The 57,671-nt window shown below is 37.6% G+C and carries 47 protein-coding genes, 1 other RNA gene and 5 pseudogenes; 37 read left to right on the top strand and 16 right to left on the bottom strand.

The window, feature by feature from the left end:
- The first annotated feature begins 994 nt into the window (after positions 1-994).
- Together B9T28_RS13275 and B9T28_RS13270 are read left to right on the top strand one after the other, a co-directional pair.
- Positions 995-1,390 (top strand): hypothetical protein, encoded by a 396-nt coding sequence (locus tag B9T28_RS13275; protein ID WP_086204461.1) that lies wholly within the window; start codon positions 995-997, stop codon positions 1,388-1,390.
- A 1,992-nt stretch (positions 1,391-3,382) separates the two neighbouring features.
- Complete coding sequence (locus tag B9T28_RS13270; RefSeq protein ID WP_213032978.1) at positions 3,383-4,381, top strand: P63C domain-containing protein; 999 nt, start codon at positions 3,383-3,385, stop codon at positions 4,379-4,381.
- Between the two features lie 33 nt (positions 4,382-4,414).
- Here B9T28_RS13270 and ssb read toward each other — a convergent pair whose 3' ends face one another.
- Complete coding sequence (gene ssb / locus B9T28_RS13265) at positions 4,415-4,585, bottom strand: single-stranded DNA-binding protein (protein WP_086204459.1); 171 nt, start codon at positions 4,583-4,585, stop codon at positions 4,415-4,417.
- Between the two features lie 30 nt (positions 4,586-4,615).
- Between ssb and B9T28_RS13260 the strand changes: the two genes are divergently transcribed.
- From B9T28_RS13260 to B9T28_RS13250, 3 genes and pseudogenes are all read left to right on the top strand, one after another.
- Entirely contained in the window at positions 4,616-5,437 is an 822-nt protein-coding gene (locus tag B9T28_RS13260; protein ID WP_086204458.1) for a P22 phage major capsid protein family protein, read from the top strand.
- A 56-nt stretch (positions 5,438-5,493) separates the two neighbouring features.
- A complete protein-coding gene (locus tag B9T28_RS13255; RefSeq protein WP_086204457.1) occupies positions 5,494-6,081 on the top strand; it encodes a lysozyme in 588 nt (195 codons plus the stop codon).
- 175 nt (positions 6,082-6,256) lie between these two features.
- Positions 6,257-6,478: pseudogene (locus B9T28_RS13250) on the top strand (transposase); the annotation flags it as partial.
- A 4-nt stretch (positions 6,479-6,482) separates the two neighbouring features.
- Here the strand turns inward: B9T28_RS13250 and B9T28_RS13245 are convergent.
- Both B9T28_RS13245 and ssrA read right to left on the bottom strand, forming a co-directional pair.
- A pseudogene (locus B9T28_RS13245) lies at positions 6,483-6,767 on the bottom strand (Arm DNA-binding domain-containing protein); the annotation flags it as partial.
- 188 nt (positions 6,768-6,955) lie between these two features.
- Positions 6,956-7,314: a transfer-messenger RNA gene (gene ssrA, locus B9T28_RS13240) on the bottom strand.
- Between the two features lie 130 nt (positions 7,315-7,444).
- On the opposite strand from ssrA, the gene glpK reads away from it, so the two are divergent.
- The 4 genes from glpK to B9T28_RS13220 all read left to right on the top strand — a co-directional run bounded on the left by glpK (position 7,445) and on the right by B9T28_RS13220 (position 12,763).
- Entirely contained in the window at positions 7,445-8,926 is a 1,482-nt protein-coding gene (gene glpK, locus B9T28_RS13235; RefSeq protein ID WP_086204456.1) for a glycerol kinase GlpK, read from the top strand.
- A gap of 412 nt (positions 8,927-9,338) precedes the next feature.
- Positions 9,339-10,532: a peptide antibiotic transporter SbmA gene (gene sbmA, locus B9T28_RS13230; protein WP_086204455.1), complete on the top strand. Its 1,194-nt coding sequence runs from the start codon at positions 9,339-9,341 to the stop codon at positions 10,530-10,532.
- Between the two features lie 273 nt (positions 10,533-10,805).
- A complete protein-coding gene (locus tag B9T28_RS13225) occupies positions 10,806-11,831 on the top strand; it encodes a hypothetical protein (RefSeq protein ID WP_252053650.1) in 1,026 nt (341 codons plus the stop codon).
- Positions 11,832-11,926: 95 nt separating this feature from the next.
- Complete coding sequence (locus tag B9T28_RS13220) at positions 11,927-12,763, top strand: hypothetical protein (protein WP_086204454.1); 837 nt, start codon at positions 11,927-11,929, stop codon at positions 12,761-12,763.
- A gap of 87 nt (positions 12,764-12,850) precedes the next feature.
- Here B9T28_RS13220 and B9T28_RS13215 read toward each other — a convergent pair whose 3' ends face one another.
- Both B9T28_RS13215 and yddG (B9T28_RS13210) read right to left on the bottom strand, forming a co-directional pair.
- Positions 12,851-13,429, bottom strand: coding sequence for a DJ-1/PfpI family protein (locus B9T28_RS13215; RefSeq protein WP_086204453.1), 579 nt, complete (start codon positions 13,427-13,429; stop codon positions 12,851-12,853).
- A gap of 136 nt (positions 13,430-13,565) precedes the next feature.
- Positions 13,566-14,501: an aromatic amino acid DMT transporter YddG gene (gene yddG, locus B9T28_RS13210; RefSeq protein ID WP_086204452.1), complete on the bottom strand. Its 936-nt coding sequence runs from the start codon at positions 14,499-14,501 to the stop codon at positions 13,566-13,568.
- 280 nt (positions 14,502-14,781) lie between these two features.
- Here yddG (B9T28_RS13210) and B9T28_RS13205 point away from each other — a divergent pair, with 280 nt between their 5' ends.
- Positions 14,782-15,306: a hypothetical protein gene (locus tag B9T28_RS13205; protein ID WP_086204451.1), complete on the top strand. Its 525-nt coding sequence runs from the start codon at positions 14,782-14,784 to the stop codon at positions 15,304-15,306.
- A 174-nt stretch (positions 15,307-15,480) separates the two neighbouring features.
- On the opposite strand, the gene B9T28_RS13200 is transcribed toward B9T28_RS13205, so the two are convergent.
- From B9T28_RS13200 to gatC, 4 genes are all read right to left on the bottom strand, one after another.
- On the bottom strand, positions 15,481-16,107 hold the full coding sequence (locus B9T28_RS13200; protein WP_086204450.1) for a hypothetical protein: 627 nt from the start codon (positions 16,105-16,107) through the stop codon (positions 15,481-15,483).
- 85 nt (positions 16,108-16,192) lie between these two features.
- On the bottom strand, positions 16,193-17,644 hold the full coding sequence (gene gatB, locus B9T28_RS13195; RefSeq protein ID WP_086204449.1) for an Asp-tRNA(Asn)/Glu-tRNA(Gln) amidotransferase subunit GatB: 1,452 nt from the start codon (positions 17,642-17,644) through the stop codon (positions 16,193-16,195).
- On the bottom strand, positions 17,644-19,122 hold the full coding sequence (gene gatA / locus B9T28_RS13190; RefSeq protein WP_086204448.1) for an Asp-tRNA(Asn)/Glu-tRNA(Gln) amidotransferase subunit GatA: 1,479 nt from the start codon (positions 19,120-19,122) through the stop codon (positions 17,644-17,646). Before gatA ends, gatB begins: the two co-directional genes overlap by 1 nt.
- 51 nt (positions 19,123-19,173) lie before the next feature.
- Entirely contained in the window at positions 19,174-19,488 is a 315-nt protein-coding gene (gene gatC / locus B9T28_RS13185; RefSeq protein ID WP_086204447.1) for an Asp-tRNA(Asn)/Glu-tRNA(Gln) amidotransferase subunit GatC, read from the bottom strand.
- A 134-nt stretch (positions 19,489-19,622) separates the two neighbouring features.
- Here gatC and B9T28_RS13180 point away from each other — a divergent pair, with 134 nt between their 5' ends.
- The 6 genes from B9T28_RS13180 to B9T28_RS14915 all read left to right on the top strand — a co-directional run bounded on the left by B9T28_RS13180 (position 19,623) and on the right by B9T28_RS14915 (position 24,372).
- Entirely contained in the window at positions 19,623-20,663 is a 1,041-nt protein-coding gene (locus B9T28_RS13180) for a rod shape-determining protein (RefSeq protein ID WP_086204446.1), read from the top strand.
- Between the two features lie 15 nt (positions 20,664-20,678).
- On the top strand, positions 20,679-21,536 hold the full coding sequence (gene mreC, locus B9T28_RS13175) for a rod shape-determining protein MreC (RefSeq protein WP_086204445.1): 858 nt from the start codon (positions 20,679-20,681) through the stop codon (positions 21,534-21,536).
- Positions 21,523-22,020 carry a rod shape-determining protein MreD gene (gene mreD / locus B9T28_RS13170; protein WP_086204444.1) on the top strand — a complete coding sequence of 166 codons (498 nt, stop codon included), beginning with the start codon at positions 21,523-21,525 and terminating at the stop codon, positions 22,018-22,020. The genes mreC and mreD overlap by 14 nt, the downstream gene beginning before the upstream one ends.
- On the top strand, positions 22,008-22,574 hold the full coding sequence (locus tag B9T28_RS13165) for a Maf family nucleotide pyrophosphatase (protein ID WP_086204443.1): 567 nt from the start codon (positions 22,008-22,010) through the stop codon (positions 22,572-22,574). The genes mreD and B9T28_RS13165 overlap by 13 nt, the downstream gene beginning before the upstream one ends.
- Positions 22,575-22,614: 40 nt before the next feature.
- Entirely contained in the window at positions 22,615-24,069 is a 1,455-nt protein-coding gene (gene rng, locus B9T28_RS13160) for a ribonuclease G (RefSeq protein WP_086204442.1), read from the top strand.
- Between the two features lie 129 nt (positions 24,070-24,198).
- A complete protein-coding gene (locus B9T28_RS14915) occupies positions 24,199-24,372 on the top strand; it encodes a PA1571 family protein (protein ID WP_171263525.1) in 174 nt (57 codons plus the stop codon).
- Positions 24,373-24,423: 51 nt separating this feature from the next.
- Here B9T28_RS14915 and B9T28_RS13155 read toward each other — a convergent pair whose 3' ends face one another.
- Together B9T28_RS13155 and B9T28_RS13150 are read right to left on the bottom strand one after the other, a co-directional pair.
- Complete coding sequence (locus B9T28_RS13155) at positions 24,424-25,833, bottom strand: WS/DGAT/MGAT family O-acyltransferase (RefSeq protein ID WP_086204500.1); 1,410 nt, start codon at positions 25,831-25,833, stop codon at positions 24,424-24,426.
- A 171-nt stretch (positions 25,834-26,004) separates the two neighbouring features.
- Positions 26,005-26,739, bottom strand: a complete 735-nt coding sequence (locus B9T28_RS13150) for a phosphoadenylyl-sulfate reductase (RefSeq protein WP_086204441.1) — start codon at positions 26,737-26,739, stop codon at positions 26,005-26,007.
- A 193-nt stretch (positions 26,740-26,932) separates the two neighbouring features.
- Here B9T28_RS13150 and thrH point away from each other — a divergent pair, with 193 nt between their 5' ends.
- Positions 26,933-27,550 (top strand): bifunctional phosphoserine phosphatase/homoserine phosphotransferase ThrH, encoded by a 618-nt coding sequence (thrH, locus tag B9T28_RS13145; protein WP_086204440.1) that lies wholly within the window; start codon positions 26,933-26,935, stop codon positions 27,548-27,550.
- Between the two features lie 81 nt (positions 27,551-27,631).
- On the opposite strand, the gene B9T28_RS13140 is transcribed toward thrH, so the two are convergent.
- On the bottom strand, positions 27,632-28,765 hold the full coding sequence (locus tag B9T28_RS13140) for an OmpP1/FadL family transporter (protein WP_086204499.1): 1,134 nt from the start codon (positions 28,763-28,765) through the stop codon (positions 27,632-27,634).
- 326 nt (positions 28,766-29,091) lie between these two features.
- On the bottom strand, positions 29,092-30,600 hold the full coding sequence (locus B9T28_RS13135; protein ID WP_086204439.1) for a long-chain fatty acid transporter: 1,509 nt from the start codon (positions 30,598-30,600) through the stop codon (positions 29,092-29,094).
- A 723-nt stretch (positions 30,601-31,323) separates the two neighbouring features.
- Here B9T28_RS13135 and B9T28_RS13130 point away from each other — a divergent pair.
- Positions 31,324-32,508: a porin gene (locus tag B9T28_RS13130; RefSeq protein ID WP_086204438.1), complete on the top strand. Its 1,185-nt coding sequence runs from the start codon at positions 31,324-31,326 to the stop codon at positions 32,506-32,508.
- A 69-nt stretch (positions 32,509-32,577) separates the two neighbouring features.
- On the opposite strand, the gene B9T28_RS13125 is transcribed toward B9T28_RS13130, so the two are convergent.
- Positions 32,578-33,558: a LysR family transcriptional regulator gene (locus B9T28_RS13125; protein ID WP_086204437.1), complete on the bottom strand. Its 981-nt coding sequence runs from the start codon at positions 33,556-33,558 to the stop codon at positions 32,578-32,580.
- A gap of 103 nt (positions 33,559-33,661) precedes the next feature.
- Between B9T28_RS13125 and B9T28_RS13120 the strand changes: the two are divergent.
- The 8 genes and pseudogenes from B9T28_RS13120 (at position 33,662) to B9T28_RS13085 (ending at position 43,989) form a co-directional block, all read left to right on the top strand.
- Positions 33,662-34,773 (top strand): annotated as a pseudogene (locus B9T28_RS13120) (tartrate dehydrogenase).
- Positions 34,774-34,800: 27 nt separating this feature from the next.
- Positions 34,801-36,453 carry a BCCT family transporter gene (locus tag B9T28_RS13115; RefSeq protein WP_086204435.1) on the top strand — a complete coding sequence of 551 codons (1,653 nt, stop codon included), beginning with the start codon at positions 34,801-34,803 and terminating at the stop codon, positions 36,451-36,453.
- On the top strand, positions 36,450-37,409 hold the full coding sequence (locus B9T28_RS13110) for an alpha/beta hydrolase (protein WP_086204434.1): 960 nt from the start codon (positions 36,450-36,452) through the stop codon (positions 37,407-37,409). Before B9T28_RS13115 ends, B9T28_RS13110 begins: the two co-directional genes overlap by 4 nt.
- A 51-nt stretch (positions 37,410-37,460) precedes the next feature.
- Positions 37,461-38,576, top strand: coding sequence for a carnitine monooxygenase subunit alpha (gene cntA, locus B9T28_RS13105; protein ID WP_086204498.1), 1,116 nt, complete (start codon positions 37,461-37,463; stop codon positions 38,574-38,576).
- 88 nt (positions 38,577-38,664) lie between these two features.
- Positions 38,665-40,116, top strand: coding sequence for an NAD-dependent succinate-semialdehyde dehydrogenase (locus B9T28_RS13100; protein ID WP_086204433.1), 1,452 nt, complete (start codon positions 38,665-38,667; stop codon positions 40,114-40,116).
- A 40-nt stretch (positions 40,117-40,156) separates the two neighbouring features.
- On the top strand, positions 40,157-41,116 hold the full coding sequence (gene cntB, locus B9T28_RS13095; RefSeq protein ID WP_086204432.1) for a carnitine monooxygenase, reductase subunit CntB: 960 nt from the start codon (positions 40,157-40,159) through the stop codon (positions 41,114-41,116).
- Positions 41,117-41,604: 488 nt separating this feature from the next.
- Positions 41,605-42,522, top strand: a complete 918-nt coding sequence (locus B9T28_RS13090; RefSeq protein ID WP_086204431.1) for a DUF535 family protein — start codon at positions 41,605-41,607, stop codon at positions 42,520-42,522.
- Positions 42,523-43,065: 543 nt separating this feature from the next.
- Complete coding sequence (locus B9T28_RS13085; RefSeq protein ID WP_086204430.1) at positions 43,066-43,989, top strand: LysR substrate-binding domain-containing protein; 924 nt, start codon at positions 43,066-43,068, stop codon at positions 43,987-43,989.
- Positions 43,990-44,118: 129 nt separating this feature from the next.
- Here B9T28_RS13085 and B9T28_RS13080 read toward each other — a convergent pair whose 3' ends face one another.
- A complete protein-coding gene (locus B9T28_RS13080; RefSeq protein WP_086204429.1) occupies positions 44,119-45,828 on the bottom strand; it encodes a BCCT family transporter in 1,710 nt (569 codons plus the stop codon).
- 337 nt (positions 45,829-46,165) lie between these two features.
- Between B9T28_RS13080 and B9T28_RS13075 the strand changes: the two genes are divergently transcribed.
- The 7 genes and pseudogenes from B9T28_RS13075 to B9T28_RS13050 all read left to right on the top strand — a co-directional run bounded on the left by B9T28_RS13075 (position 46,166) and on the right by B9T28_RS13050 (position 53,239).
- Positions 46,166-47,356, top strand: a complete 1,191-nt coding sequence (locus B9T28_RS13075; RefSeq protein WP_086204428.1) for an aromatic ring-hydroxylating oxygenase subunit alpha — start codon at positions 46,166-46,168, stop codon at positions 47,354-47,356.
- Position 47,357: 1 nt separating this feature from the next.
- Complete coding sequence (locus B9T28_RS13070; protein WP_086204427.1) at positions 47,358-48,788, top strand: aldehyde dehydrogenase family protein; 1,431 nt, start codon at positions 47,358-47,360, stop codon at positions 48,786-48,788.
- A gap of 25 nt (positions 48,789-48,813) precedes the next feature.
- Positions 48,814-48,975: pseudogene (locus B9T28_RS15085) on the top strand (rubredoxin); the annotation flags it as partial.
- Positions 48,964-50,163, top strand: a complete 1,200-nt coding sequence (locus B9T28_RS13065; protein WP_252053656.1) for an FAD-dependent oxidoreductase — start codon at positions 48,964-48,966, stop codon at positions 50,161-50,163. The pseudogene B9T28_RS15085 and the gene B9T28_RS13065, both read left to right, overlap by 12 nt.
- A gap of 11 nt (positions 50,164-50,174) precedes the next feature.
- The gene (locus tag B9T28_RS13060; protein WP_086204425.1) at positions 50,175-51,491 is read left to right on the top strand and encodes an NAD(P)/FAD-dependent oxidoreductase; all 1,317 of its coding nucleotides are present in this window, start codon (positions 50,175-50,177) and stop codon (positions 51,489-51,491) included.
- 13 nt (positions 51,492-51,504) lie between these two features.
- Positions 51,505-51,858: an ethanolamine utilization protein EutQ gene (locus B9T28_RS13055; protein WP_068886385.1), complete on the top strand. Its 354-nt coding sequence runs from the start codon at positions 51,505-51,507 to the stop codon at positions 51,856-51,858.
- Positions 51,859-52,066: 208 nt separating this feature from the next.
- Positions 52,067-53,239 (top strand): hypothetical protein, encoded by a 1,173-nt coding sequence (locus B9T28_RS13050; RefSeq protein WP_086204424.1) that lies wholly within the window; start codon positions 52,067-52,069, stop codon positions 53,237-53,239.
- 123 nt (positions 53,240-53,362) lie between these two features.
- Here the strand turns inward: B9T28_RS13050 and yddG (B9T28_RS13045) are convergent, their stop codons facing one another.
- Positions 53,363-54,265 carry an aromatic amino acid DMT transporter YddG gene (gene yddG, locus B9T28_RS13045; RefSeq protein WP_086204423.1) on the bottom strand — a complete coding sequence of 301 codons (903 nt, stop codon included), beginning with the start codon at positions 54,263-54,265 and terminating at the stop codon, positions 53,363-53,365.
- Positions 54,266-55,217: 952 nt separating this feature from the next.
- On the opposite strand from yddG (B9T28_RS13045), the pseudogene B9T28_RS13040 reads away from it, so the two are divergent.
- The 4 genes and pseudogenes from B9T28_RS13040 to B9T28_RS13030 form a co-directional block, all read left to right on the top strand.
- Positions 55,218-55,446 (top strand): annotated as a pseudogene (locus B9T28_RS13040) (AlpA family phage regulatory protein).
- A 630-nt stretch (positions 55,447-56,076) separates the two neighbouring features.
- Entirely contained in the window at positions 56,077-56,703 is a 627-nt protein-coding gene (locus tag B9T28_RS13035; protein ID WP_252053648.1) for a hypothetical protein, read from the top strand.
- Entirely contained in the window at positions 56,703-56,948 is a 246-nt protein-coding gene (locus B9T28_RS15080; RefSeq protein ID WP_252053646.1) for an OmpA family protein, read from the top strand. The genes B9T28_RS13035 and B9T28_RS15080 overlap by 1 nt, the downstream gene beginning before the upstream one ends.
- Before the next feature lie 75 nt (positions 56,949-57,023).
- A partial coding sequence (locus tag B9T28_RS13030; protein WP_171263524.1) for a BapA/Bap/LapF family prefix-like domain-containing protein occupies positions 57,024-57,671 on the top strand: 648 nt, incomplete at its 3' end.

Genomic DNA, 57,671 nt, shown 5'->3' with positions numbered 1-57,671 from the left:
ACTTGTCAGCGTGTGCTTGATTTTAAAATGTCATAATTTTAGTTAAAAGCCTAACTTATTAAATAATTTAGGCTTTTAATGTTTTGGCGAAATGGTCTTTGTAGAGATTATTGGTTTAATTATTTTAATACAAATATGCAAATTTATGGTGTACATAATAATTGTGATGGGCTTTTAAAGGTCTACATTTTATATCTGATTTTTTAATTTGACCTTGTATCCCTTGAGTTCAATATTTTTCAAAGGATATACAGAAGGATACAAGCAAAGCAATACTATATACTTTTAAGTTCAGGCATAAAAAAAGGCTTAACCCCTTTAGGATTAAGCCTTTCAGTTCCAAAACTTGGCATGTTCTGCCATGTTTTGGAGAGTATTTGGGATGGCGGCAATTGAACTGAATGTATAACTTATTGTTTACTCTTTGTTTATTTTATACATAAAAGTCTAGTGTACATGACAGTGTACAGATTAATGTTTGCTAGGCTTATTTTAATCGAGATTGGTAGTTGAGTAGGGCGAAATATTGATAGGTCAGGATCAGATTTAGAATTGTATCCTGTTTGGTAAAACTCCACTTTTTATGGTTCTTATGCTCGTTTTTTTTGACGAACTTAGCAAAATCAAAATCGCTATACCTCTATGGTCATAATCACCATTTAGCTACCATTTGCCCCGCATTTAAAATGTGAGAAAGATCACTTATATCTCACAGGGGAAAGGATGCCATTTGAAATGCGTACCTGCTCCCTCAATTTGAGGTTCAGATGTAACTACATTATGCTATTCGAACCTGACAAAACCTGACTTTTAAAACGGTGTACCTGTTAAGAATTATTAAGACTTAAACCTAACCTATGAGCTTTATAAAACCTTAAATCAATCGGTCATCGAGTAGTAGTTAAATAAACAAAAGCAATCATACCAAATTATAAGATAAGATCACCTGATGGTAATTAAGGTATCCAGTGTTATTTAAGGAATAATAATTTATATGAATATAAATGAACTAGTTAACTACATTGAAGTAGGTAGGACAAAGCCAGTAGTTGTGAATCGTGTTTTATTAGAATCGTTTGGCAATTATATGAGAATAATTGGTTTTTTAACAAAAACCGAAATATTAATATCATATTTTTATTATGATGAAATCAATGAAGATACTGGGGTAAATATCGTACTTGAATATGAATCAATTGAGATGGCTATTGAATCAATTGAGCAGTTTTTAGAATCTCCATTAGATGAATGGGAGAATTTTAATCGCACTGGAAATTATCCAGAACCTTTGAGTCACGATGTTGATGATAAATGGACTGATTTAGTTTGTAACATCAAACAAGGCACCTTGATTCCAAAAGGTTATAGTGATGTCCGTATGAATATATAGTTATGCGTACTTACGATTAGCTTTGTCGCTTAAACTTATTATTTAGGGCTCATTCAGTAATATCATTTATAAATGTCTATCCGAGTTTTAACCTGATTTTGAACTACTTAGCAAAAAATTAGCTTTTAAAGCCCTGAAAAATAAGGTTTTGCTATAGGATTGAATAGTTGATTTCAGTCTGTATCAACCATGTATAAAGGTTTCTGCTATTTTTGTTGCTCAAAGCTGTAAAGCAAATAATTATGATTAGAATCTGACTTTCAGAACCCATCAAAATCCAACAATTAACATGCTGAATGGAGGGGTATTCATTTTCTAGAACAATCCTATGAATGAGATAAAAACCTCACAAAACCTAACATTGCTAAAGCTAAATTTACGCTGTATTGGTTGGTATCTTTAAATCTTAAATTTAGTCTTACGTAGTCTTACGAAATGGATATTCAGCAAATATATCGTAAAGCCCAAGCCGTATCGCTTTAAACACTATTTAGTTACTTTTTAGGCATTGAGCTGTAAGACTAATTGCTATGCATCAAAACGCCGTACAGAGCCATTGATTTAAATCTATTTTGTTTTACGTAGTTGTACGGAACAGATATTCGTTAATCTGCTGTAAACCTTGCTGTGTATGGCCTGCATATCAATTGCCATGAATACGCCGTAAAACAAAAATTACTTAGATGAAATAAGCCATTTACCTTGATCAAATAGGCTCTTTTTCATATTTTTTGTTTTACGTAGCTTTACGGATTGAAAAAGATAAAACTGCTGAAACCCTTACTGTGATTAGCTTATATCGTAATTCATACAAATGAGCCGTAAAGCAAAATAAACTTACTTGGGCGGAATAGAAAACTATTCATGTTTTGGATGGTTTTGTATCGCTAAAAATCACTGGTTTTGCATGACGAAACAAGATTTTTTGTTTGACGTAGTTTGACGAAATGATGTTTTATTTAAATTGTTGTATGCCCTATATCGCTTGGCTTTGATTGGATTTTATAGGGCTTTTTAAGCACACTCTTGTCAAACAAAATATAAGTATCCTGTCATGCAAGATTTAAGGCAGTTTTGTTATACGTAGTGATACGGATTTAGCTTGACGTACCTTGACGAAACGCTACTTTTGAAAAATTGTTTAAAATGACTGTAATGCTTTATTTATAAGGGTTTAATCATATTCTTAACTTGTTTTTTAATATATAGCCGTCAAGGTAAATTGCCTAGGTCCTGTATCCCAAAATATATAGTGCTTTCTGCAGGGGGGGAATAGCATTTACTGCTGTACGTAGCTGTACAAAACAGCATTTTCAATTATGAATGAATGGCCTACCAGTACTGCCTTTCAGTATGTTTTATTGGTGGGTGCTGTATATCCAATTCGTGCAGGACGTAATGAGACAAAATAAAGAGTTTTCCTTGATGTACCTTGATGAAATGGTATTTATCTAAATTGGCTGTAATGACCAATACGAAAGGGTTTTAGGCTGTTTTTAAAGGTGTTGTGCTCTGTCTGCATCAAGGAAATATTTAATAAGGCTTGTCCTGCAAGAGATACGGATTTTCTTAGATGCACTTAGAGAGAATCGAGTTATTTAGGTTGACGTAGGTTGACAAAATGACGTTTTAATCAAGTAGGTTAAACCATTACCGTATATAGCTTTAAGTACAATTTAATGCCTCATTTACGATATATCTCGTCCACCTAAATTGAAATACATTCTTTATCTAAATTAATGGCGTTTTTGTCAGTGAAAATGTCAAAACATTAATATTTAATTTCACAGGCTTACTGAGTTTTTCATTAAAAAAATGTCAAAGAAAATGTTAAAGAAATTAGCACATTAAAAAGCCCATCGAGATAGGCCCTAAATTCTAGTAGTGAATAAATGCTGTAGATAAATTTATAAATGTCCTTTGTTATTTTTTACAAGTTAATATTGATTAAAATAACAATTACAAGTATTTTACTTGTAATTGTTATGAAGAATGAAAAATATGAACAATAGAGTTAATAGTGGCAAAGCGTCTGCAGAAGCAATGACTGCTGATGAAAGAAAAGCTAGGGCTATGAAAGGAGTGGAAAGAAGAAAAGAGCTAGCAGGTTTACCTAAGGCTACCCATAGAGGTGAATTGATTATTGGTGATGTTGATATTTCTTGTGCTGTCTTAGAAGATGGGCGCAGAATTATTAGTGAGCATGGTATCAATAGTACTCTTGGTTCTAGTGGGGGGAAAACTGTTAGGCTTAGAGATAATCAAGATTCTGAATATGGACCTTTACCTCTTTTTATTGCGTCTAAGGCCTTACATCCTTTTATTAGCAATGTTTTTACTACTGAGGACCTTACACCTATAAAATATTTGGATAATGGTAAAGAAACGACTGGTTACTCAGCATCAATTTTACCTAAGGTTTGTGATGTTTGGCTGAAAGCTCGAGATGCCAGAACTCTACAACAATCTCAATTAAATAAGGCAGTAAAAGCCGATATACTAATGCGCGGATTGGCTCACGTAGGTGTTCAGGCTCTTGTTGATGAAGCAACTGGCTATGAAAGGGATAGAGAGAAAAATGCCTTAGCTAAAATCCTAGAAGCATTCGTTGCAAAAGAATTACAGCCTTGGTTAAAGACATTTCCTGATGAATATTATCGTCAAATATTTAGACTCTATAATCTTCCTTATCCACCTAAACAGGCAAATTTTCGCCCAGGTTTCATTGGAACTCTAACAAATGAACTTGTATATGAGCGATTAGCCCCTGAATTACTACCTGAGTTAAAAAAAGAAGCAAGTAAATTAGAAAAAAAAGCAAAATTACACCAATTCTTATCTTCTGATATAGGTCATCCAAAGTTAAGAGAGCATCTTGCATCTTTAATTACCTTATTAAAACTCGCTAAGTCACCAGAGGAGTTGAAACAAAACGTTGATTTAATCCACCCTAGATTTGGTAAAACGTATGAAATGAATTTTAATGAATAAAATATAAAGCCCCTTACAAGGGGCTTATCAACATCAAAGCAATTGCAGTACATCTGCTCTAATTTCTGTCACTTCCTTTTCATTACCGCTTTGGTCTTTCCATTTACGTGTACGCAATGAACCCTCTATATAAACCTTACCGCCTTTCTTGAGGTACTTACTGGCAATCTCTGCTAATCGGTTAAAGAATACAACAGTGCAGATGCGAGTTTAAATACACAAGAATCATCTCGCATTTTAAAAGTAGATACTCAAAAGCACGTCTCTTTGCAATTTGGGGCTGCTGAACAAGCCTTAAATTTGACTCAATTCAAAGATCGTTTTTTAAAGCCTGCAATTCAATCATTAGCCACGGATCTTGATGCAGACTTATTGAAACGTGCAATTGTGACTGTCAATAACGGTACTTTGATTGGCGCTAATGAAGCCTCACCTTTAGCACCATTTGGTCGTGCTCGTGAAATGCTTGCACGTTCATTAACACCTACAGCAGGTCGTATTGCATTACTGTCATCTGAATTTACCAATGGCATTGTCGATACCTCAGGCACTCTGTTCAACCCAAATGCTGAAATCGCCAAGCAATATAAAGAAGGCTATGTAGGTCGTGCGCGTGGTTTTGACTTTGTCGAGTCAGAGCATATTTACCGTCAAGAAAATGGCAAAACATCTGGTATCACCGTGAATGGTGCAGGTCAAACAGGTGGTACTTTGACCGTGGGCGGTTTGTCCAATGGTGATGAAATCAAAGCGGGTCAAGTATTTACATTGACTGGCGTTGAAATGCTGCACCCATTGACCCGTAAATCTTACGGCAAACTGATGCAGTTTGTTGTACTTGAAGATGTGACAGCAGGTGGAGCGACAGCAACTTTAAAAATCTATCCTGAAATTACGCCTGATTTAGTCGGTGCAAACAAACAAGCCAATGCCAATGTATCTGCATCAGCATTGAATGGGGTTGCACTCGCGTTTACTGGTGCTGATTTACTTGGTAAGACCATTATTGAAGTTGTTAAAGAGCTTAAAGAAGCTAGAGAAGATTTGAAGAAATAACGCACCAAATGATATGCCGCCTTAGGGCGGTTTTTTAATACTTGAAGGAAAGTAAAATGAAACAGATATTTGATTTTTTAAGAAAAATCAGCGGCGGTCGACTCACTCAGAAACAAGTTGATGCTGCCAATACTGCAATCGCTACAGCTTCAGATACAGTAATTTCCGATATGCTGGGTATTGCAGTAGATGTAATGTCGGTCAGTAAATTTGGTGTGGATCTGATCTGTGGTTTTGAGGGGAAACGTCTAGTTGCCTATGATGATGGGGTGGGTGTTTGGACCATTGGTTTTGGTACCACGATTTATCCAAATGGCATAAGGGTTAAAAAAGGCGATACTTGCACTGAAGCACAAGCCAAAGTTTATATGGCACATGATTTAAAGAAATTTGAACAGGCTGTAAATGATGCTGTGAATGTGCCTTTAAATCAGAATCAATTTGATGCGTTAGTCTCACTGACTTACAACATTGGTACTGGGGCATTTAAAGATTCGACTTTACTTAAAAGACTCAATGCAGGCGATTATCAGGCTGCTGCAAATCAGTTCGATGTGTGGGTCAAGGCTGGTGGTAAGACGATGCAGGGTTTGGTGAATCGGCGTAAAGTTGAAAAAGAATTATTTGGAAAAGCCCTTAAGTGAGGGCGATTTCGCATAACGGCCATTATGTTAAATGTAGGAGCTAATATATGTTTCTATTTCGGTTAGAGCACTTTTTGGAGTAAGTTTAGCTGTATCTATTGGGACTGTTCTAAATTTTGTGTAAGTACTTAATTTTCATTTATCCTTCTATGGATAATTATAAGAGGTACTTCACATGGATGAAGCAATAATCAAAAGTATGGCCGTTGAATTAGCTAAAAGCTTAAAGACACCAGAAGATCTAAACCAACTGACCGCTGTCTTTAAAAAGTTCATGATCGAAACAGCGTTAAATACTGAACTGTCTGAGCATTTAGGCTATGAAAAACATCAATCTAAAAAAGGAGTAAATACTCGAAATGGCTTTAGTGCTAAAACAGTATCCACACCAGACGGAGGGTCATTAGCTTGAGCCATTCATCTACAACCGACTTAACAGTTGGTGAGTCTAATACTTTGCCTTGTGCTTCAGCTTTAAATTGACGTGCTAAATTCCGAGCATCCTTGCAACCAACATCTGGATATTCACCCAAACTTTTACGAGTCTGTTTTCCATGCACCCGGTAAGAAAGAATCCATTTCTTTTTACCAGTAGGGGATACATCAATAGATAAGCCTTCACCATCTGCTAGGGAATATCTTTTTTCTTGTGGTTTTAAACTTCTTACTTGAGAGTCTGAAAGCATAGCCTGTTACACACGTGTCACACCTGTGTAACATCATATCATGATTGATGGTGATTAATAGATGCTGTATATGATGAACGATGATTGACTGTGACTAATCATATTTACTGTAAGTTATTGATATTCACTGATAAAAGGGCAAAAAAAATCAACCATGATGAATCATGATTGATCTTAATTAAGAATATTGGTGGAGATGGCGGGAGTCGAACCCGCGTCCGCCAGCACTACGCTCGAGAATACTACATGCTTAGATATCGTCTATTATTTTAACCCTTTGTGACCCGACGAACAGGGTACTCAGGCGATCCTCTAAATTTAGTACAAAGCCCCGAGGCGTGGCTTTAATACGGACTTGTGTGCGTGCGCTTCAGTCGGACTCTCTAACCACAAGTATTCGGAGAGGCGGACAAGCTGCCCTTAGGCAGCTAGAGCGTATGATTCGTCGTTTGCGACTAAAAAATGCAAATTTGATTTACGAGAGAAAATGCGCTCTCGGCATGCATCTATGAGTTTCATCACCAGCGTCGAAGCCAAGAACATCCCCAAAGTACATTGAGATCATAGCATGAATATAGAAAATTGCTATGCATTTTCTTATTGCCAGACACAATATGATGCGAATAAATACAAAATTAAGGTAAGATCGCTTTTTTTTAAGAGTAAAAATAAAAAATATGAGCTATTTACTTGCACTCGATCAAGGAACGACATCTAGCCGAGCAATCATTTTTGATGAACATGGAAAGGTTCATGCAACAGCTCAGAGAGAAATTCAAATTAAAACACCGCATTCGGGTTGGGTTGAGCAAGATGCACAGGAAATTTGGACTACACAAATTGCCGTGGTACAGCAAGCTATCGCATCTGCCCGATTATTAGCTAAAGATATTAAGGCATTAGGCTTAACGAATCAGCGAGAAACGACAGTCGTGTGGGATAAGCGTACAGGCCGTCCACTCGCACCTGCAATTGTTTGGCAAGATCGTCGTGCTGTAGATTGGTGCAATCAATTATTACAACAAAACTTAGCAGATAAAATTCACAAAACTACAGGTTTACGCATTGATCCTTATTTTAGTGCGGGTAAATTAGTTTGGTTGTTGGATCATGTCGATGGCTTACGTGAATTGGCGCATCAGGGGCATGTAGCTTTTGGAACAATTGATAGTTGGCTGATTTGGAATTTAACCCAAGGTGCTGAGCATGTGATTGAAATGAGCAATGCTTCTCGAACCATGCTCATGAATCTTAAAACACAGCAATGGGATGAGGAATTACTTGAGTTATTTAATATTCCAAGGTCTGTTTTACCTCGAATTATTTCTTCTGATACTTATATTGCCAATACAGCATCTGGATTGCTAGGCGCAGATATTCCGATTACTGGCATCTTGGGCGATCAACAAGCAGCATTGTTTGGGCAGTCTTGCTTTGAGGCAGGAACCGCAAAGAATACCTATGGAACAGGGTGTTTTATGCTGTTTAATACAGGTTCAGATATTCAATATAGTCAAAATCAATTACTCACGACTTTGGCATGGAATTGTCAAAATCATACTAATTATGCATTAGAGGGCAGTGTCTTCATGGCTGGAGCCATTGTGCAATGGCTTCGGGATGGCTTAGGAATTATCAAAAATAGTGCTGAAGTTGAAGCACTTGCCTGTCAGGTTAAAGATACTGATGGTGTGGTGTTAGTACCTGCATTTACAGGTTTAGGGGCACCACATTGGGATAGTGATGCACGTGCATTACTTTGTGGCATGTCACGTGGAACCAATAAGTCACATATTGCTCGCGCCGCGTTGGAAGCCATTGCTTTTCAAGTGTCTGATGTTTTAACGGCGATGCAGTCAGATATCGGCAAGCCATTAAAAGAATTACGGGTTGATGGTGGTGCCAGTCAAAATGATATGTTGATGCAATTTCAGGCTGATATTTTAAATGTACCTGTGTTGCGTCCTAAAATGTTGGAATCAACCGCATGGGGCGCAGCAGCGATGGCGGGTTTAAAAGTCGGTATGTTTTCTAATTTAGATGAAATTTCAAAATTATGGCGGCTTGATCGTTGTTTTGAACCAAACATGAGTGATGATCAACGTCAATTTCATTTGAATCAATGGAATGAGGCTTTGAAACGAGCGAAATCGAGCTAAGCAAAGGTATTGTTTTAAAATTTTGGCTGAAATGATTGTTTTAGTTTTAAATGATATTGGAGCCGTAGATGTTGCTTACTGTATAAATAAAGGTTAAATGGCTATTTAATTAAAGTATTAATTTAATAGCTATTTTATGATTTTCTCAGAAAACTATAGGTTCACTTTTAGTCCTTGTTTGAGAGTAAGGTTATCGTCTACATTCAAAAAAATGTTGAAAGTACAAAGTAGTATTAGCGGATTGAGAACATAATTTTGAATGAACGTATTTGAGCTGAATAACGGTAATATTAGTAAAGAATAACTGAAGAAGATAAACAAAACACTTCAAAAAGTTTTAAGCAAAATTAAGCTTTTAAGATTAGTATCAAGGCAAAGTAGTTAAAATAATATTTAAGGATAGTAACACTGAATGTTTAAGTCATTTTTCCCGAATCCACGGTGGTTTATTAGTACGTTGGTGATTTGGTTTATCATCAATTTAGTTTTATGGTACTCCGGTGGAAAGACATGGGGTACATTTATTGGCTTTCCAGTCAATTATGCAACAGCAGAATTGCCTGTAGATGTAACGCGATTTTGGTCAGCACAGTTTTTATGGTTTTATTTATGGTTCTTTGTCTCGACGGCAATTTTTGCAGTTTTTTGGCAAGTAAAATCTAAAAACACTTGGCAAAAATGGTCGGTGTGGGGTTCTGCATTTATTTTATTCAATATTTGGTTTGGCGTACAAGTGGGGGTATTGATTAATGCATGGTACAACCCATTTTATGATTTAATCCAAAAAATGTTAGAACATGGTGGGGATGTCAAAGATTTGTATTTAGGGGTTCTGACCTTTTTATATATTGCGATGGTTGCCGTGACCTTGTCGATTCTAAATTCGTTCTTTGTTAGCCATTATATTTTCCGTTGGCGTACCGCAATGAATGAATATTATACGGAACATTGGATCCGATTACGTCATATTGAAGGTGCATCGCAGCGTATTCAAGAAGATACGATGCGTTTTGCAACGACAATGGAAAACTTGGGTGTTAACTTTATTAAAGCAGTCATGACGCTGATTGCTTTTTTACCAATTTTGTTTAAGTTATCTGAACATGTTACAGCCTTGCCTATAGTCGGCGCTATTCCGCATTCGTTGGTCTGGGCTGCTATTGTTTGGGCGCTGTTTGGTACTGTGGTATTAGCAGCAATTGGTATTAAGTTACCAGGTTTAGAATTTAATAATCAGAAAGTAGAAGCTGCTTACCGTAAAGAGTTGGTTTATGGGGAGGATCATGCTGATCGGGCTGACCCACAGACGTTAAAAGAGTTGTTTGGTAAGGTACGTTTTAACTATTTCCGTTTGTATTTTCATTATGTGTATTTTAATTTAGCGCGTATTTGGTATTTACAGTTAGATAATATTTATAGTTTATTTGTGTTATTCCCCAGCATTGCTGCGGGTAAGATGACCTTAGGTTTAATGTCGCAAATTAATAATGTCTTTGATCAAGTCAGAAGTTCATTTCAGTACCTGATTAGTTCATGGCCGACGATTATTGAATTGTTATCTATTTATAAACGTCTAAAATCGTTTGAAGCAGTTTTAAAAGATTAAGCTTTAAAATTTCTTTAGATTTGTTTAAACCCGCAATTTGCGGGTTTTATTTTGAGCTTCAAATTTATTTAAATTGCGATAAAAGGTATAAATAAATGTTCAGTGGTCAGTGTTTTGACATGAATTGAGGTTTTATTTGGCATTTATTCTACAATTTTAAGTATAAAATCAAATTAAACATTGATGAATAATTATTAAAATCAATGTCATACATTTTGTCTTTTATGTGTTTTTGATATATTTTCTTTAATTCGGCATTATTGAGAAGCATCAGTGAACTTCAAAGTACTTATCCTGACGGGTAGCGTAGTAGGCATGGCTTTACATGGTTGTACCAGTATGGGCGGTATTAACTCCGATTCACTGCAAAAATTTGGCTCTGCTCAGGAGCTCATTGATCAAAAAAATATAAATGCGACGAATGGCGCAGCAAAAGAATATGTTTATTATTGGGATCCGAAACAAAGTAATCAGGAGGTGCAATCGTTAATTCCTAAAAAATATTTAAGTAGTTATTGCAGTGCAAAAGGCGGAAAGTTTTCTCTCATACAGAAAAGTTCGATGAGCATGATTAGAGAGTCTTGGACGAGAAAATTACTATCAACATATAGTAGTGTTCATCAGGGGATTGGTGCCTATCAGTGTCTGCAACAGGATGGGCAACGCTGGATCGTTTCTATCGAACCAGTCGCGGAACGTAAGTTAGATGCCCATGGTGAGACACGTGTCGTCAGTTTACAAACCAAAATGATGTCTGCTGACGAAGTTAAAAAATTTTATAGCAGTACGATTAGTACTGTAACGGTGAAAAAAACCAAAGCAGAAAATCAAAGTAATAAAAATACGGCTTTAAATACCGCAGCTCAAAAGAAAGCGGAAGAGAAGAAGAGCAATCAGCAAGCGAATCAAAACCGTAACCAGCAGCAATCTGAAACTGCAGTCAAGCCGCCTGAAAAAGTTGTAGAAACCCCGATCAAACCACCTGAAAAAATTGTGGAAAAACCGCAAACTCAACAGATGAAATTATTTGTTGCGGCACGTAAAGATCTAAACAAAGGTCAAAATCAGGTGAGTGCCTGTAATAATGCTGAAAAAGCCTATAATTATGGCAAGTTGTATGGTTCAAGTGGAATAAATGCTTATGCTGAATCGGGAGTGTTATTCGCACGTTGTTTAACCAGTGTGCCTGCATATAGTAGTAAATTTTCTAATCCTAAAGCTAAGGCTGCGGGTATTTTACAAAATTTAGCCAATCAGAATCACACTGGAGCGAAGCATATGTTAAAGCAGTTGAAATAAGACCATGAAGCTAGAGCGTTTAGTAAAATATTAAAATGAAATTAAACGCTCTATGTATCTGACCGAACAAAAATTAAAATAACAGGATAATTAGGATGAATGAGTTGATGGGACAGTCGATTTATTTTGAACCAGCATTATTAGATCGAGAAAAACGAAAAATAGAGATCAATATCGAACAAACGCCTTATTTTTATAATGATGCAGGGCGACCAACGTATTTGTCTACTTTGCCGAAAGGGTTAAGTCCACTCAAAATAACGAAGAGAAAAGTGATTCAGTCCAAGGGACGTGAATATACCGTTTCTAAAGAGTTGGGAACTAAGATTAATTCTAAATATGGTGTAGAGATACAATTAGAGTTTGATGGCACACAGTTCGAGTATGAGCCTATGTGGGCCACGAGAAAGAATGCCGTAGCATTTGGAATTACCCTAGTTAAACAGGGTGAGGCAATCAAAATAGAGAGTCATGTTGCAACGCTTTCACAAATTGAATATGAATATGGCATGTTTGCAGGACATTGGTGTCCTTATTTAGATTTAGGCAAAAAAGTAGGCGAAGGAAAAACTTTATTTCCCTTTGTTTGTACTGATTTAGAGCACCACGATTTCCCGCATATCTTTGCATCAACAGATCAAGAGCTTCCATTGGTAGTTTCTGTTGCACGTTACTGGCCAAAACTCGGAAAAATTTATTTAGCAGATTTATGGGTTCCTCAGGGACAGGCTTTATATATTCCATCTCGGCCTAAAGTAAATGGTCAGGATTTTATTGATTTGCATAATAATCGTAATTCTGCGCGAGCATGTTGGGGGCAGTTAGATCAAACCACTGTAAATACGCATACATTATTACAAACTGAAAATGCCTATTTTTATTGGTATTGGAATAAGCATCCAGCGATACATCATCAGTTAATAGATGGTTAAAACTTCTAAGCTTTTGCTAAAGCTCATTTCATCATCGTGTAGTGGAATGAGCGGAGTATGTTTTTAGATGATTGTTTTTTATTAAAGTTAAAGGGTAATGGTCGCGCCTAATGCTTTCACAAACTGCGCTAACCAAGCAGGGTGTGCAGGCCAAGCAGGGGCAGTAATCAAATGCCCATCGGTGATCGCTTCAGTTACAGCAATATCTGCATATTGACCGCCTGCAAGTTTAACTTCCGCGGCACATGCAGGGTAGGCAGAGCATAAACGACCTTGAAGTACATCAGCCGCAGCAAGTAGCTGCGCACCATGACATACAGAGGCAATGGGTTTTTTTTCAGCATTAAATTCACGGACAATTGCAATAATGCGGTTATTCATACGCAAATATTCAGGTGAGCGGCCACCCGGAATAACCAGTCCGACATAATCCTGCGTATGGACTGCATTGAAATCATAATTAATAGCAAAGTTATGGCCACGCTTTTCACTGTAGGTTTGCTCACCTTCAAAGTCGTGAATAGCGGTTGCAATACTGTCACCCGCTTTTTTGTCTGGGCACACGGCATGTACGGTATAACCGAATGCTGTTAGAAACTGAAAGGGCACCATAGTTTCATAATCTTCAGCATAATCACCCACTAACATTAAAATTTGTTTTGACATGTATGTTTCCTTTATTTTGATGTGATTGATATGATCTTTTAGCTTAAAAATAGCACAATAAACGTGTCGTTTTAAGGTGTTTATTATTTTCTTTAGTCGAACTTTTTATGTTTTTAATTTGCTTAATGATATTGGGTTAATCACAGGTGTATTTCATTTTTAGAGCAAGCAGTTTGGCTTTGATGGGTTGCCAGCTGGTTGAAATCCAACAAATCAATGAACCAAAGGTGACTAAAATAGCACCGCTCCAAAAGTTGCTAGATAAACTGGTCTGTAAAATCAGCATAGAAATGAAGGGCGAGAAAACCGGGCTAAAATAAGAGAGGGTCACTAATATGGTTATATTCCCTTTGATAATACCAATATTCCATGCGGCATAACCCAATGCAGTCACGGTGGATAAAATCGCCATATAAATAAGGGTGGTTGTGTCGATGCTAGGCATACTTTTAATGTCATGTAAAAGCAGCATTTTTAACCACAGTACAATGGCAACGACCAGAAAAAACAGTGCAATGGGGTTGTGTCCATTACTGTATTTTTTGGTGATGACACAATATAATGCCCATAAACTCGCACCCAGCAGCGCTAAAATATAACTAGTCGGGTTTTGCTGAATATTGTGTAATACCGATGTCCAGCTGAAAGTACCATTGCCCGTTTGAATTAGAATAATTCCACTTAAACTAATGATAAGACCAATCACCACTAAAAAATTAAATTTGAGTTCTTTAAATATAATTAAAGTTGCAATGGCTAAGCTTGGCCATAAATAGCCGACTAAACTAATTTCGATGGCTTGTTCAGGTGTTTGTGCAAGCGCAATCGCATAGGAAAAACACAGTTCATAGACCACAAATAAACTGGTGGCAAAAACAAGATAGTGTTTAGAAATTTGTTTTAAGTTGGGAATACGAAACAAGAGTAATAAAATGATGGCGCTGAGGGTGTACATAAATGTAACCGCTAGATCAGCACCAATCTTGCTACTGATGGTTTTGAGTAATCCAACGATAGAAGACCATTGTAAGATTGCAGTAAAGCCAATGAGCGTTGCGATATTTTTTGACATTCTGCACTCAGAAATGGTTTGGAAAACCAAAGTTATATGTTTGCGGTAATTATACTGTGAAAAAGGTTGTTTGAAGAGAGATATTTAACAGATGCTTTATAAGCATAATTGTGATTTTTTTTAACTAAAACTCTGATATTAATTGTTAATTAATGATTTTATGGGTTTCAAGCGATAGGCTTTAACCTCAAGCTTTGAGGCTTTAAGTTACAGAGTCATAACAGGTGAATGGATAGCAGATGTGATACAAAGAATTTGATTTTGCTTGAGCGTGCTTCTTATGTCACACCATACCTCTGTTGTTCTTCGCCAAAAAAATCCACTTATAAGCCGTTCTCTATTCATGGCAGTTGCATTGTTGGGAGTTACACAATTTGCAGTTGCAGGGCAAACAGTAGATCAGTTGAGTGATTGTTTGGTGAAAGCGACCACAGCAACGGATAAAACGACGGTATTGCAATGGACATTTGTAGCTTTAGCTACACATCCTGATTTAAAAATTTTTAGTAATGTCACGACTGAGCAAAAGACTCAGCTTGATCAAAAGTTTGCTCAGGTTTTACAACGTGTGCTTGTGGAACAGTGTTCTGCGCAGACCAAAGCCGTGATTCAGACGGAAGGTTTACAAGCGGTTGGGGAAAGTTTTCAGCAGTTAGGGCGTAGTACGGGTGAGGAGATTATTAAGAACCCTGAAGTAAAACAGCAATTGCAGGGCGTGGTGCGTTATTTGGATTTGAATAAATTAGTGATGACGTTTTTAACACCTGATATTTTGGGTAAGTTGGGTATAATTCGGGGTGAATAATTTTACCTTTCTCTAGTAATTGTATGACCCTCTCTTAAAAGAGAGGGAGTATTTATTATTAAACTCAAGCCTACATAAAATCAGATGTGGTGCTTTTTCCTTTGTAGGAGAAAGTAAAAGAATATAGGTTTTAAAATTTACTCATAAAAAAGGATTTAGGCTGAACAAGACAAATTAAATAGTGCTTTCTAGTTCATCTAACTGAGCCTTATCTATTAGTTTTAAAAACTCAAAACTTTCAGTAATATCATCAGCTTTGTTTAAGCAAATAAATGCCAAGAAGATAGAACATAAACTAAAAATTACTTTTAACCAAAAAGGAATAGAAGGGATTGATAGGTAATTAGTGACCAATCCAATTGCATATAAGATAAAGAGTACATATCCAATATAGTGTAATGCTCTAATAAATTTTGGCATTTTAAATTTGTGCGTGAATTTAAATTTTTTCTGTGATGATACTTTTTTGATATTAATAAATTTTTCACCCCAGTTAAAGTGATCTATAATTTTGTCAAATGATACTAATGATTTTTCATGTAAATTTATAAAATAGTTCACAAGTTCTGAATTAACATTAGGTAATCGAGTAAGATTTTGTGCGGCTTTATCTCTTATAAGTAAGGGCAAGTTTTTTGAAGTTTCAGTGTCGTAGTATTTACTGAAATATTCTTCATAGTTTTCTAATTCTGCTTTAAATTTTTTACGTTTATGTTCATGAAAAACGTATTTATTAAGAAAAATTGCTATAATTGCAGCAATAATACTAATCCCTGTGCTGATAGATGTTATTGTTTCCATTAAGTTTTATTTAAAATTGATTTTTATGATTATATAAAAAAACCCCGATAAATCGAGGTTTTTTTATTAAATTTAAAAAGTTAAATTAACCCAATAATTTCTTCATCAATTCATTGACTTGCGCAGGGTTAGCTTTACCCTTAGACGCTTTCATTACTTGACCGACAAGACCGTTAAAAGCCTTCTCTTTACCCGCTTTAAATTCTTCAACCATCTTCTCGTTGGCCGCAAGAACATCTTTAATAATCGCTTCAATTGCACCCGTATCAGTTTCTTGCTTTAAGCCTTTTTCAGCAATAATGGCATCAGCAGTTTTGCCTTCATCCCACATAAAGCTGAAGACTTGCTTCGCAATTTTACCGCTAATCGTGTTATCGACAATACGAGCAACCATGCCACCCAACTGCTCAGCAGAAACAGGAGAGTTTTGCAGTTCTAAGCTGGCTTTGTTTAAAGCAGCAGAGAACTCACCCATGACCCAGTTTGCAGCCAATTTCGCCTGTTTCTCGCCACCAGCCGCAACTACAACCGCTTCATAGAAGTCAGCCATTTCACGCGATAAAGTCAGAACATGCGAGTCATAGTCAGTTAAACCATAGCTTTCTACAAAACGTGTACGACGAGCGACTGGAAGTTCAGGAAGTTCTGCACGGATACGCTCAATTTGTTCATCTGTAATAATCACAGGTAACAAGTCAGGGTCAGGGAAGTAACGATAATCGTTGGCTTCTTCCTTAGAACGCATTGAACGTGTTTCCATTTTCACAGGATCGAACAAACGCGTTTCTTGAGTGATTGAACCGCCACTTTCCAAAATGTCCATTTGGCGTTCAATTTCAACATTAATCGCTTGTTCAATGAAACGGAACGAGTTGATGTTTTTCAATTCACAACGTGTACCAAACTCATTGCCGGGACGACGTAAAGACACGTTACAGTCACAACGGAAAGAACCTTCCGCCATGTTGCCGTCAGAAATGCCTAACCAACGCACCAAAGTATGAATGGTTTTAACATAAGCAACCGCTTCTTCAACTGAGCGCATATCAGGTTCAGAGACAATCTCAAGCAAAGGTGTACATGCACGGTTTAAATCGATGCCGGTCATGCCTGCAACCGCACCATGAATTGATTTACCTGCATCTTCTTCTAAATGCGCACGAGTCACGCCAATACGCTTCACAGAGCCATCTTCAAGCTGAATGTCGACATGACCTAAGCCAACAATCGGATTATCCATCTGGCTGATTTGGTAGCCTTTTGGTGAGTCTGGGTAAAAATAGTTTTTACGTGCAAACACAGATGCTTGATCGATGTAAGCATCAATTCCTAAACCAAAACGAACCGCTAAATCGACAACGGCTTGGTTGAGTACAGGTAAAACACCTGGCATGGCTAAATCGACAAGGCTAGCTTGCGTATTCGGATCTTGACCAAATTCAGTCGAAGAACCAGAGAAAATTTTAGTATGGGTTTGTAGTTGCGTATGGATTTCTAAACCAATGACCACTTCCCAACCATCAATAAGCTTCGCCATTACACTGTCTCCTGAGCAATTGTGGCACGTTGAGTATGCCAATCAGTTGCTTGTTGGTACTGATGTACCACAGACAACAATTGAGATTCTGACCAATAGTTACCAATTAACTGTAAGCCAACAGGTAGGTTATTTGAGTCAAAACCAACAGGCGCATTAATGGCAGGTAGACCCGCTAAGTTTACTGCGATGGTGTAGATGTCACCCAAGTACATTTCAACTGGGTCTAAAGACGCACCAATTTTATAAGCGGTGGTCGGTGCTGACGGTGCAGCAATCACATCGACATTTTCAAATGCTTTTAAGAAATCTTGTTGAATTAAACGACGTACTTTTTGTGCTTTGACATAATAGGCATCGTAATAACCTGCAGATAACGCATATGTCCCAATCAGGATACGACGTTGTACTTCTGCACCAAAACCTTCTGAACGTGAGCGTTTATAAAGGTCTTCTAGGTCAACAGGCTTTTCACAACGGTAGCCATAACGCACGCCGTCATAACGTGACAAGTTTGAAGAGGCTTCAGCAGGGGCAATCAAATAATAGGTTGGTACATAGCTTTCAACCATGTCGAGATCAATCTCAACCAAAGTTGCACCCATGTCTTCTAATTTTTTTAATGATTCTTCAACACGTGCTTTAACATCAGCAGCTAAACCCGTAACGTTAAAGTATTGTTTAGGAATACCAATGCGTAAGCCTTTAACCGCTGTCGCATTCAGGTTCGCAACATAATCATCAACGTCTTTTTCCATAGAAGTTGAATCTTTTTGATCATGACCTGCAATCACATTCATTAAATATGCACAGTCTTCAGCCGAACGTGCCAGTGGACCACCTTGGTCTAGTGATGACGCATAAGCAATCATCCCGAAACGAGAGACACGACCATACGTAGGTTTCAAACCAGTTAAACCACAGAATGATGCAGGCTGACGAATTGAACCACCAGTATCTGTACCTGTCGCAAACGGTGCAAGGTCAGCAGCAACAGCAGCAGCAGAACCGCCTGATGAACCACCTGGAACATGGTTTAAGTTCCAAGGATTTGCAGTTGCGCCATAGTAAGAATTCTCCGAGGTCGACCCCATGGCGAATTCGTCCATATTCACTTTACCTAAAGTGATCAGACCAGCGACTTTGCCTTTTGCGACGACAGTCGCGTCATAAGGCGAAATAAAATTATCCAGCATTTTAGAACCCGCAGAGGTTTTAATGCCTTGGGTACAGAAAATATCTTTATGCGCTAAAGGAATACCCGTCAAAATACCAGCAGTACCCGATTTGAGTACAGCATCAGCAGCATCCGCTTGAGCCAATGCTTGTTCAGCAGTCACGGTGACATAAGATTTGACTTGAGTATCAATCTTTGCGATACGATTTAAATAGTGTTGAGTCAACTCGCGCGAAGAGAACTGAGCGTTTTTTAACCCTTCAGTCATTTCACGAATTGATAAGCGGTGTAAATCAGTCATGAGTACAATTCTTTACGATTAAATTTAATAATAGGTTGAGCTGATTGAAAATTATTCAATCACACGTGGTACGAGATACAAACCATCTTGAACTGCAGGGGCAATGGCTTGATATTCTTCACGATGATTGCTTTCAGTCACAATATCTTGACGTAAGGGTTGAGCGTGATCGAATGGGCTCTTTAATGGCTCAACACCTTCGGTATCAATGCCTTTTAATGTGTCCATCATTCCCAAGATTTTATTTAAACTTTGAGCATATTCAGCAGATTGCGTGTCATTCAGCGACAATCGAGCAAGATTGGCAATCGCTGAAACTGTTTGTGCATTTAAGTCTGCAGGATGCTGAGCATCTGTTGTTGACATGATGTCGTACCTAATCAGTATTAAAAAAAATTCAAAATATCATGCGTTATAATAAGCGATTGACTTGTTCAAAGCATCACATTTAGTTAAAGTTGCCATCCTGCGCCCACATAAAGTTTAACTGAGAACGACCCGTGATTCTAAAACGACTAATTGGCTTGTTTTCGCCAGATCTTGCCATTGATTTAGGCACTGCTAATACACTTATTTATGCACCAGGACGGGGCATTATATTAAATGAACCGACAGTTGTGGCTATTCGTCACAGTGGTTCACAGAAAATTGTTGCTGCGGTAGGTTTAGATGCTAAGCGAATGCTTGGCCGTACACCCGCGAACATTTCTGCAATCCGTCCAATGAAAGATGGTGTGATTGCAGATTTTGAAGTCACTGAAACCATGTTAAATCAATTTATTGGCAAAGTGCATGAAAAACGTTTATTTCCACCTGCACCACGTGTAGTAGTTTGTGTCCCTTGTAAATCGACATTGGTTGAACGTCGTGCGATTCGTGAAGCAGTATTCAATGCTGGTGCACGTGATGTACGTTTAATTGAAGAGCCAATGGCTGCTGCAATTGGTGCAGGTATGCCAGTCGAACAAGCATGCGGTTCAATGGTTGTCGATGTTGGTGGTGGTACCACTGAAATCGCTATTATTTCACTGCAAGGTTGTGTGTATGCCGACTCATTACGCATAGGTGGTGATGTATTTGATGAACAGATCATTAATTATGTGCGTAAAGCGCATGGTTGTGTGATTGGTGAAACGACTGCAGAAACTATTAAGAAAGAAGTCGGTATGGCAATTGTCGAAGGCGAGACTTTAGAAATTGAAGTTCGCGGTCGTAATCTTGCGGAAGGTGTACCACGTGCTATTACAGTCACTTCAGATGAAATTAGCCAAGCGATTTCAGATCCATTACAAAGTATTGTTTCTGCTGTGAAATCTGCGCTTGAACAAACGCCGCCTGAACTATCTTCAGATATTGCTGAGCGCGGTATTGTGTTAACAGGTGGTGGTGCATTATTGCGTAACCTCGATAAATTGCTGGCTCGAGAAACTGGTTTGCCTGTCGTAGTTGCAGAAGATCCATTGACTTGCGTTACTCGTGGTGGTGGTAAAGTATTAGAATTCTTTGATAATCCGAATCACGATATGCTTTTTGTAGGCTAAGCTAAGGACGAGGCGGTGCAACCGAATCTCTTTTCAAGACAATCGCCATCTTTTCGCTCGTTCATTATTGCGGTGATCACATGTTTGGTTGTGCTATTTTTTAATTGGCGCATGCCCCATGTGATTCAACCTGCAAGAGATGTTTTGTATGCGGCATATAATCCTATTTATGCTCTTGCAAGTTATCCCGTCTTGTCGAAAGAATGGCTGAATCAACAAACCAAATCTGAAGCACAGCTACGCCGTGAAAATACTGCAATGCAAGCTGAATTGTTGCAAGCACAGGTGCGTCAGCAAAAACTCTCCGAACTTTCTGCTGAAAATACTCGATTACGCGGTCTTTTAGATACCCCCCTCATTATTGATGGAAGGATGGAAATTGCCGAAGTGATTGGCACCGATGCAGATCCATTACGTCATATTATTGTGATTAATCGCGGTGCAAGTAGTCATCTCAAAGTCGGTCAGACAGTGTTAGATGATAAAGGGATTATGGGGCAGATTATAAATGTCTATCCACATAGTAGCCGTATTATGTTGCTGTCAGACAAAGAGCACTCACTTTCAGTGCGTTTAGAAAGCTCAAGTATGCGTGCGATTGTTACGGGTACAGGGGACCTTGGACGATTGAAAATGGAATATGTACCTACTAGTGCCAATATTAAGGTGGGGGATAAAGTGTATAGTTCTGGACTAGGACAGCATTTTCCTGCGGGTTATTTAGTTGGGACTGTATCTAAAGTGATGCGACATAATACGGGTGAATTTGCTCAAATAGATGTACAACCTGCAGCACAGCTAGCTGGTGGACATCATGTTGTGGTTTTATTTTCGGACTCCTTAGCGATGGAGCAGCCCAATGTTGACCGCTAAGAAATTATCCTCTGACCATCAACGTAAAGATCCGTTATTGGTCATTATCTTCTCCGTTGTTATTTGCTCTATTTTGGTGGTTTATCCATTGTCGTATGCCATTGCGGGATGGCGTCCATTGTTTATGCTCATGCTCATGCTGTTTTGGGTATTGTGTCAACCGACATGGTGTGGCGTTTGGTTTGCATTTGCCATGGGATTATTTACCGACTTATTGTTTGATGCACCCTTAGGCTTAAATGCATTAAGTTATGTTGTTATTGCATTTACGACTCGATATTTTATTCGAGAAAGGCGTGTCTTAACCTTTAGTAATATATGGGTTATCACCTCTTTAGCAATTTTGGCCCATTTACTGTTTATGTTTATGGCTCAGGTGATGTTCGGCATTCATTTTTCTATTGCTCGTCATTGGCAGTCCCTTCTCACTAGTATTCTATTCTGGCCAATCCTATATTATTTGTTAAAAAGATGGCGAATTTAATATTGGCATCGAGCTCTCCAAGACGTCGAGAGTTATTGCAGCAATTGGGATTGGATTTTAGTATCTATAGTCCCGATATCGATGAGTCTGTCTTTGAGAATGAGACAGTAGAAGACTATGTTAAAAGATTGGCAGAAACCAAAGCTAAATCTGTATTGGTACGATATCCTACAGTAAATATTCTTGCCGCTGACACCAGTGTGGCAATTGATGCTAAGATCATTGGCAAGCCAGAATCGAAACAACATGCTTTTGAAATTTGGTCCTTATTATCAGGTCGAAAGCATGAGGTATTCACGGGTATCTGTGTAGCGAATCATGAAAAAATAATCAGTAGGGTGGTCTGCACGCAGGTTGAATTCCAAAAATTAAGCCACAATGATATGGAAGATTATTGGGCGACAGGTGAGCCGCTTGGAAAAGCGGGTGCATACGCACTGCAAGGCATCGCTGCACAATATATACCTCGTATAGAAGGTAGTTATAGCAATGTTGTAGGTTTACCTTTACATGAGACAGTACAGTTATTAAAAGCGGTTAAGGCATTAAATTAACCCCTGAAAAGAATTTTTATAATGTTTTGAGCCTTTTGTTATGTCTGATGAGTTATTAATTAACGTCACGCCGATGGAATGTCGTGTGGCGCTAATCCAAAATGGTACCGTCAATGAATTATTTATAGAGCGGACTGTTAAACGTGGATTAGTGGGGAATATTTATAAGGGCAAAGTAGTCCGTGTTTTGCCTGGTATGCAAGCTGCTTTCGTGGATATTGGTTTGTCTCGAACGGCTTTTTTACATATCAATGATATGGTTTGGCCACGTAATCAACCGATTCCCAATGTGTATGAACTTTTACAACCGGGACAAATTCTAACCGTTCAAGTCATGAAAGATATGTTGGGGACGAAAGGGGCGCGTTTAAGTACCGATCTCTCTATACCTTCACGCTATTTAGTGATGATGCCTTATGGTAATCATATTGGTGTCTCACAACGTATTGAATCAGAACAAGAGCGTGATCGTTTACGTTCGATGATTGAACGGATTCAAGCTGAACATAAGTTGCCAGGTTCTGTGATTGTTCGTACTGCTGCTGAAGGGATTGAAGAAGCCGCGATTGCTCAAGATATGGCATATTTGGCTAAGCTTTGGGAATATATTCAACGTAAGCAAAAAAGTATTTTGGTTCCATCGAGCATTTTTGAAGAGTTGCCTTTACCACAACGTGTAATTCGAGATCTTGCTAATGAAGATACCGCGAAGATTTCTGTCGATTCACGTGAAATTTATGCCAAGTTAAAAGAATTTGTAGATGAATTTGTACCTAATATGCAGGATCGTTTGGTGCATTATCCTGGGGAGCGTCCAATTTTCGATTTGTATAATGTCGAAGAAGATATTCAAAAAGCCTTACAAACCCGTGTTGCTTTAAAGTCTGGCGGTTATTTAATGATTGACCAGACGGAAGCAATGACAACGATTGATGTCAATACTGGATCCTATGTTGGGGGGCGGACACTGGAAGATACAGTGTTTAAAACCAATATGGAGGCAACTCAAGTCATTGCACGTCAATTACGTCTGCGCAACTTAGGCGGTATTATCATCATCGATTTCATTGATATGCAGGAAGCACAGCATCGTAATGAAGTCATGAGCCAGTTTGAAAAAATGCTAGAACGTGATCATGCTAAAACTAAAATTACTCAGGTTTCTGAGCTAGGTTTGGTGGAAATGACACGCAAAAGAACACGTGAATCTTTAGAGCATTTGCTGTGTGAGTCTTGCCCAACCTGCCAAGGGCGTGGATATGTCAAAACAGCAGAGTCTGTTTGTTACGAAATCTTTCGAGAAATTTTACGTTATACCCGTGCATTCGAATCTAAGAGTGGCTTTACTGTTATCGCACATCCATCGGTGATTGATCGCTTATTAACAGTAGAAGCCCCAGCAGTCGCTGATTTAGAGCATTTCATCACTCGTGTAATTAAATTTCAAGTCGAAAATTTATATACGCAAGAGCAATACGATATCATTCTCAGTTAAATTTGTAACAGAATATCGTTAAACACTTGTTACATCTGAAATTTTACTTTTATTGGCTATTTTACAATACTAGGTACAACAAGTAGCCAAAGACTTTCTTTCTAAATTGTCTTAGCAAGTGAGATTAAAATGAATATAAGTGAACAAATTTTAACGCGCGGTTTGGATCATGTATTACAAAGCCAAAAAAAGAACACCTGTGTAATGTTGGATGATCACGGCAAAGAAGTACAAATTACTAAAGCTATGGTTATCAGTGCTTGTCATCAGTTATTGAAACAATGCCGTAGTATTCAAAAGTAATGCTCTAGTGTTGTAGTATTAAAGATAAGGGGCCTTTAGGGCCCCTTAATTTTATGCTGGTTGTGTCAATTTGGTCTCTTGAGTACCTGAGTCTATTTGGGGTTCATTCGATGTGCTAATAATCTTTTCAAAACGCTGAATTTCATCTTCTAAATGCGTCAGTAAGTTTTGCATTTTAGGTAAGGCATTTCGACATCCAGTCAGGCCTACTTCTAATTTATCTAAATAACTGGTCATGGTAATGTTTAAAGCCTGTCCATCAAGAACAATTGACGCAGGATAGAGTGCATCAAGTTTTGCACCATTCCAATATAAAGGTTCACGAGGACCAGGAACATTGGAAATAATTACGTTAAAGGCTTGTCGTTTCGGCATTAGACCAGAAGCAATATTGAATCCTGCAGGGCCATAAACAAAAGCACTATAATTCAGAATTTGATTGGCATTCATACGCTTAAAACGGTTTTTCGCATTTTGCACACTGCGTCTAATAATATTTAAACGTTCTAATGGATCTTCTTGATGTGTACCTAAATTTGCCAAAATCATGGTGATACGGTTGCTCATATCAGAATCATCATCACGCACAGACGCGGGTACCATGGCAATCAATGGTTTTTTCGGTAATGCATCTTGAGTAATTAGATATTCACGCAGTGCGCCAGAGCATACAGCCAGTACAACATCATTAATGGTGACACCAAGCGCTTTGGAAATATCTCTAAATCGATTCAGCTCAAAAGATTGTGCTGCAAAACGCCGTGATGAGCTTACCCGTTGGTTAAATAAACTGGCAGGTGCTTGGAAACTTGAAACATAGTCTGGATTTTTGCCCATTTCTTTAAAAACAGTTTGGAACAGTTCTTGAGTGACTTTTGGCGTAGCTTCGAGTTGGCCTTTAATTGTTGTCAGGACTTTTTTGAGTTTGCTCACCTTGGTTTCTTTTAAACGTTTAGAGCGAGGCCCTTCAACACACCAGGGTGGTACAATACTTTTATCTTCAGGATTTTTGGATAGAGATTTTTCGACCAAACGCATGCCTGCAATCCCATCAACCATGGCATGATGGATTTTGAAGTACATTGCAAAACGATTGCCTTCAATGCCTTCAATGATATTACATGTCCATAATGGTTTTGCACGATCTATTAATGCGCTATGTTCTTGAGAAATATAAACTAACAGCTCACGAATACGGCCTGGATGGGGGAGAGCAATATGACGGAAATGATGGTCAATATCAAACTCCTCATCTTCATCCCAAAACAAACCATTTAAATGATTGTTGAACGGTGGAATAGGGATAGATTTAGATTTACGAATATCGGCAACGAGATCTTGAATAAAGGTAGATGGTGCATGATCTGGAATTTGGAATAAAAACAATCCTCCAACATGCATGGGTTGTTGACGTTTTTCTAAGGTTAGAAAAATTAAATCAATAGGGTGTAATGGGCGCATAATTTTGGTTTGCCTCACTGCAAAGTCCATAACAGCTCGTTTATGAGTGTTCGTTTATTGGAATTATAAATCTTGAATTCTAGTATAAAACTTTTTAGTGCATAAAATCCAAAATATTGATGAATCTATCGGTTCTAAAAAGTCACTGATATTTCAGTGACTTTAGTTGACTTATTTCTTTATATTAGCTGCATGTAATCCACACTCTTTATGTGTTGCTTCTTCCCACCACCAACGACCCTCGCGTTCATGTTGGTTTGGTAACACAGCACGTGTACAAGGTTCACAACCAATTGAAATAAAACCCTTTTCATGCAGCGGATTATATGGGATTTCCATCATACGAATATAATTCCAGACATCTGCACTCGACCAATTCGCTAGAGGATTATATTTAATCAGTTGTTTGCCCTCACCAGAAAAACTAGTATCTGCTTGTACAACTGGAATTTCATGGCGTGTACCAGGGCTTTGATCTTTACGTTGACCAGTAATCCAACCATCCAGTGTTGTGAGTTTCTTGCGTAAAGGTTGAACTTTACGAATTCCACAACATTCTTGATGACCATCGGCAAAGAAACTAAATAATCCTTTATTTTTAACCAGTGTTTGTACTGCTTCTGATTCAGGGAAACAAATTTCGATGTCAATATTATAATGCTTACGAACTGTCTCAATGAATTGATAGGTTTCAGGGTGCAAGCGACCTGTATCAAGGCTAAAGACACGAAATGGCTTACCTAAGTGTGATGCCATATCAATTAAAACGACATCTTCAGCACCAGAAAATGAAATGGCAATTTCACCTTCTTGATTTAAAGCCAATGCTAAAATTTCAGAAGGGGATTGATTAGCATATTCAGATGCAAGTGCATCGACGAGATCAATAGTCGGAATGGCAGTCATTTCTGCTCCTGGCAACTAGCTTGGAAGCTATTTATATTTTGAAATTCAACCTATTTTAAAGTAAATGAAATATGCTGCTTAGCAATAAAAAATAGATACTTATGAATAAAATTGATTTTAAAATCTACAACTACAAAATCAATTGTTAATGCTATGATAGTGCAAATTTTTTAACCGACATTTGGGAGAACCCATGGAAATCGTATGTCTTGATCTAGAGGGTGTGTTAGTTCCAGAAATTTGGATTAACTTTGCAAAAAAAACTGGAATTAAAGAGCTGGAAGCCACAACACGTGATATCCCAGACTACGATGTGTTGATGACGCAACGTTTAAATATTTTAAAACAACATGGTCTAGGTTTGAATGATATTCAAGCTGTTATTGCAGATATGGGACCTTTTGAAGGTGCAAAAGAATTTGTTGAATGGGTGGGTACTCATTTTCAGTTGATTATTCTTTCAGATACTTTCTATGAATTTGCACATCCATTAATGAAGCAATTAGGATGGCCAACTATTTTCTGTCATAAATTAGAAACTGATGAACAGGGGATGATCACTGCGTATAAATTACGCCAACCAGATCAAAAACGTCAAGCGGTAAAAGCATTACATGCTTTAAATTTCCGTGTTATTGCAGCCGGTGATTCTTATAATGACACCACTATGCTGGGTGAGGCAAATCAAGGTTTCTTATTTGATGCACCTGAAAATGTGATTGCTGAATTTCCACAATTTCCTGCAATTCGTGGTTATGCGGCATTAAAAGAAGCGATTCGTGAAGCTTCAGTTCGTGATATTCCTGCTTAATATTGAATAACTCGAATAAAAAAGGGGGGTATCATTTGAAAATGATACTCCCTTTTTTGTTGCATTTAATTCTTTAAAAAATTAGAAGCGGTAACCGATTTTCATACCATAACCAAAAGCAGTATTGTCTTCAAAGCTGCCAGCAACTCTTCCACCTGTTTGGGCTTGAGCATCACCTAACCAGAAGTATTTAACGCCTGCTTGGATGAAATAATTTTCAGCAGGGCTATATTGACCACCTAAGCCAATACTCCAATAACCTTCCGTTGGGCCTAAAGTCGTTACAGGATTGCCAGCACCAGAGTCATAGCCAACTGCAGCAGTTCCTGACCATTTAGCATTGAATTTATGACCAAGACCAACACTCGCAGACCACTGATCATCTGAGTAGTCAATTAAATTATTCTTTGATTTTGCTTTAAGAATATTTGGTGTAACTGCAAACTGGCTCCAATGTACCCAGCGGATATTCGCAAACGCTAAAGTATTTTGAGCAATACCTGATTGTAAATCTAGATTAACAGATTGTGGCGTAGTTATTTCAGTTGTGCTGCTAGGAAATACTAATTTACCTAAGCCAAAGGTCTCAAATGTTTCTACTTCATGCTTAATTTCAGAACGATAAGTCACTGCTGCTTTTAGCGCAATTGCAGGAATTTGGTAGGCAAAACCTGCTAACCAGCCATAAGCATCTTCTTCTTTAAGCGCAATATCATAACCGCCGACAGCAGCTGGGCCACCATAAGCAGCACCACGTAAAGATACTTTTGCTTCTACAGTTTGAAAAACTGGGCCTGCATAAACATTCCAGTTTTCAGTCGGTTGGTAACCAATTAACGCCGTAATATTGTTGGTTTTAACTTCAACGCCTGTACCTTGCTTACCGTCACCAAATGCACCAGCATCAGTTGAGTATTGAGAATCTGCACCATAAGGTTGGTCGTAAATTAAACCAACTGAAATTTTATCTGTCGCTTGAATTTTAATAGCTGCTGATGGGAAATAGTAGTCTTCAGCCATATCACTGACTTTATGGCCAGCATTGTCTTTACCTTTGATTTCTGGATCTAAAACTGAAATACCTGCTTCGACATAGTTTCCAGGTTGTAAAAATGCTGAAATTGATTGACCTGAGCGGTCTAAACCAGCTGCCAGAACAGAAGTTGTAGGAATTAAGCTGAGTAAAATAGCAGAATGAATGGCTGAAAGCTTCATATTCTCTTTTCCCTGATGTTGTTTTGTATCAAAATGTTGTGGAAAAGTAACATAATTTAAAAAAGAGTAAATACTCAATAACGCGGGGGAAATGAACTAGAGAATTCAAAGAATAGACTTGAATAGAGTAAAAACACTAATATTTTTATGTATGTTAATGATTTTAATTAATAAATTAGAGTAAATGTTTTAAAATAGTAGGTGGTATTCTTAGTATTTTGTTTGGATGAATTTAGAGCATTTGGTTTCGTATGTGGTGAATAATAACCATAAAATTTAAAAGACCATTGAGAACAATGGCCTTTTTAACTGTTTAAAGCTTCAAATTAAAATTTGTAACCCATTTTTAAACCGTATGCAATTGCAGTATTACCTGTGAATTCTGCAACATAATCGCTGCCATCAGCTTGAGCACCAGTTTGAGCTTTAGCATCGCCTAGCCAGAAGTATTTTACACCACCAGCAATGAATGTTGATGGTGTTGGGCTATATTGAACACCTAAGCCGACATTCCAAAAACCTTCAGTTGGACCTAAAGTTGTAACAGGATTACCTGCACCTGAGTCCCAACCAACAGATACATTACCTGCCCATTGCTCATTTAGTTTACGACCAACACCTGCAGTTGCTGACCATTGGTCATCTGAATATTTAACTAAGTCGAAGCCATTTGGACGACCAACTAAACCACCAACAGCCTCAGATACTTTACCAAACTTATATGGTTGAATTGAAAAGTCTTTCCAGTTCACCCAACGAATGTTAGCAAAGGCAACTGTATCCGCCATAATACCTGACTGTAAATCTAAGTTTACAGATTGTGGCGTTGTAATTCTTGTTTCACCTGAAGATGCAGCAATATTAGCAGCAGCAGCAGCACCAGCTGGACCTAAGAGTGCAAGTGCAGGAAGAGTTGGTATGCTTTCATTAATTTCAACATCATGATTAATTTTAGAACGATAAGTTACCGCTGCTTTTAACGCAATTTCAGGAATTTGATAAGCAGCACCTGCTAACCAACCTACACCGCCAGTTTCTTTAATTGATGCATCATAGCCATTGTAAAGGCTATATGCTTGACCACGAAGGCTTACATTACCTTTAACTGTTTGGTAAACACCACCACCGTAGAAGTTAAAGTTTTTAGTTGGTTGATAACCAAAAATCATCGAAATATTTTGAGTATCTACTGCAACTTTAGTATTGCCTTTACCAAGTGTCGAATTAACTTGTTTTAGGCCAGCATCTACTTGGCTTTCAACCCCTTGTTTAACGACGGTATCAATTTTGTCTTTGGTTCCCCCGATATTACCGTTATACGCTGCAAGTGTTTGGGTAAGTTGTGCTTGTCCCGCAGCTGAGGTTAAATCTACACCTTGAGCTTTTAATACTGCACCTACACGTTGTTGAGCAGTTAAATCATTAAAATTCTTATCAATAGTAGTTTGACGGATTACCGCTAAAGTTCCTGTTGGTAAAATTGTATTTGTTGCATCAGAAACAAATACATTATTACCTTCATATGCAGCATCTGCACCAAATGGTTTGTCATATAACAAACCAAAAGAAATATGGTCAGTTAGCTGTAATTTAATTGCAGCAGAAGGGAAATAATAATCATCACCCATATCACTAATATGGCGACGAGTTTCACTTGTTCCAGCTTCACGGCCTTCTACAGTTGGATCTAGAACTGAAATCCCAGCTTCAAAATAATTATTAGGTTGTAAGAATGAAGAAACAGATTGGCCTGAACGATCCAAGGCAGCAGCAAAAACACCAGTCGCTGGTAAAGTAGCAACTAAAATAGCTGTAGTTAAGGTTTTTAATTTCATTTTAAGCTTTCCCTAAATTTATAAAATGAACATTTTAAAATGCTTGGCATTGACTATTTGAAAAAATCAGACTTTATATATTTTAAATCTAAATTTAATTCTAGTTACAAAATATCATATAAAAAATAAGAGTAAATACTCTAGGTGTGGAAAAGACAAAAAAAATGTAAACACTGGCGTTCAAAGATTAAGCAAGGAAAAGAATATATTTGCATAATGTGAGAAATACATAAAATAGTCGACATTTTTCTTAAAATTCAATGATTTTTTGAGTTAAAACTGAATAGGCAGAAAAATGACAAATTTTAGAGATTGCCTGATCTAAGCTTATCTTTATCAAAATATAGAGGATTCCGTGCTGTCTTTTTTGGATCATTGTTACTAAATTTAAACTGTATTCTTGAGTTAAATTATAAAAGGAGTTTGACTTTATATTGTATTTTAAAAAAGTTTCACTGTATTTGAGATATTAAGAATATCAATAATAGTATTTTGATTAATTATTATACAAAATAATATTTCACAAAGAATGCTCTGTTAATTTTTACTGTTATTCTTATTGATAAAAAACGTTGCAATGAGTCATCATTTTTACAGCCAAGTCTATTTTATTTAAACTTTAATTTCTATTAAACACATTTCGTGAATTTTGAATCGATATTTTCCCAATTGATTCAAGTATAAAAACTATTCATTTTAGTGTCTTTATCAGGGATGTTAAAAATGAAAAAGTCGGTAGTTTCAATAGGATTAGTTTCACTGTTTTTTGCTTCCTGCAGTTTTGCAGAAAATTTGGCTTGGGGGGATATTGCTACCGAAGAAGGTCAGTTCAAGGTTTCAGGTGCAGTACGAACTCGTTTTTTACACAAAGATTATGTTGATAAAGCGATACAAGGAACCAAGAATGATGATTGGAAACTTTCAGATATTAAATTGGTCTTAAGTTATGAAAATCCAAATTGGATTGCCTCAGTCGACACCCGATGTTATCAATATGACTCGTTGTGTGATGCCGTATTCTTAAAAGATGCTTGGGCAGGCTATAAGTTCAATGATGAACAACGTTTAACGGTCGGCTTACAATTTGTTGATTTTGGCTATGATCGTTTGTGGGGCAATAGTTTTTATGAAACTATTCTGAATACTGTCGGTCTTGAAGATATTCAAAATTTAGGTGTTAAATATCGCTTTAAAAATGAAGATTATAATTTAGCACTTGGGTTTTATCCACGAGATGGTGGTAATTATAAAGGGACTTCAAAAGATTCCAGCCGATATTCGGGTAACTTCGTTCAAGCCGATGACTTAAATGAAGGAACCAATATTGAAGAAAAAAATATGTGGATTGGACGTGCTTCCAAAAAAATTGATTTAAATAAAGACTACGCTTTGAAAACTGAAATTGGTGCGTCGTATTGGCATTCCGATTTAGAAAATAAAAGAACACATCTTGATGGTACTCGCGATGCTTGGAATGTGTTTGCATTGACCGAATTGAATGCGTGGCAATGGTTATTTGTAGCAGGTGCGCAAGATATCAAAAATGCCGATGATCTACATCCGCAGTATTCAACCATTGGCGCATTTGATTTTCCATACCAAGTGGCAAACAAGGCTAAATTTGTGGTGAATGAATTAAGTTACGCTGTGGATGAGCCACTGTTTAAACTTGAAAATATCAAACCTTATATTTCCTATAGTCAATTTTTAAAAGATGAGTCAGGTTTTAACGATTCAGAACGTCTCATGGCTGGTGTTTATTTTAATTACAAATCGATTGGGGTGCAGGGTGAATATATTTGGAGCAAGAATGACCCAATGACAGGTGGTAGTGGTAATGGTTTAGCACAAGGCGATAGTAATCGTTGGAATCAGTTGTTCTATTTGTCTTTAGGTTATTATTTTTAAAAGCATAGTTTAGACTGAAAAAATCGCCCATCCAATCTGGGCGATTTTTTATGTTATAAAAATTTTCAGTTATAAAAAAACTTTTTCAGTTTTCGGGCGAATATTGTCTACTGGTGAAATTAATTCACCCCGATTTAAGTTTTGAATGGATTGAAGTCGATTGGATAATTCATGCTGAATAAATAAAATGCAAGTCTGCAGTTTAGATGAAGTTTTTAACCGTGATGGGTAAACCGCCCAAATATCAGCATCTTGCCAATACTCAGGCAAAATATGTTGTAGTTTTCCTGAAAGTAATTCCTCTGCAACATCCCAAACAGAACGTAAAATAATACCTTGTCCATCAATTGCCAGTTGATGAATGATTTCACCATTATTGGACACAAAGCGTGGTCGCACATGGGTCACGATATCTTCATTTTTGTGTCTTAATTTGAGTAAAACAGAAGATTGATCTCGTTCACTAATGGTTAAGCAGTCATGATGTTGTAAGTCTTCAATTGTTTCGGGAATGCCATTTCTGAGCAAATAACTGGGTGATGCACATAGAATACGAAAGTTTGAGGCTAATTTTTTCGCAATCATGTTGGGTGCAATTTCATTACCAATTCGAATATCCAGATCAATACTGTGTTGAATCAAGTCCTTGGTGTTATCAATAGTATTGAAGTGCAGGGTGAGTTTAGGGTACATATTCAGTAATTTAGACAGAATGGGCGCAACATGTTTACGGCCAAAACCAAAACTACTGACAATATCTAAATGTCCCGTTGGCGAACTCTGTGGGTTGTTGACCAGTTCGCTTAGCTCATCAAACTCATCCAATATATGGGTTATTTTTTCTAGTATTAATTTGCCATCTTCCGTAAGGCTGACATGCCGCGTGCTTCTATGAAAAAGTTTACAGTTTAAATTTGTTTCTAAAATATTGATCCGCTTACTGACATAAGCAGGCGATGAGCCAAGTTCTTCCGCTGATTCGACAAAACTTCGACGCTTTGCTACAACACAAAAAACCTTAAAATCAGATAGGTTAGGTAAATTATTCACGATCCGTGTCCATTAGACTGATGGTTTGAAGGTTGATCATTTTAGGTGAAACGATCATGTTAATAGCTGGTAAGGAGTTAACTAAATAGAGTCAAGGGACGGTATGAAAAAGACGTATAAAATTGCCACGATTGCAGGTGATGGCATTGGTTTAGAAGTTTTACCTGAAGGCGTGAAGGTTGTAAAGGCTGTCGCACAAAAGTACGATATTGCGCTGCAAATGGATGCTTTTGATTGGGCAAGCTGTGACTACTACTTAGAGCATGGCAAGATGATGCCAGATGACTGGTTCGAGACTCTACAGCAATACGACGCAATTTTCTTTGGCGCTGTGGGTTGGCCAGATAAAGTTCCTGATCATATTTCATTATGGGGATCTTTATTACAATTCCGTCGCCGTTTTGATCAATATGTTAATTTACGTCCTGTACGTTTAATGCCGGGGGTGAAATCTCCACTGGCTGATAAAAAACCGGGTGATATTGATTTCTTTGTGGTTCGTGAAAACAGTGAAGGTGAATACTCAGCCATTGGTGGTAAAGCCTTTGAAGGTACAGACCGTGAATTTGTATTGCAGGAAGCAGTATTTACGCGTCATGGTGTAGACCGAATTTTAAAATACGCTTTTGAAATGGCAAATAAGCGTGACGCTAAAAAAATCACTGCCGCAACCAAGTCTAATGGGATTGCGATCAGCATGCCATATTGGGATGAGCGTGTTGATGAAATGGCAAAACACTATCCTGATGTCAAAGCCGATAAGCAACATGTGGATATTTTAGCCGCTCGTTTTGTCCTGCAACCTGAACGTTTTGATATTGTTGTGGCATCAAACTTATTTGGTGACATCCTGTCTGATTTAGGTCCAGCATGTACAGGAACGATCGGCTTAGCAGCCTCAGCAAACTTAAATCCAGAACGTAATTTCCCATCCTTGTTTGAGCCAGTACATGGTTCAGCACCTGATATTTTCGGTCAAAACATTGCCAATCCGATTGCTGCAATTTGGTCAGGCGCAATGATGCTTGAATTCTTGGGTAATGGTGAACAAGTCTTTGAAGATGCAAGTAAAGACATTATGCAAGCTATTGAGCATGTCTTAGTGAATGGTCCAAAAACAGCGGATGTTGGTGGAACTGCAAAAACGCACGAAGTTGGAGATGCGATCGCATCATTGATTACTAAAAAATGATGGACTTATTTGTCATGGAATAAATATCCATTTAAAACGGATTTGTTGATATGGAAAATCAAAAACCAAAAATTTATACAGATAAAGTGCTTGCGATAACCAGTTTATCGTTCGTGTTTATCTTAGTCGCAGGATTAGCGATTTATTCTGAAGCATCGATTAAATTAGCCGCTCAAATGATGCTGTGGGCGACCTCAATTTTTACCACACCCGTTTTATTATTTGCTTTTTTATCCATTATTTTCACCATGATGTTGGCATTTAGTAAATATGGCAAAATCAAAATGGGTGAGGGTAAGCCTGAATATAGCACCACATCTTGGATTTTTATGTTCATTCTCTCGGGCATTGGATCTTCAAGTTTGTATTGGGGCTTTTTAGACTGGGCATACTATTATCAAACCCCTGGTTTAGGGTTAACCCCTGAATCTGCGGAAGCATTGAAATACAGTGTGGCCTATTCCTTCTTCCATTCGGGTGCGAGTGCATGGGCGATTTATGCGCTTGCTTCAGTATCCTTATGCTATAGCTTTCATGTGCGTAAGAATAAAGGCCTTAGCTTAGCTTCTATTATTGAGGCAGTCACAGGCTTTAAAGCCACTGGTGTAGTTGGGCGTCTGGTCGACGTGTTGTTCTTACTGTGTATGTTTGGCGCATTGACGATTTCCTTAGTGCTGACAGCCGTAACCTTTACCAATATTCTTTCGCTCTTGACAGGTATCCCCAATACCTTTACCACTAAAGTGATTATTATTTTAGCTGTATCTGTCGTATTTGCGCTCAGCTCATATGTGGGTATGGAAAATGGCATGAAACGCCTGAGTAGCATGGTTTGTTTAGGTGTGGTGTTATTTGCTGTTTATGTGCTGATTTTTGGCCCAACACAATTTATTTTAAATAACTCCTTGATGAGTTTTGGCTTAATGGCGACCAATTTTGTCGATATGAGTTTATTTACTGATCCAATGGGAGATGGAAAGTTTACACGTGAATGGACAGTATTCTATTGGTTGTGGTGGATTTCATATGCACCGGGTGTTGCATTGTTTGTGACTCGTGTTTCTAAGGGTCGTACCATTAAAGAAATTATTTTGGCCATGGTTGTCGGCGGCAGTGTGGGCTTGTGGTTTGTCTTTGGTGTATTTGAAAACTTCAGTGTCTACAACTTTATTCATGGTGCTGTGAATGTGCCACATATTTTAAGCCAGCAAGGTGGTGAAGTTGCAATTGGTCAGTTATTAAGTCTGTTACCTGCAGGTCAATTTATGATGTGGATTTTCCTCGGCATCATGGTGATATTCTTGGCTGCACACATGGATGCTGTTGGTTATGCTGTGAGTGCAACCTGTACTCGTGGTTTAGAAGAAGGGCAAGATCCTTCACCGAAAGCACGTTTATTTTGGTGTGTGATGCTGACTTTGGTTCCTATCGCGATGATTTTCTCAAAAGCACCGCTGGATACCATGAAGACCGCTACAATTGTGACAGCATTACCGTTTATTGTGATTATTCTGATTCAAACTTACGGTTTAATTAAGTGGTTAATTGAGGATTATTCAAAAATTCCTTCCCATCTGATTGAACAAAAAAGTTTTGAAGAAACAGAATCAACTGCTGATCATGTGGACTATCGTGATGCACACATCGAAGTGTTGAAACCTGTAGAGTTGGTACGTGAAAATCTTAAAAGGGAAATCTCATGACAACCCCAAATACACAGTATGTTCTTAGTGAAGAAATGCAAAGTCTAGTTTACTGGAGCAGTGTGTATAGCCCAGCAGATTCTGATCTAGATTCCAGTCGAGCAGCTTATGATGCAATGTGTAGACACTATACATTGCCAGCAGATGGCAAGATTGAGATTGAAGATCATGATCTTGAAAATGCAGACCATACTGTTGCTGTTCGATTATATCGACCGAAAGCTGTACAAGCGCCAGCAAAAGGTTGGCCGTGTGTGCTGTATTTTCATGGTGGCGGGTTTGTGGTTGGTGGTTTAGATTCACATGAATTTCTATTGAGTTACATTTGCCAAGATTTAAATATTGCTGTGCTGAGTGTCGATTATCGTTTAGCGCCAGAACATCATTTTCCAGCTGCACATGATGATTGCAAATTTGCCTATACATGGCTTAAAGCACACGCCGATCAATGGAATATTGATGCCGATAACATCATTATTGCAGGTGATAGCGCAGGTGGGAATTTAGCGGCAGCCGTAACGGTGGCTTTACAGCATACAGGTCAGCAGGCAAAAGGCTTGGTGATGATTTATCCGATGTTGACCACTCGTTTTGATTTACCCGCTTATACGCTACATGCACAAGCGCCGTTATTGACCCGTGCAGATTGTGAGTATTATTTACGTGAATATGCACCCGATGATTCGCAATGGAATGATTTACGTTTAGCACCATTACTTGCCCATGATTTTTCGGATATGCCTGAAAGTTTCATTGCTGTTGCAGAGTTTGATCCTGTATCAGATGACGGTAAGTATTTTGCAGAGCAATTGACGCAAGCAGGAATAGAAAATCATTTTCATGTGGCTAAAGGTGTTTTGCATGGCGGATTACGTTTAATGCGTGATTGTCCAGAAGTGCAGAAGCTATATCAAGAGATGTTGATAAGCATAAAACACATGATTGAAAAATCATAAATGATGCAAAGAAATTTAAAAGTTATGAATAAAATGGATGGAGTTAAGAACATGAGTTCAATTGAAACATTACCGCAAGACTTTTGTGTAGATCCTGATAATGCATGGACATTTCCAAAAGTTTTTTATACCTCTTCACAAGTATATGAGCGTGAAAAAGAAGAAATTTTTGCAAAAAGCTGGCTTTGTGTAGCACATGGTAGTGAGTTGGCAAAATCAAATGACTACATTACCCGTAAAGTCATTGGTGAAAATATCGTGATTATTCGCGGTAAAGATATGGTGCTACGAGCATTTTATAATGTTTGTCCGCATCGTGGTCACGAGTTACTTAGTGGCAGTGGTAAAGCTAAAAATGTCATTACTTGCCCGTATCACGCGTGGACATTTAAATTAGATGGTAGCCTTGCGTTGGCGCGTAACTGTGATCATGTGGAAAATTTCGACAAAGAAAAATCAAGCATGGTACAGCTTAAAGTTGAAGAATATGCAGGTTTCGTTTTCATTAATATAGATGAAAATGCAACGTGTGTAGAAGATCAATTACCAGGTTTTGCGGCTAAACTTGCAGAAGCATGTACCGTGGTTAAAGACCTTAAGCTGGCTGCTCGTTTTGTCACAGAAACGCCTGCGAACTGGAAAGTGATTGTCGATAATTATCTTGAATGTTACCACTGTGGCCCAGCACATCCTGGTTTTACTGACTCGGTGCAAGTGGATAAATATTGGCATACCACGCATCAAAACTGGACGTTACAGTATGGCTATGCACGTTCTTCAGAAAAGTCATTTAAAATAGATCCATCGATTACCGATCCAGAATTTCATGGTTTTTGGACTTGGCCAAGTACGATGTTCAATGTACCGCCGGGCAGTAACTTCATGACGGTGATTTATGAATTTCCTATGGATGCTGAAACGACATTGCAACATTATGATATCTATTTTACCAACGAAGAATTGACGCAAGATCAAAAAGATTTAATCGAATGGTACAGAAATGTATTCCGTCCAGAAGATTTAGAGTTGGTCGAGAGTGTACAACGTGGTTTGAAATCTCGTGGATATCGTGGTCAAGGGCGTATTATGACGGATAGAGAGCGTTCAGGCATTAGTGAACATGGTCTTGCGTATTTCCAAAACTTGGTTGCACAACATCACCAATAATTTGCTGTGAAGAACGAGAAATGAGGAGTGGGTTCATTCCTCATTTGAATAAACCCTAACTTGAGTAAAAACGCATTAGGATATAAAAATGTCAGCATTACAAGATTACGAATTATTTCAACAACTCGCTTTTATTGATGGCCAATGGGTTGAAGCTCAAGATAAAGACCATGTAAAAGTCACCAATCCTGCGACGCAGGAAGAAATTGGCTCGATTCCGAATATGGGACAAGCTGAAGCGATACAAGCGGTTGAGAGTTCACACCGTGCTTTACAGTCTTGGAAAGCACTGACTGCACAACAACGTGCAGATCTACTCTTAGCATGGCATAAATTAACCTTAGAACATGCCGATGAATTGGCACGAATTATGACGATTGAGCAAGGTAAGCCGCTTGCTGAAGCTTTAGGTGAAGTCAAATATGCGGCTTCATTTATTCAATGGTTTGCCGAAGAAGGCAAACGGATCTATGGTGATGTGATTCCGACGACCAATGCAGGTCAACGTTTCTTGGTGGTGAAAGAACCTGTGGGTGTGGTTGCTGCCATTACCCCGTGGAACTTCCCATTGGCGATGATTACGCGTAAAGCTGCACCAGCACTTGCTGCGGGTTGTACTATTGTAATTAAGCCTGCCAATGAAACGCCGTATTGTGCACTTGCACTTGCAAAACTTGCTGAAAAGGCCGGTATTCCCAAAGGTGTTATTAATGTAATTACAGGTAAGTCTGCTGAAATTGGTGCAGTGTTTACCTCACATGAAAAAGTGAAAAAATTAACATTCACAGGCTCGACGCCAGTGGGTCGTTTATTGATGCAACAATGTGCACCAACCATTAAAAAATTGGCACTTGAACTTGGTGGGAATGCACCTCTGATCATCTTTGAAGATGCTGATTTAGATAAAGCGGTACAAGGTGCAATGCTTGCGAAATATCGTAATGCAGGTCAAACCTGTGTCTGTGCCAATCGTATCTATGTACATAAAAATATTTATAAGGCATTTAGCGAAAAATTTGTTACTGCAGTTAAAGCATTGAAAGTGGGTAATGGCTTGGATGAAGGCACCCAAATTGGTCCTTTAATTAATGAAAAGGCAGTCCTTAAGGCACAAAAATTGATTGATGATGCATGTGCTAAAGGTGCATCGATTGCCTGTGGCGGTAAAAAGCATGAACTAGGCCATAGTTTCTTTGAACCAACCGTACTTACTAATGTTGATCAATCTATGGAGATTGTCGGGGAAGAAATTTTTGGCCCTGTTGCACCATTGATTAGTTTTGAAACTGATGAAGAAGTGATTGCACAAGCAAATGACACCATTTTGGGTTTGGCAGCTTATATATATACAGAAAATATTTCTCGTATTTTCAAGGTTTCAGAGCAACTAGAATATGGCATGGTCGGAATGAACGCCACTGCAATTTCAAATGAAGTTGTGCCATTTGGTGGTGTGAAACAATCTGGTGTTGGTCGTGAAGGCTCTAAATATGGTTTAGAGGAATTTATGACAATCAAATACTTATGTCTTGGTGTTTAAGTTTTTAAACACCGTAGTATTGCAAAATTAGGATTTAAAAATGACTGAGAGTTATCAAATGTTTCCTGCTGTAGTGACTACAGTGGAACAACTCACACCGCTCATTAAACGTTTTACCTTTAAACGCCAAGATGGTCAGAACTTTCCGGCGTTTACAGGTGGAAGCCATATTATTGTGAAAATGAACGATCAGCTTTCAAATGCTTATTCACTCATGAGTAACCCAAAAGATTTATCGACCTATCAAGTCTGTGTACGTAAAGATGCAGAAGGCAAGGGCGGTTCAATCTTTATGCATGATCAATGTCTAAAAGATTTTCAGCTTGAAATTTCTTCACCCAAAAATTTATTTGAACTGTCACCGCATGGTGAAAAGCATATTTTAATTGCAGGTGGGATTGGAATTACGCCATTTATTCCGCAAATGGATGAACTGCTTGAGCGTGGTGTAAATTATGAATTGCACTATGCATTTCGTGCACCTGAACATGCAGCATTGTTAGATGAACTCAAACAAAGCCAGCATGGCGATAAAGTCTTTAGTTATATTGACAGTGAAGGCTCTAAACTGGACTTGGGTGCACTGATTGCAGGTCAACCAAAAGGAACACATGTCTATGTGTGTGGGCCTAAGCCAATGATTGATGCAGTCATCGATACCTGTAATAAAAACCGTTATCGTGATGAAAATATTCATTGGGAGCAATTTGCTTCAACTATCCCTGAAAATGGTGAAGCGTTTACGGTGGTACTGGCTAAATCAAACCAACGTATTGAAGTGATGGCAGATCAAACCATTCTGCAGGCGATTGAATCTTTAAATATTGATGTTGAATGTTTATGTCGTGAGGGCGTGTGTGGAACGTGTGAAACTGCAATTTTGCAAGGTGAAGCAGAACATTATGACCAATATTTAAGTGATGATGAAAAAGCCTCGCAACAGTCTATGATGATTTGTGTTTCACGTGCAAAAGGTAAAGAAATCACACTTGATCTTTAATATTATTTCTTAACAATTGAGCGAGAGCTCAATTGTATTTTAGTGGGGTGTATCGCTAGCATGATTTGTTATTGAGATCTTTAAACAGTTAAGTCATTTATTTAATGTTGATGTTTTAGAGGGTTTTATTGCACGAAACACGCTTTGCAGGCTCAGTCAGCTTCGAGATGGAATAAACCTGTGCGATGCAATTTTCTACGTTTGAGATTCGTAGTGAATAAGGTTTGTATCGTGTTGAAAAGTTTTACTCTGAAGAAACTCAATCAGAGACGAAAATCCATAATCTAACCTAGGTTGAGGGTATTCATAAAGCTTTACAGCAGTCGGTTCACTTAAAAAATTAAAATTAAGGTGTCTTTTGATGCCTTAATTTTTGGTTGAAAAATGTATCGGAATAGCTTAATTTAAGCGCATAAAAAATATCTTGATATTGGAAATATAATAATTTCACTAAAGTTTATACGCTATTTGTTTTGAGTTTTTTTATTATGTTCAAAGCTATTCATTATTGGTTAATTGATCCAATCGTTATTACACAATTATCTTATCAAAAATATATTAGATATATTTTTCGTTTCTTATTGAAGTGGAAAACAAATTATGCTTGGGTGTCATATTTAAATTCGACACCACAAATAGTAGATTGGAAAAATGATTATAAAGGACCACTATACCTTAAAGTACAGTACCCCTATTTAAGTGGTAATCTTGTTGATAGGCAAAGATTATTATGTTTAACGCAGCATTATGATTGGTTTTTTGCAAATATAGATATAAGTTATCATGTGCAGCGTGAAGTTGCGCTATGGTCACATGTTATTGAAAATGAAGATCAAAATGAGCAGTTGGGTTTATATTTGCAGTTCAGAGCAGATTTTGAGCATGAAGGGGAAATGGGGCTACTCTTAAAATTGAATGATACGATTCAATATACGCTGACTTTTTCCTATATTGTGTTGAATGGACAACCCACGTTTTTTGTTGGTGGTTTGCAGGGGGGGAAACGTGATATTACCAATCCAGAAGGGATTAAACAGCTAACGAAAAACTTGTATGGGTTACGTCCAAAACAATTGATGCTACATGGCTTATCAGTATTGTGTGATTTTTATAAAGTAGAAAATATGGTTGGTGTTTCTAATGAAAATCATGCATTTAAAAGCAGTCGTAAAAAACGTTGGCGTCAACGTGTAAAAACGAATATGGATGAGTTTTGGATGGACTTTGGTGCTGAATCAGATTCTTGGGGAAATTTCGCTTTCAAACCATTGAGTAGTCAGATTGATTTAGAAAGCATTCCATCTAAAAAACGAAGTCAATACCGTAAACGCCAGTTTATTCTTGATCAATTGGTTGATCAAAGTGTGGAAAAACTTATTGTTTTAAAAATAGTTGATAATTTTTAAGGCTGTATTGCACAAACCTACGTTTGCTCAGATATCCAATGGTATATCGAACTCATCAAAAGGAGAAATCGTCATGCATACATTCGTAGGTCAAAACTTTCCAATTACATAATTACAAGCATTAAAGACCAATTGTCGGTCTATTCTTTTGCTTGTTTGCCAACTTAGACGTTGAAAAAAACGTACTTCACAGGAATATTTACGGATAAATCTAAAACTGAATTTTATTTCTAGTATGACTTAAGTTTTGGAGTAGGCACGAGAGCATTTGTCAGAATCAATGAATATCGATATCTTAGCTGATGTTACAAAATTGAGCCGTCATATTTACTCAGCATTGTCTTTAAGACAGCATTTTTTGGAGCAATTAAATACTTTTATTCATGTCTATATATGACATTTTTTTTGCGAAAAAAATTTTCAAGTAAAACTTTAGATTTAAAAACTAAAGGAGAGTGAATTTAAGTAAGAATTCGAAGCTGATGATAATTTAATCTCGGTTCAATGTTAGAAATGGAAGTGTAGGACAAATTAGGAGTGTCCATGAAAATCAAACCATTGCCACCTATGAATAGCCTTATTGTATTCGAGGCAGCCGCTCGCCACCTTAGCTTTACTCAGGCAGCAAATGAACTGAATGTTACACAAGGTGCCATTAGTCGACAGATTCGACAGTTGGAAGAGTATTTGGGGAAGGAATTATTTGTTCGAGCAAATCGAAATATTTTTTTAACCCCTACAGGATTGCAATACTATAAGACAATTTATAGTGCGTTATTAGATGTTGCACAGGCAACTGCTGAGATAAAGAAATGGCAGGGGGAACATCAAGTCACGGTTGCAACAACTAATGCGATGGCAGCACTTTGGCTACTACCTAAAATTGCTTCTTTTCAACAAAGTGAAGGAATTGATTTAAGAATATTGACTACAGAAAATATTCAAGATTTATCTAAAATGGATTTTGATTTGGCTTTATTTTATTGTCGAATACCTCCTGTTAATATGAAAGTTACCACTTTATTTCCAGAGGAAGTATTTCCTGTTTGTAGTCCATGCTATCTTTCACAATTCAATCAAGATGATGAATGTGAAAATATATTCGCTAAAAGTTTACTTTATTTAGACGATTCACAGAAGGATTGGATTACTTGGGCAGAATGGTTTGAAGCGGTAAACTATCCTCTAATTAAGCCCAAAAATAGAGTAAATATCAATAACTATCCGATGTTATTGCAAGCTGCAATTAATGGTCAAGGTGTTGCATTGGCATGGGGTTCTTTAGTTGATGATTATTTAAAGAGTGGTGCTTTAGTTCGTCCAATAGAAACGGTATTAAGAACTGAAGCAAATTTTAGTATGCTCGAACCTAGTGATAGAGGAGTAATTCCTCCGAGTGTTAAACAGTTTCGTTGTTGGCTATTGGAGCAGTTACCTGGGAAAGTGGGAGAGAAAGGTTTAACTTAATGAGCTTGCCTTTCCATTGTAAATGACATCATTGTGTTACTAACACGGCATTCATTTTCCATTCATGATGAATAAAAAAGGAGCAATTATAAATTGCTCCTTTTTTATTACGATTAAATCAAACAACGACTAGGTTTCAGACTTTGCTTCTAGTGGTATTTTAACTAAATTTATAGGATCTAAATCTTCTTTTACTTCTTCTTCTGCTAAGGTTAAAACACCAATTGAAGTTTCTTTATGTAAGACTTTAAGTAGAGCTGCACACATAATAGTTAACAGAATTAGGATTGGAAAACCAAACAAAATAACCGCTGTTTGAATCGCCTTTAATCCACCTACATAGAGTAGCCCTAAACTAATGGAGGTTACAAAGAAACACCAGATGAGTCGCGTACGAATAGGCGTCTCTTTTTCTGAACGAGTATCAAGGAAACATAATACGTGCGTACCGCCATCTTGTGAGGTAACTAAATAAGTAATCAATAATAAGCATGTGGTAATACTTAGGATCATTCCAAATAAACCATCATCAATTGCATCATACAAGGCAAAGATTGCTAGCGTGTTGTCCTTTTGGGTTGCTTTAACAATTGGGCCACCTGTAAATTCAGATGAGACTTGTGTTGTGTCTATGGCTTTGCTTTGTAGATTTGGAGTAGCAGTTGACTGAGCTTTTTCTATTTGTGCAGTCTGTTGTTTCTCAAATGCGTGGCGAGCATTTTGCTCAACTTTAAGCGCAGAACCACCAAAGACGCTCATCCAAAGGAATGTGACCAACGTTGGAATAATTAAAACACCCGCGATAAGTTGACGAATCGTGCGGCCTTTGGAAATTTTAGCAATAAACATGCCTACAAAAGGTGCCCATGTTGACCACCATAACCAATAGAAGGCTGTCCACCAATTTTGCCATTCAGAATCTTTTTGTGCATCACTCCATAAGCTCATGCTGATAAAGTTTGAAGAATAGTTACTCAGGCCTTCCATATAAGAATGGGTGATATAACGTGCAGGGCCAACACACATTAAAATAGCAATAAGAATAATGGATAAAATAATATTTAATTCAGAGATACGGCGCATTCCTGTACCAATACCTCGCACTACAGAGATTGTTGCGAGACTAGATAACAGTAATAGAATAATAAATTGGGAGGTGACATTGATGCCTAAACCAAATACTTTGTTGAGGCCTGCATTAATTTGTAACACACCCAGCGCAAGGGTTTGAGAAATACCAAAGGTGGTGACTACAATGACAATAATATCAACTAAATTTCCAATCGGGCCATAAATACGATTCCCAATAAAAGGATGCAAAATAGAGCGCAAAGAAAAAGGGAGCCCTTTACGATATGAGAAATAACCAATGGCTAAAGCGGTAATACAGTAAACAGACCAAGCATGTAAACCCCAATGAAAAAAGGTAATTTGCATCGCCATACTGGCAGCTTCATCCGTTAAACCTTTGGTAAAAGGATTGCTTGCATAATGATTCATGGGCTCTGCAACACCCCAGAAAACCAGACCGACGCCCATTGCACATGAGAATAACATTGACATCCATGCAAAGTAACTGTACTCGGGTTTGTCTGTGTCTTTACCTAATTTGATTAACCCATAACGGCTGAACATGAGATAGATAAGAAAGAAGCAGATACCTGTAGCAGCCAATAAGATAAACCATTTCATATTGTGCAGTAAGATACCGGATAAATAAGAAAAAATTTCAACGGCTTTATCTGCGTAAATTGCACAAAATAAAATAAATATAATGACTAAAACTTTTGAAACCACAGATACGACTGTGTTGGATTCAGAGATCCCTGTTGTACGCATAATTCCTCCTTGGATGCGTGGCAAGCAGCTAACTACCTATTAACTGTTTGTGTAGATCGTAAAAGAGTAAAGATATCTGAGCGGGATGCTCAACCTATTTATTCTCATCTCTGAGTGAGTTTTTGTAATACGTATATTTTTGCAAGACACCAAATTTAATAAAAGTGTTATACAAAAAAAATGCATGATTAAAACTCATGTATACCGAGCAAAAAAGTCGTTTGTTTATCATCAAGATGTTTTCCACAATCTCCATAAAGCAGCACATCGTGCAATAAGCAATGTGAATAGCAACGCAGGGAGTACTGCGTGATTCAAAATAAATGGAGATTATTAGATGAATAGCCAAGTCAACCAAAAACTGATTACAGTTCAACAAGTCGACAATGTTTTAAATCCGATTACTGAATCCAATGGTATGCCAAATATCGCCTATACCAGTGATGAATATTTTAATTTTGAACGTGACCATATTTTGAGTAAAACTTGGGTATGTGTTGGCTTTGCTTCTGATTTGCCGAAAAAAAGCTATGTCAAACCAAGCAACTTTATGGGTATGCCATTAGTCATGATGCGTAACCGTGAAGGTCAGGTTCAAGTTTTTCATAATGTATGTAGCCATCGTGGTATGCAACTGGTTCATGAAGAAGGCACCATTGAAGGTGTGATTCGTTGTCCATATCACTCTTGGAGTTATGACCTCAATGGTAACTTAAAGGGAACTCCGCACGTTGGTGGTATTAACCAACATAAGGATGATCGTTTTAAGTGTGAAAAACATGGCTTAAAAGCACTTCGTTCAGCGATTTGGATGGATATGGTGTTTATTAATATCTCTGGTGATGCACCAAGCTTTGAAGAGCATATTGCACCACTAGTTGAACGTTGGAAACCTTTCTTAGGTGAAGATGGATTAGATTTAATTCGCACCAGTAAAATAGGTTCAACTTTTGAGTTGCCTGTAAAGAGTAATTGGAAGCTAACAGTTGAAAACTATTGTGAAGCCTATCATTTGCCGTGGGTACATCCTGCATTAAATACGTATTCAAAACTTGAAGACCATTACAACATCATGTTTGAAGACCGCTTTGCTGGTCAGGGGAGTTATAAATATAACTTATCTGCAACTGCGGGTACACATTTACCAAAATTTCCACATTGGCCAGAAGAACAATTGCGTCATGCTGAATATGTGGCGGTGTTCCCAAATGTATTGTTAGGTATTCAGGCCGATCATGCATTTGCCATGATGATTGATCCGATTGCTCCTGAGAAAACACTTGAAAAATTACGTTTGTATTATGTTGGGGATGAGTCATTAAAGCCTGAATACGATGCTTGCCGTGAAGCAACTTTAGAATCATGGAAAGTTGTTTTTGCTGAGGATATTTTTGCAGTAGAAAATATGCAAAAAGGTCGACATTCTCCTGGTTTTGGTGGTGGTGTTTTCTCACCTGAAATGGATTTACCGACTCATTTCTTCCAACAATGGTTAGCAACTCAAGCCAAAGCAGCGTTGGAGGCATAATATGCAACACTACCTCAATTTTATTGATGGTCAATGGCGAGATTCTTCTCGCCAGTTGGAAGTCATCAATCCAGCAACGGCGCAAGTATTTGCTACGGTGGCTCAAGCCAGTATTGAAGATGCTGATGTTGCTATGACCGCAGCTCATCGTTGTGCAAAAAGTGGTGTATTAACCGATGTTCGCCCTGCACAGCGTACAACATGGCTACTAAAAGCAGCGGATGCAATTCGTGAAATGGCTACTGAGGGTGCATTAATTCTGTGCCGTGAAAATGGTAAAAATTTGGCAACAGCACGTGAAGAATTTGATGAAGCCGCACGTTACTTCGAATATTACGCAGGAATGGCAGATAAAATTGAAGGAATTTCTGTGCCTTTAGGCAAAGATTACCTTGATTTTACTTCTTATATTCCAATGGGTGTATCCGTGCAAATTGTGCCTTGGAATTTCCCTGTGTCCATTTGTGCACGCTCTTTAGCCCCAGCTTTGGCCGCAGGTAATGCAGTCGTGGTGAAATCACCTGAAATATCCCCACTGGGTATGATTTTATTATTTAAAGCACTTGAAAAAGCTGGATTGCCACAAGGTGCGATCAATTTACTCTGCGGTAAAGGTTCAGAAGTGGGAAGTTGTTTGGTTAAACACCAATATACCAACCAAATTGTATTCACGGGTTCTGTAGCCACTGGGCAGCGTATTTTAAAAGATGCTGCTGAACGTGCGACTCCATCAGTCATGGAGTTAGGTGGAAAATCAGCAGCAATTGCTTTTGCCGATGTCGACCTTGAACAATTATTGCGTAGCGTCAAAGTCGGAATTTTCTATAACTCTGGGCAAGTGTGTTCTGCAATGTCACGTTTACTTGTGCATCGTAGTCGCTATGACGAAGTCAAAAATGCGGTGGTGGGTTTGGCTGAAAGCCTAACTGTGGGAATTGGTGAAAATAATGCTGAACTTACTCCCGTTATATCTCATGATCAGCAACAGCAAATCTTAGCAATGATTGCAAAAGCACGACAAGAAGGCGCCAATATTCTGACGGGTGGGCACGCAGCAGATTTATCTGGCTATTTTGTGTTACCGACAATTATTGAAGCATCTCCTGAAATGTCGATTGCACAACAAGAAGTTTTTGGCCCTGTACTCGTGATGATGCCATTTGAAACTGAAGACGAAGCTGTGGATATTGCCAATGGCACAGACTTTGGTTTGGTTGCTGGCGTCTTTGGCGAAAGTCTGAATCAGACATTACGTGTAGCCAATCGTTTGATTGCTGGGCAAGTATTTATTAATGAATGGTTTGCTGGTGGTATCGAAACTCCTTTTGGTGGTGTCGGTTTATCAGGGTTTGGTCGTGAAAAAGGGCAGGAAGCCATCTTTAGTTATGTTCAAACACGCAATATTGGAATTCGTTTGCAACATCACGTGTAAATAGTAGAAAAGGGAAGTAGACACGATGAGAAAGTGGTTATGTATTGTCTGTGGCTGGATTTACGATGAAGCGAAAGGCTGGCCTGACGACGGAATTGCTCCAGGTACCAAATGGGAAGACATTCCTGAAGATTGGATGTGCCCTGAATGTCAGGTTGGTAAAGCTGATTTTGAAATGCTGGATATTACAGATATTGCTCTTGAAGAATCAAGCATTGTAAATGTGATTGAACCTATTGTGATTATTGGAAGTGGTCATGCTGGGTATCAATTGGCTACAGCATTACGTAATCAATCAAAAGATGTGTCCATTACCCTATTTACAGCAGATGATGGTGCAATTTATAGCAAACCTTCTTTGTCGAATGCTTTGGCATTAGGTAAAGACGGGGAAAGTTTGGTACGAGAGACCGCCTTAAGTTGGGAACAACGCTTAAATATTCGAGTTTATGCGCATACATTTGTTAAGCAAATTGATCGTGTGAAGAAAAAAATTCACACCTCTATTGGTGAATATCCATATGGCCGCTTGGTTTTAGCTACTGGTGCAAGTCCGATTGTTATTCCAATTCAGGGCGATACGTCTCATGTCTATAGTGTGAATGATTTAGCTGATTATCGTCTTTTCCGAGAAAAGTTAGAGACCAAACAACACGTTACTATTCTAGGTGATGGATTAATCGGATGTGAATTTGCCAATGATCTCGCTGCGCATGGTATTCAAGTGACCGTAGTCGGCTTAGGTCGATCAGCAATGGGACGTTTGATTCCAGAAGAATTAGGTCATGCATTACAAAATGCACTGAATCAAATTGGAGTTGAATGGAAATTACAAAATAGTATTCAGTCAATCCAGAGTATTAATGAGCGTTATCAAGTTCAGTTACAAGATGGGCAGTTATTAGAGACAGACTTGATTTTGAGTGCTGTTGGATTACGCCCAAATATTACATTGGCACAAATGGCAGGTTTAAATACAGCACATGGTATTTGTACAGGTCTTGATCACTGCACCAGTGATAACTCTATTTTTGCTTTAGGTGATTGTGCTGAAGTAGAAGGTCAATGGCTGCCTTACATTAGTCCGATTAATCAGGCAATTCCAGCCTTAGCGGACAATTTATTAGGCAAAACTCAAATGACTCAATTACAAAACAGTCCTGTCATTGTGAAAACGCCAATTTTACCGCTTTCACTCCTTCCTGCAATGGGGGATGGAAAATGGCATGTTGAACAACATGAGGGAGAATGGAGTGCAGGTTTTTATGATGACACAGGAAAATTAATAGGTTTTGCCTTATTGGGACGTCAATTACAACAACATCGTAGTCAGTGGCTTGAGAAACTGAATACCCATCAACCATCGATAGTTTAAGGAAGAACAAGATGATTGCTTTACCAAATGATGATAGTACTTGTGGTTGGTACTCAGCTTTACCGCCAGCATCACCTGCCCAGAAGTTGCTTGGGACACAAAAAGCTGACTATGCAATTATTGGTGCAGGTTTTGCGGGATTAGCAGCAGCACGTAGGCTTGCTGAGTTAAAGCCAAATGCACGCATTATTTTAATTGATGCTCAACGTATTGCAGAAGGCGCATCTGGTCGTAACTCGGGATTTGTGATTGATTTGCCACATAAATTTGCATTAAGTCATCCAGATCCAGCGCATAAGCAAAAATTGTTAAGTTTGAACCGAGCAGCCATTGCTCAATTACAGGGTTTGGTCGAAAAATATAACATCGAATGCCAATGGTCTGCGGCTGGTAAATATCAAGGGGCGATTGGTGAGCGAGGAGAAGCACATCTTAATCACTTTGAACACTTGATGAAAGATCTTGGAGAGCCGTTTCGCTGGGTGGAAAAAGCAGAGCTGAAAAAGGTTTTGGGGACAGATTATTATAGTCGAGCGATTTTTACGCCCAGTTCTTATTTAATGCAACCAGCCGCTTTAGTCCGAGGTATGGGAGATCATTTACCTGAAAACGTAGAATTATTGGAACAATCTCCTGTTCGAAGTTTGAAAAAGGAGAATGGTCAATGGATACTTCAAGGTGATAACGGCACTATAACGACACCAACCGTGTTATTGGCGACCAGTATTTTTACCAAAGAATTCGGTTATTTAAAAAACCGTCTATTACCAGTAATGACTTTTGCAAGTTGGACTCGACCTTTAACTGATGCTGAAATGTCACGTTATCATGGTGAGTTAGATTGGGGACTTACCCCAGCAGATCATGCAGGCACGACCTTACGCATGACGGCAGATCGCCGTATCTTAATTCGTAATACCTATAAACATGTGCCGAAATATGGTGCAAATGTGAGTGATGAAACTCGATGCTGGGTTCAAGAAGACCATCGCAAAGCATATTTAGCTCGTTATCCTGATTTAGCAGATGTTCCATTCACCCACACGTGGGGTGGCGTTTATGCTATTTCTCGTAATTTCACCAATTTCTTTGGTCAGTTGGAAGATGGTGTTTATGCCAGCGCTTGTGACAATGGGGTTGGTGCTGCATGGGGAACAATTTCAGGAACATTACTGGCTGATTTAATTGTAGGTACAGATTCCGCAGCCTTAAAAGATATTCAGTATGTCACTGGTATGCCGAGCTTAAACCCACCAGAGCCATTTTTAGGCATTGGGGTAAAAACCCGTATTGCATTTGAAAAATGGCGAAGTCGTAGTGAATTATAAACAGGATAAAGACATGAAAGAAGTCAAGTTAGTAGATAGTGCCAAGCTTAATTTTAATTTACGTGGCGAAACTCCAGATGGTACTGCCTATGTAGCAAGAGCATTAGGCGAAGATGTTTCACCCAATATGGGGATTGGGTTTGCACGCTGGGAAGGAGCAGAAGTCACTTGGAAAGTTCTTTATGATGAAGTGGTCTTTGTGATTGAGGGATGTTTTGAACTCACAGCTAATGGTCATAAATATGAGGTACGCCCAGGGCAAATGTTGTGGATACCAGAAGGAACAGAATTAATCTATGGTGGGCATGCCTTATTTGGTTATGTGGTACATCCTGGAAATTGGAAAGAATTACACGGCTTAGCCTAAATGCTAGGCAATTATTAGAGCCAATTAAAGCGTATCAATTTATCTTTATATAATCTTTTTACGTTATAGGCCAAGCCAAGGCCTATAACGATCAATTTCAAAAAAATCAAATTTGGGAATTTCTCCTGAAGGGAGAAGTGTTGCCTGAAAAAGTATGAGAAAGCAGGAATAGCTTTCTATAAATCTTCATTTAAACAAGGATATGTAAATGAAAAAGACGTATTTAAAAGTTGGATTCGGCCTAGTGAGCATTGTCATGACATTGCCTAGTTTTGCTGGTGTGACCTTTGGTGATCCACAAAGCGAATTAGGTGCATTGACAGTATCTGGGGCAGTCCGAGCAAACTATCAAGATAAGCATTATGGTGAACCAGCATCCGATCAGAAAGTGAAATTTGATGCAGCAATTTTACGTTTAGGTTATGAATCTCCTGATTGGTTTGGTCAAGCCGAATATCGTTGTTATCAGTATGATACCTTTTGTGACTTTTCAACTTTGGTTTCGGGTTATATGGGATATCGCCTAAATTCTACTGATAATATCAGTGTAGGTTTACAACCGATTCCATTTGGGCCAGGGCGATATTGGGATAGTAGTTTCTATGCAGGCATCAACAATACCATGGGATTACAGGATGCTTTGAATTTAGGCGTGAATTATCACGTTGAAATGCCTTCAGCAACCAAAGTAGATTTAGCTTATTTTGCTACAGATGGTGGAAATTACCATGGTGAAAGTAAAGATGCTGCACGTTATACAGGCAATATGGTGACATCCTCTGATCCACTTAAAACAGATTTAAATGAAAAAAATATGTGGATGGCTCGTGTTGATCAAGAACTTAAGTTTTTAACGACAGATGATTTGAAAGTCTCATTAGGTGGAAGTTATTGGCATTCAGATATTGAAAATAAGAAGGCTTCGGCGGATGGTACACGAAATGCTTGGGCACTGTTTAACCGAATTAACTATAAGAATTTGAATATAGTTCTTACAGGTGGGAAACAGTCGATTAGCAATAAAGATGCTTTGAGCCCGAACAGTTCAACTTTTGGTTCTTTTGATACTGAATATGATATTGCGAATAAAGGTTACTTTTATACTCTAGATACCAGTTATGTCTTTAAGAATGTTCGAGATTCTTTCAATATCACTCCATATATGGTGCTGAGTGGGTTTAATAAAAAAGAGCAGGGTTTTGATGACTCACAACGAAATATTGTGGGTGTCGCATGGGGTTATAAAAATGTTTCTTTATATACAGAGTATTTAATGACTAAGAATGATCCATTTGTCGGTGGAACAGGTAGCTCCTTGGCTGCGGGTGACGATGGAAAGTGGAACAAGCTTTTGAATATTATGTTGATCTATAATTTTTAGAAATAGACCCTTTTACAGGGTTAAGCGGTTATATTATTTTCAGGAAGCGATTTCGCTTCCTGAAGTTTTGAATAGGAATATTATTAATATAAGGTGAAAGTGATTTTTAGTTATTTCGATTAATCAAGTTGCTAATTTAGATTGCTGAACTTGATTTTTACGAATAGAAAGCCAACATATTAGTGATCCAATCGTGACAATGATTGCACCATACCAGAAGTTTGTAGATAAACTTGAATGTAAAACAATGACTGAAAATGCTGATGAAAGCATTGGGGAAAAATAGGAGAGCATGACTAATATTGGCATATTGCCCTTAATAATACCCACATTCCAAGCTAAATATCCCATTGCAAAAAAGAAAGCATTTAGAATAATTAAGAAATAACTCGTGATAGAGTTAACGTGAGGGAAAGAAAAACCTTGGGTAGATAATGTTAAAACCCATAAAGCCGCAGCTGTTAAAATAAAATACAACGAAATAGCATTCGTACCATTGCTCTGTTTTTTAGTATAAATACAGTATACCGCCCAGAGTAAGGATGCTAATAAAATGAGTAAATAACTGGTTGGATTTTTATAAAAATTATCAATAAAATTCATGTTTGGGTGGTAATTGATCATGATAATGCCAGAAAAACTAATTAACACACCAACAATAGTTAAAAAATTTACTTTTTCTTCTTTTAAAAAAGCGAGTATTAAAATAATTAATGTTGGCCATAGACTGAAAATAATATTCATTTCTATAGATTTTTCTGATGATTGAGCTAAAGTAATTGAAAATGCGAAACATAACTCAAAAATAACAAACAGTATGCTAGAAATAAATAAGAATTTTTTAGAAACTTTTTTAAAATCAGGTAGACCGTAAGATAAATATAAAATAATGGCACTGAAAGTATAGACATAAGTAACTGTATATAGTGGGCCAAATTTTTCCGTCGAGAGTCGTAATAAACCGACTAAGGTAGACCACAGCAATAGAGCTAAAATACCGATGCTGGTTGCAATCTGGCGATTCATTGGAGTTGTCTGATTTAAATAAATGTTAATAATAATTTTTTACTAGGTTATTGAGAAGTTTTATTCGCATGATGATTTTTCATATATCAATGAGTTTTTATTATGGATACATGTTTTGTATTAAGAGTTGAGTTTAGGTTTTGAGAACGCGATTATCATTACACCAACTATACTTAATATAGAACCAATCGATTGTATTAAAGTTAAGTGTTCATTCAAAATAATATGGATAAAAATACAGTAGCAGGCAATAAATGGAGATAGTTCCGTTAAATTTAAAGATCCAAAACTTAATGAATTGCATTGCTTGGTGTAAGGATATGAATAATCAAATCTCTAATTTTTATCACAAGTTTTAGAAATAGCCATTACTATCAGAGAGCTTTTGAACTTTTCCAGAGGGGGCTTTTGTTGTTTTAATCTTTGTATCTATTAAGGGGATAACAATTTTTAGTATGCGGTAAAAGTCTTCAAAACAGTATGACTTCTAATAGGTTATTTTAGATGTGAATAGAAGGGGGGGGTATAAATCATTGATTTAATTTTTCTAAATGGTTGCAAATAAACTATAAAATGGTGCGCTCTGCGGGACTCGAATTAGTTTTTTATCTAATTGAAAAATAAAATAATAAATTTTTGTGTTTCATACCACATTGTGTACCGTAAAAAATAAAAGTGCAATTTAATTTATTCTTTTAGTAACTGGTTATTGATCTGATTTTGAGTATTACACCTTCCAACTTTATATACATTCTTTCTCTAACAAGGTGACTAAATGGAGTATAGCTGTTGCCTTACTCAACCTTTTTCGCAGAAATTTATTGATCTCATCCCTTGGCCGAGGAGTGTGAGGACGGTGAATTAAAAGTGGGAGTTCATGAAAGTTAAATTTTACAGAGTGCTCGATTATTTGAGCGAATACCGCTCGCATCGATGATCAGGAGTAAACATCATGAATGCGATCACAGGCCAAACTTTTCAGATGAATCAAATTATTAACTTATAAAGAAGTTATTCAATTTACATGTTTGAGTCGTGCAACGATATATAACATTATGGATGAACGTCACAAGCACTATGATCCTACTTTTCCAAAACAAGTACATCTGACAGTAGGGCGTGTGGGGTGGTCTGCTTGGGAAGTTAATCAATGGATTGAGGCTAAGTTAGCGACTCGTTGATATTGGGGGCTCTAGCTCCTTTATTTTTTGTTCAAAATAATACATAAGTCTGTTAAATATTGTCTATCTATTGCCTTGCCTAGAGCAAAAATTTAATAAAAGTAGTTATCTAAAGTAACCGATTTTAAAGTAGTTTTTCAATATCAGGCATGGAATGGTAAAAGTCACATAAAAACTGTGATAACGAAATGATTACTATACGTCAAGACTCACCTCATGGCACAAGGCAAAGTGCATCATCCTGTAGATATAAAACTAATTCCACAGTTTTTTAGTATGCCGGATGACTTTGATTATTGGTTCAATATTTCGACTCTTTAGAACGTCTCGCATTACATTTATCAGCTCATAGGATTGTGTAGGTTTAAAGTAAAAAGGCTTTCCTTTTTTATATGAATTAAACTTATTTTGTTGAGCGAGTGTGTCTATATAAAAATTAATTGGATGGTTTTTGGATAAATAAATCCCTTAATTTTGTGTGGTACAGCTAATATTTATTTAAATATTTATTAAATAATAATGATTTAATTTTAATTTAATTTTGTAATTTTATTGGAAAGTATTGTAAAAAATATACATTCGTAGATAATTGGTTGTTAATTATTCCGAGTATTTTTGTAGGGTATTTTTATGCTAAAAACCATAAATATTAGTATTGCTATTATTATTTTTCTTACTGCTTGTACGACTACTCCAAATTATAAAAAACCTGCAAATTTACTTTTTCAAGAAAAAAGTGCCGAAAAAAATCAGGTTATTCGTGTAGTAAGAGATCAGAAGTTATGTGCAGATGATTCAATTTCAAAACAAAACTGTCCAATTGATTTTTATATAGACAGTATTCAAGCGGGCAATTTTTATGTAAATAACTCTGCACAGTACAATCTAAAGTCCGAAACTTATAACTTTAAAGTTAAAAACTGTACTACAAATTCATGTCAAAGTTGTGATGTAGACCTTAGCGTTGATCAATTAGTCGATCGCAATTTTATATTGTCTGTAGATACGCAAGGTAAGCCCTTTATTAGCAATGGCGGTAGTCCTTTAATTTGTTCTGTGAAAGATGAAAAGTTAAATAGTACTGTGCCAAATTTAGTGAAGAAAGAAACAACGATGCAGATTAATTTGGCAGCAGATACATTGTTTAATGTCAATGGCTCAGCACTTAATGACTTACTTCCGAAAGGTCGTCAGGAAATTCTTAATGTTGTACAACAATTTCAACAAATTTCGTTTCTGTACGCCAAATCAAATTAGTGGGACATACGGATCGATTAGGTAAGGACAGCTATAACAAGTTACTTGGTTTAAAACGTGCTGAGACGGTACGTGATCTTCTGATTCAGAATGGTGTAGCTAAAAATTTTATAGCTATAGCCAGTGCGGGTAAGGATCAGTCAATTACAGATGGCTGTTTTATGACTAAGTCTCGTGAAGCATTAAAAGTATGTTTACAGCCAGATCGTCGCGTTACTGTGGAAATTATTGGTGTTTCTAAGTAATTAAATATTTGAAATATAATTAAAATGCATTTTGAGTGAAATATGACTAATTTTATTGTAATTGAAAAAGACTCTTTGAGTAAATCAACAGTTGACACTACACACATTGCTTTAGTAGAAGCTTCTATTGTTCATACTAAAATGAACCGTGATGACGTTGCCGAATTTGTACGTGATGGCAACAATTTATTGCTGAAGCTAAAAAATGGTGAAGTAATTGTAATTGAAAACTTTTTTGTAATACATGATGGTGTGGCTTCTGATTTAGTATTTGAAGAGAATGGTTGTGTCTTATATTGGTTTGATGGCATTTCCAATTATAAAGGTATTTCTGGGTTAGAAGTGTTATTACCAGACGCAGCTGGTAAGCTTGGTGCTCTTGTGCCATGGTTGGTTGGAGCTGGTGTAATTGGTGGTGTAATTGCTGTAACAGGCGATGATAAAGAAACGGTAGCACGTGATAATAACGAAACGATAAAACCGGACTTTACTGTCCCGAAAGCACCAGAAGTTATAATTCATAATGGTAATGATGGCAGCATTGATTCTGCAGATTTGGTCAATGGCAAAGTTACTGCGACAGTTAAGCCAGTCGATCCAGTCCAAGAAGGCGATGTGATCACCATTACTCGTCCAGATGGTTCAACAAAAGAAGTTGTGGTTGATGCATCGAATAAAGATGACATTAATAGCAACGGTATTAGCATTGAATTTGATAAACCT

It is taken from the genome of Acinetobacter silvestris, from assembly GCF_002135235.1.
Taxonomy (GTDB): domain Bacteria; phylum Pseudomonadota; class Gammaproteobacteria; order Pseudomonadales; family Moraxellaceae; genus Acinetobacter; species Acinetobacter silvestris.
The sequence above is the reverse complement of the archived record's forward strand: the minus strand, read 5'-3'. Positions and strand labels throughout refer to the sequence as shown.

What these genes read in the sequence shown, in the direction of transcription:
- B9T28_RS13205 (WP_086204451.1), top strand. Translation starts at nt 14,782, where the DNA reads ATGTCACACCATACCTCTGTTGTTCTTCGCCAAAAAAATCCACTTATA.
- B9T28_RS14915 (WP_171263525.1), top strand. Translation starts at nt 24,199, where the DNA reads ATGAATATAAGTGAACAAATTTTAACGCGCGGTTTGGATCATGTATTA.
- cntB (WP_086204432.1), top strand. Translation starts at nt 40,157, where the DNA reads ATGACTGAGAGTTATCAAATGTTTCCTGCTGTAGTGACTACAGTGGAA.
- B9T28_RS13215 (WP_086204453.1), bottom strand. Translation starts at nt 13,429, where the DNA reads ATGTCAAAACAAATTTTAATGTTAGTGGGTGATTATGCTGAAGATTAT.
- gatC (WP_086204447.1), bottom strand. Translation starts at nt 19,488, where the DNA reads ATGTCAACAACAGATGCTCAGCATCCTGCAGACTTAAATGCACAAACA.
- B9T28_RS13090 (WP_086204431.1), top strand. Translation starts at nt 41,605, where the DNA reads ATGTTCAAAGCTATTCATTATTGGTTAATTGATCCAATCGTTATTACA.
- B9T28_RS13075 (WP_086204428.1), top strand. Translation starts at nt 46,166, where the DNA reads ATGAATAGCCAAGTCAACCAAAAACTGATTACAGTTCAACAAGTCGAC.
- B9T28_RS13055 (WP_068886385.1), top strand. Translation starts at nt 51,505, where the DNA reads ATGAAAGAAGTCAAGTTAGTAGATAGTGCCAAGCTTAATTTTAATTTA.
- B9T28_RS13050 (WP_086204424.1), top strand. Translation starts at nt 52,067, where the DNA reads ATGAAAAAGACGTATTTAAAAGTTGGATTCGGCCTAGTGAGCATTGTC.
- B9T28_RS13200 (WP_086204450.1), bottom strand. Translation starts at nt 16,107, where the DNA reads ATGGAAACAATAACATCTATCAGCACAGGGATTAGTATTATTGCTGCA.
- B9T28_RS13255 (WP_086204457.1), top strand. Translation starts at nt 5,494, where the DNA reads ATGAAACAGATATTTGATTTTTTAAGAAAAATCAGCGGCGGTCGACTC.
- thrH (WP_086204440.1), top strand. Translation starts at nt 26,933, where the DNA reads ATGGAAATCGTATGTCTTGATCTAGAGGGTGTGTTAGTTCCAGAAATT.
- B9T28_RS13270 (WP_213032978.1), top strand. Translation starts at nt 3,383, where the DNA reads ATGAAAAATATGAACAATAGAGTTAATAGTGGCAAAGCGTCTGCAGAA.
- B9T28_RS13140 (WP_086204499.1), bottom strand. Translation starts at nt 28,765, where the DNA reads ATGAAGCTTTCAGCCATTCATTCTGCTATTTTACTCAGCTTAATTCCT.
- B9T28_RS13135 (WP_086204439.1), bottom strand. Translation starts at nt 30,600, where the DNA reads ATGAAATTAAAAACCTTAACTACAGCTATTTTAGTTGCTACTTTACCA.
- B9T28_RS13165 (WP_086204443.1), top strand. Translation starts at nt 22,008, where the DNA reads ATGGCGAATTTAATATTGGCATCGAGCTCTCCAAGACGTCGAGAGTTA.
- B9T28_RS13080 (WP_086204429.1), bottom strand. Translation starts at nt 45,828, where the DNA reads ATGCGTACAACAGGGATCTCTGAATCCAACACAGTCGTATCTGTGGTT.
- yddG (WP_086204423.1), bottom strand. Translation starts at nt 54,265, where the DNA reads ATGAATCGCCAGATTGCAACCAGCATCGGTATTTTAGCTCTATTGCTG.
- cntA (WP_086204498.1), top strand. Translation starts at nt 37,461, where the DNA reads ATGAGTTCAATTGAAACATTACCGCAAGACTTTTGTGTAGATCCTGAT.
- glpK (WP_086204456.1), top strand. Translation starts at nt 7,445, where the DNA reads ATGAGCTATTTACTTGCACTCGATCAAGGAACGACATCTAGCCGAGCA.
- gatA (WP_086204448.1), bottom strand. Translation starts at nt 19,122, where the DNA reads ATGACTGATTTACACCGCTTATCAATTCGTGAAATGACTGAAGGGTTA.
- B9T28_RS13150 (WP_086204441.1), bottom strand. Translation starts at nt 26,739, where the DNA reads ATGACTGCCATTCCGACTATTGATCTCGTCGATGCACTTGCATCTGAA.
- mreD (WP_086204444.1), top strand. Translation starts at nt 21,523, where the DNA reads ATGTTGACCGCTAAGAAATTATCCTCTGACCATCAACGTAAAGATCCG.
- B9T28_RS13130 (WP_086204438.1), top strand. Translation starts at nt 31,324, where the DNA reads ATGAAAAAGTCGGTAGTTTCAATAGGATTAGTTTCACTGTTTTTTGCT.
- rng (WP_086204442.1), top strand. Translation starts at nt 22,615, where the DNA reads ATGTCTGATGAGTTATTAATTAACGTCACGCCGATGGAATGTCGTGTG.
- B9T28_RS13275 (WP_086204461.1), top strand. Translation starts at nt 995, where the DNA reads ATGAATATAAATGAACTAGTTAACTACATTGAAGTAGGTAGGACAAAG.
- gatB (WP_086204449.1), bottom strand. Translation starts at nt 17,644, where the DNA reads ATGGCGAAGCTTATTGATGGTTGGGAAGTGGTCATTGGTTTAGAAATC.
- B9T28_RS13220 (WP_086204454.1), top strand. Translation starts at nt 11,927, where the DNA reads ATGAATGAGTTGATGGGACAGTCGATTTATTTTGAACCAGCATTATTA.
- B9T28_RS13100 (WP_086204433.1), top strand. Translation starts at nt 38,665, where the DNA reads ATGTCAGCATTACAAGATTACGAATTATTTCAACAACTCGCTTTTATT.
- yddG (WP_086204452.1), bottom strand. Translation starts at nt 14,501, where the DNA reads ATGTCAAAAAATATCGCAACGCTCATTGGCTTTACTGCAATCTTACAA.
- B9T28_RS13085 (WP_086204430.1), top strand. Translation starts at nt 43,066, where the DNA reads ATGAAAATCAAACCATTGCCACCTATGAATAGCCTTATTGTATTCGAG.
- B9T28_RS13070 (WP_086204427.1), top strand. Translation starts at nt 47,358, where the DNA reads ATGCAACACTACCTCAATTTTATTGATGGTCAATGGCGAGATTCTTCT.
- B9T28_RS13065 (WP_252053656.1), top strand. Translation starts at nt 48,964, where the DNA reads ATGCTGGATATTACAGATATTGCTCTTGAAGAATCAAGCATTGTAAAT.
- B9T28_RS13060 (WP_086204425.1), top strand. Translation starts at nt 50,175, where the DNA reads ATGATTGCTTTACCAAATGATGATAGTACTTGTGGTTGGTACTCAGCT.
- B9T28_RS13035 (WP_252053648.1), top strand. Translation starts at nt 56,077, where the DNA reads ATGCTAAAAACCATAAATATTAGTATTGCTATTATTATTTTTCTTACT.
- sbmA (WP_086204455.1), top strand. Translation starts at nt 9,339, where the DNA reads ATGTTTAAGTCATTTTTCCCGAATCCACGGTGGTTTATTAGTACGTTG.
- B9T28_RS13155 (WP_086204500.1), bottom strand. Translation starts at nt 25,833, where the DNA reads ATGCGCCCATTACACCCTATTGATTTAATTTTTCTAACCTTAGAAAAA.
- B9T28_RS13110 (WP_086204434.1), top strand. Translation starts at nt 36,450, where the DNA reads ATGACAACCCCAAATACACAGTATGTTCTTAGTGAAGAAATGCAAAGT.
- B9T28_RS13115 (WP_086204435.1), top strand. Translation starts at nt 34,801, where the DNA reads ATGGAAAATCAAAAACCAAAAATTTATACAGATAAAGTGCTTGCGATA.